The 56,258-nt window shown below is 59.3% G+C and carries 53 protein-coding genes and 1 tRNA gene (1 of these 54 running past the window's edge); 29 read left to right on the top strand and 25 right to left on the bottom strand.

Annotation, left to right across the window (positions count from 1 at the left end):
• The first annotated feature begins 150 nt into the window (after positions 1-150).
• Positions 151-227, top strand: a tRNA-Met gene (locus QZ869_RS20320).
• A 398-nt stretch (positions 228-625) separates the two neighbouring features.
• Here QZ869_RS20320 and QZ869_RS20325 read toward each other — a convergent pair.
• The 3 genes from QZ869_RS20325 to QZ869_RS20335 form a co-directional block, all read right to left on the bottom strand.
• A complete protein-coding gene (locus QZ869_RS20325; protein ID WP_296106983.1) occupies positions 626-1,159 on the bottom strand; it encodes a lipocalin family protein in 534 nt (177 codons plus the stop codon).
• A gap of 478 nt (positions 1,160-1,637) precedes the next feature.
• Positions 1,638-2,213 (bottom strand): DUF6030 family protein, encoded by a 576-nt coding sequence (locus QZ869_RS20330; protein ID WP_296106985.1) that lies wholly within the window; start codon positions 2,211-2,213, stop codon positions 1,638-1,640.
• Between the two features lie 563 nt (positions 2,214-2,776).
• Positions 2,777-3,598 (bottom strand): MurR/RpiR family transcriptional regulator, encoded by an 822-nt coding sequence (locus tag QZ869_RS20335; protein WP_296106987.1) that lies wholly within the window; start codon positions 3,596-3,598, stop codon positions 2,777-2,779.
• A gap of 271 nt (positions 3,599-3,869) precedes the next feature.
• Between QZ869_RS20335 and QZ869_RS20340 the strand changes: the two genes are divergently transcribed.
• Entirely contained in the window at positions 3,870-4,625 is a 756-nt protein-coding gene (locus QZ869_RS20340) for a sulfate transporter family protein (RefSeq protein WP_296014461.1), read from the top strand.
• On the opposite strand, the gene nth is transcribed toward QZ869_RS20340, so the two are convergent.
• Positions 4,599-5,369, bottom strand: a complete 771-nt coding sequence (gene nth / locus QZ869_RS20345) for an endonuclease III (RefSeq protein WP_296077946.1) — start codon at positions 5,367-5,369, stop codon at positions 4,599-4,601. The genes QZ869_RS20340 and nth overlap by 27 nt on opposite strands.
• A gap of 44 nt (positions 5,370-5,413) precedes the next feature.
• Between nth and QZ869_RS20350 the strand changes: the two genes are divergently transcribed.
• Positions 5,414-5,896, top strand: a complete 483-nt coding sequence (locus QZ869_RS20350; protein WP_296014458.1) for a DUF2244 domain-containing protein — start codon at positions 5,414-5,416, stop codon at positions 5,894-5,896.
• Positions 5,897-5,969: 73 nt separating this feature from the next.
• Positions 5,970-6,842 carry a bifunctional helix-turn-helix domain-containing protein/methylated-DNA--[protein]-cysteine S-methyltransferase gene (locus QZ869_RS20355; RefSeq protein ID WP_296039413.1) on the top strand — a complete coding sequence of 291 codons (873 nt, stop codon included), beginning with the start codon at positions 5,970-5,972 and terminating at the stop codon, positions 6,840-6,842.
• On the opposite strand, the gene QZ869_RS20360 is transcribed toward QZ869_RS20355, so the two are convergent.
• Both QZ869_RS20360 and QZ869_RS20365 read right to left on the bottom strand, forming a co-directional pair.
• Positions 6,843-7,841, bottom strand: coding sequence for a sugar-binding transcriptional regulator (locus QZ869_RS20360; RefSeq protein ID WP_296039416.1), 999 nt, complete (start codon positions 7,839-7,841; stop codon positions 6,843-6,845).
• 51 nt (positions 7,842-7,892) lie between these two features.
• Positions 7,893-8,930 carry a hypothetical protein gene (locus tag QZ869_RS20365; protein ID WP_296106991.1) on the bottom strand — a complete coding sequence of 346 codons (1,038 nt, stop codon included), beginning with the start codon at positions 8,928-8,930 and terminating at the stop codon, positions 7,893-7,895.
• 286 nt (positions 8,931-9,216) lie between these two features.
• Here QZ869_RS20365 and tal point away from each other — a divergent pair, with 286 nt between their 5' ends.
• The gene (gene tal, locus QZ869_RS20370; RefSeq protein ID WP_296106993.1) at positions 9,217-10,176 is read left to right on the top strand and encodes a transaldolase; all 960 of its coding nucleotides are present in this window, start codon (positions 9,217-9,219) and stop codon (positions 10,174-10,176) included.
• Between the two features lie 119 nt (positions 10,177-10,295).
• Here the strand turns inward: tal and QZ869_RS20375 are convergent, their stop codons facing one another.
• Positions 10,296-11,060, bottom strand: a complete 765-nt coding sequence (locus QZ869_RS20375; RefSeq protein ID WP_296106996.1) for an IclR family transcriptional regulator — start codon at positions 11,058-11,060, stop codon at positions 10,296-10,298.
• Between the two features lie 113 nt (positions 11,061-11,173).
• On the opposite strand from QZ869_RS20375, the gene QZ869_RS20380 reads away from it, so the two are divergent.
• Positions 11,174-11,905 (top strand): SDR family oxidoreductase, encoded by a 732-nt coding sequence (locus QZ869_RS20380; protein ID WP_296014449.1) that lies wholly within the window; start codon positions 11,174-11,176, stop codon positions 11,903-11,905.
• Between the two features lie 155 nt (positions 11,906-12,060).
• Here QZ869_RS20380 and QZ869_RS20385 read toward each other — a convergent pair whose 3' ends face one another.
• From QZ869_RS20385 to QZ869_RS20405, 5 genes are all read right to left on the bottom strand, one after another.
• A complete protein-coding gene (locus QZ869_RS20385; RefSeq protein WP_296014448.1) occupies positions 12,061-12,234 on the bottom strand; it encodes a DUF1328 domain-containing protein in 174 nt (57 codons plus the stop codon).
• 169 nt (positions 12,235-12,403) lie between these two features.
• The gene (locus tag QZ869_RS20390) at positions 12,404-13,267 is read right to left on the bottom strand and encodes a metal ABC transporter permease (protein WP_296106998.1); all 864 of its coding nucleotides are present in this window, start codon (positions 13,265-13,267) and stop codon (positions 12,404-12,406) included.
• On the bottom strand, positions 13,264-14,124 hold the full coding sequence (locus QZ869_RS20395) for a metal ABC transporter permease (RefSeq protein ID WP_296077957.1): 861 nt from the start codon (positions 14,122-14,124) through the stop codon (positions 13,264-13,266). The genes QZ869_RS20390 and QZ869_RS20395 overlap by 4 nt, the downstream gene beginning before the upstream one ends.
• Positions 14,121-15,014, bottom strand: a complete 894-nt coding sequence (locus QZ869_RS20400; protein WP_296107002.1) for a manganese/iron ABC transporter ATP-binding protein — start codon at positions 15,012-15,014, stop codon at positions 14,121-14,123. Before QZ869_RS20400 ends, QZ869_RS20395 begins: the two co-directional genes overlap by 4 nt.
• 56 nt (positions 15,015-15,070) lie before the next feature.
• Complete coding sequence (locus QZ869_RS20405; protein ID WP_296107005.1) at positions 15,071-15,961, bottom strand: metal ABC transporter substrate-binding protein; 891 nt, start codon at positions 15,959-15,961, stop codon at positions 15,071-15,073.
• Between the two features lie 229 nt (positions 15,962-16,190).
• Here QZ869_RS20405 and QZ869_RS20410 point away from each other — a divergent pair, with 229 nt between their 5' ends.
• A complete protein-coding gene (locus QZ869_RS20410; protein ID WP_296107008.1) occupies positions 16,191-17,504 on the top strand; it encodes a hypothetical protein in 1,314 nt (437 codons plus the stop codon).
• Positions 17,505-17,699: 195 nt separating this feature from the next.
• Here the strand turns inward: QZ869_RS20410 and lysS are convergent, their stop codons facing one another.
• The 5 genes from lysS to QZ869_RS20435 all read right to left on the bottom strand — a co-directional run bounded on the left by lysS (position 17,700) and on the right by QZ869_RS20435 (position 24,575).
• Positions 17,700-19,202 (bottom strand): lysine--tRNA ligase, encoded by a 1,503-nt coding sequence (gene lysS / locus QZ869_RS20415; protein ID WP_296107012.1) that lies wholly within the window; start codon positions 19,200-19,202, stop codon positions 17,700-17,702.
• A 72-nt stretch (positions 19,203-19,274) separates the two neighbouring features.
• Complete coding sequence (gene gltX / locus QZ869_RS20420) at positions 19,275-20,732, bottom strand: glutamate--tRNA ligase (protein ID WP_296078443.1); 1,458 nt, start codon at positions 20,730-20,732, stop codon at positions 19,275-19,277.
• A 222-nt stretch (positions 20,733-20,954) separates the two neighbouring features.
• Positions 20,955-22,727, bottom strand: coding sequence for an SLC13 family permease (locus QZ869_RS20425; RefSeq protein WP_296107015.1), 1,773 nt, complete (start codon positions 22,725-22,727; stop codon positions 20,955-20,957).
• Between the two features lie 263 nt (positions 22,728-22,990).
• Positions 22,991-23,743 (bottom strand): TerC family protein, encoded by a 753-nt coding sequence (locus QZ869_RS20430; RefSeq protein WP_296014437.1) that lies wholly within the window; start codon positions 23,741-23,743, stop codon positions 22,991-22,993.
• 160 nt (positions 23,744-23,903) lie between these two features.
• Positions 23,904-24,575: a TetR/AcrR family transcriptional regulator gene (locus QZ869_RS20435; protein ID WP_296014435.1), complete on the bottom strand. Its 672-nt coding sequence runs from the start codon at positions 24,573-24,575 to the stop codon at positions 23,904-23,906.
• Positions 24,576-24,720: 145 nt separating this feature from the next.
• On the opposite strand from QZ869_RS20435, the gene QZ869_RS20440 reads away from it, so the two are divergent.
• From QZ869_RS20440 to xylA, 5 genes are all read left to right on the top strand, one after another.
• Positions 24,721-25,947: an HlyD family secretion protein gene (locus QZ869_RS20440; RefSeq protein WP_296014434.1), complete on the top strand. Its 1,227-nt coding sequence runs from the start codon at positions 24,721-24,723 to the stop codon at positions 25,945-25,947.
• Between the two features lie 33 nt (positions 25,948-25,980).
• The gene (locus QZ869_RS20445; protein WP_296014433.1) at positions 25,981-27,564 is read left to right on the top strand and encodes a DHA2 family efflux MFS transporter permease subunit; all 1,584 of its coding nucleotides are present in this window, start codon (positions 25,981-25,983) and stop codon (positions 27,562-27,564) included.
• Between the two features lie 389 nt (positions 27,565-27,953).
• Positions 27,954-28,976: a LacI family DNA-binding transcriptional regulator gene (locus tag QZ869_RS20450; protein ID WP_296014431.1), complete on the top strand. Its 1,023-nt coding sequence runs from the start codon at positions 27,954-27,956 to the stop codon at positions 28,974-28,976.
• 81 nt (positions 28,977-29,057) lie between these two features.
• Positions 29,058-30,512 carry a xylulokinase gene (gene xylB / locus QZ869_RS20455; protein ID WP_296107018.1) on the top strand — a complete coding sequence of 485 codons (1,455 nt, stop codon included), beginning with the start codon at positions 29,058-29,060 and terminating at the stop codon, positions 30,510-30,512.
• 44 nt (positions 30,513-30,556) lie between these two features.
• A complete protein-coding gene (gene xylA / locus QZ869_RS20460; RefSeq protein WP_296107021.1) occupies positions 30,557-31,867 on the top strand; it encodes a xylose isomerase in 1,311 nt (436 codons plus the stop codon).
• 245 nt (positions 31,868-32,112) lie between these two features.
• Here xylA and QZ869_RS20465 read toward each other — a convergent pair whose 3' ends face one another.
• Entirely contained in the window at positions 32,113-33,129 is a 1,017-nt protein-coding gene (locus QZ869_RS20465) for a GlxA family transcriptional regulator (RefSeq protein ID WP_296038855.1), read from the bottom strand.
• A 268-nt stretch (positions 33,130-33,397) separates the two neighbouring features.
• Between QZ869_RS20465 and QZ869_RS20470 the strand changes: the two genes are divergently transcribed.
• The 6 genes from QZ869_RS20470 to QZ869_RS20495 all read left to right on the top strand — a co-directional run bounded on the left by QZ869_RS20470 (position 33,398) and on the right by QZ869_RS20495 (position 40,349).
• Positions 33,398-34,234 (top strand): alpha/beta hydrolase, encoded by an 837-nt coding sequence (locus tag QZ869_RS20470; protein ID WP_296038869.1) that lies wholly within the window; start codon positions 33,398-33,400, stop codon positions 34,232-34,234.
• 203 nt (positions 34,235-34,437) lie between these two features.
• Entirely contained in the window at positions 34,438-35,070 is a 633-nt protein-coding gene (locus tag QZ869_RS20475; protein ID WP_111849305.1) for an NAD(P)H-dependent oxidoreductase, read from the top strand.
• A gap of 337 nt (positions 35,071-35,407) precedes the next feature.
• Complete coding sequence (locus QZ869_RS20480; RefSeq protein ID WP_296107089.1) at positions 35,408-36,451, top strand: methionine ABC transporter ATP-binding protein; 1,044 nt, start codon at positions 35,408-35,410, stop codon at positions 36,449-36,451.
• A complete protein-coding gene (locus tag QZ869_RS20485) occupies positions 36,441-37,109 on the top strand; it encodes a methionine ABC transporter permease (protein WP_296107026.1) in 669 nt (222 codons plus the stop codon). The genes QZ869_RS20480 and QZ869_RS20485 overlap by 11 nt, the downstream gene beginning before the upstream one ends.
• A 59-nt stretch (positions 37,110-37,168) precedes the next feature.
• Complete coding sequence (locus tag QZ869_RS20490) at positions 37,169-37,945, top strand: MetQ/NlpA family ABC transporter substrate-binding protein (RefSeq protein ID WP_296014423.1); 777 nt, start codon at positions 37,169-37,171, stop codon at positions 37,943-37,945.
• 241 nt (positions 37,946-38,186) lie between these two features.
• Positions 38,187-40,349, top strand: coding sequence for an EAL domain-containing protein (locus QZ869_RS20495; RefSeq protein ID WP_296107029.1), 2,163 nt, complete (start codon positions 38,187-38,189; stop codon positions 40,347-40,349).
• A 75-nt stretch (positions 40,350-40,424) separates the two neighbouring features.
• Here the strand turns inward: QZ869_RS20495 and QZ869_RS20500 are convergent, their stop codons facing one another.
• Positions 40,425-41,411, bottom strand: coding sequence for a rhodanese-related sulfurtransferase (locus QZ869_RS20500; protein ID WP_296107031.1), 987 nt, complete (start codon positions 41,409-41,411; stop codon positions 40,425-40,427).
• 161 nt (positions 41,412-41,572) lie between these two features.
• Here QZ869_RS20500 and QZ869_RS20505 point away from each other — a divergent pair, with 161 nt between their 5' ends.
• Complete coding sequence (locus QZ869_RS20505; RefSeq protein WP_296107035.1) at positions 41,573-41,908, top strand: hypothetical protein; 336 nt, start codon at positions 41,573-41,575, stop codon at positions 41,906-41,908.
• 95 nt (positions 41,909-42,003) lie between these two features.
• Here the strand turns inward: QZ869_RS20505 and QZ869_RS20510 are convergent, their stop codons facing one another.
• Together QZ869_RS20510 and QZ869_RS20515 are read right to left on the bottom strand one after the other, a co-directional pair.
• Positions 42,004-42,909 carry a CHAD domain-containing protein gene (locus tag QZ869_RS20510; protein WP_296107036.1) on the bottom strand — a complete coding sequence of 302 codons (906 nt, stop codon included), beginning with the start codon at positions 42,907-42,909 and terminating at the stop codon, positions 42,004-42,006.
• The gene (locus QZ869_RS20515; RefSeq protein ID WP_296014416.1) at positions 42,893-43,381 is read right to left on the bottom strand and encodes a CYTH domain-containing protein; all 489 of its coding nucleotides are present in this window, start codon (positions 43,379-43,381) and stop codon (positions 42,893-42,895) included. Before QZ869_RS20515 ends, QZ869_RS20510 begins: the two co-directional genes overlap by 17 nt.
• A gap of 154 nt (positions 43,382-43,535) precedes the next feature.
• On the opposite strand from QZ869_RS20515, the gene QZ869_RS20520 reads away from it, so the two are divergent.
• The 6 genes from QZ869_RS20520 to QZ869_RS20545 all read left to right on the top strand — a co-directional run bounded on the left by QZ869_RS20520 (position 43,536) and on the right by QZ869_RS20545 (position 50,771).
• Positions 43,536-44,174 (top strand): 2-dehydro-3-deoxy-phosphogluconate aldolase, encoded by a 639-nt coding sequence (locus tag QZ869_RS20520; protein ID WP_296014414.1) that lies wholly within the window; start codon positions 43,536-43,538, stop codon positions 44,172-44,174.
• Between the two features lie 105 nt (positions 44,175-44,279).
• A complete protein-coding gene (locus tag QZ869_RS20525) occupies positions 44,280-44,981 on the top strand; it encodes a tellurite resistance TerB family protein (protein WP_296101263.1) in 702 nt (233 codons plus the stop codon).
• An 86-nt stretch (positions 44,982-45,067) separates the two neighbouring features.
• Complete coding sequence (locus QZ869_RS20530; protein ID WP_296107040.1) at positions 45,068-45,763, top strand: GNAT family protein; 696 nt, start codon at positions 45,068-45,070, stop codon at positions 45,761-45,763.
• A complete protein-coding gene (locus QZ869_RS20535; RefSeq protein ID WP_296101261.1) occupies positions 45,760-45,966 on the top strand; it encodes a hypothetical protein in 207 nt (68 codons plus the stop codon). The genes QZ869_RS20530 and QZ869_RS20535 overlap by 4 nt, the downstream gene beginning before the upstream one ends.
• A gap of 135 nt (positions 45,967-46,101) precedes the next feature.
• Positions 46,102-50,118 (top strand): Pls/PosA family non-ribosomal peptide synthetase, encoded by a 4,017-nt coding sequence (locus QZ869_RS20540; RefSeq protein ID WP_296107043.1) that lies wholly within the window; start codon positions 46,102-46,104, stop codon positions 50,116-50,118.
• Positions 50,115-50,771, top strand: a complete 657-nt coding sequence (locus tag QZ869_RS20545) for a 4'-phosphopantetheinyl transferase superfamily protein (RefSeq protein WP_296107045.1) — start codon at positions 50,115-50,117, stop codon at positions 50,769-50,771. Before QZ869_RS20540 ends, QZ869_RS20545 begins: the two co-directional genes overlap by 4 nt.
• 29 nt (positions 50,772-50,800) lie before the next feature.
• Here the strand turns inward: QZ869_RS20545 and QZ869_RS20550 are convergent, their stop codons facing one another.
• On the bottom strand, positions 50,801-51,646 hold the full coding sequence (locus QZ869_RS20550) for a diguanylate cyclase (protein ID WP_296014407.1): 846 nt from the start codon (positions 51,644-51,646) through the stop codon (positions 50,801-50,803).
• A 385-nt stretch (positions 51,647-52,031) separates the two neighbouring features.
• Here QZ869_RS20550 and QZ869_RS20555 point away from each other — a divergent pair, with 385 nt between their 5' ends.
• Positions 52,032-53,423, top strand: coding sequence for a histidine kinase dimerization/phosphoacceptor domain -containing protein (locus QZ869_RS20555; protein WP_296107048.1), 1,392 nt, complete (start codon positions 52,032-52,034; stop codon positions 53,421-53,423).
• On the top strand, positions 53,423-53,791 hold the full coding sequence (locus QZ869_RS20560; RefSeq protein WP_296107050.1) for a response regulator: 369 nt from the start codon (positions 53,423-53,425) through the stop codon (positions 53,789-53,791). Before QZ869_RS20555 ends, QZ869_RS20560 begins: the two co-directional genes overlap by 1 nt.
• Positions 53,792-53,830: 39 nt before the next feature.
• On the opposite strand, the gene QZ869_RS20565 is transcribed toward QZ869_RS20560, so the two are convergent.
• Entirely contained in the window at positions 53,831-54,334 is a 504-nt protein-coding gene (locus QZ869_RS20565) for a PAS domain-containing protein (RefSeq protein WP_296014402.1), read from the bottom strand.
• Positions 54,335-54,539: 205 nt separating this feature from the next.
• Here QZ869_RS20565 and QZ869_RS20570 point away from each other — a divergent pair, with 205 nt between their 5' ends.
• A complete protein-coding gene (locus QZ869_RS20570; RefSeq protein ID WP_296014400.1) occupies positions 54,540-54,743 on the top strand; it encodes a DUF4287 domain-containing protein in 204 nt (67 codons plus the stop codon).
• 182 nt (positions 54,744-54,925) lie between these two features.
• Positions 54,926-55,276, top strand: a complete 351-nt coding sequence (locus QZ869_RS20575; protein WP_296101254.1) for an HNH endonuclease — start codon at positions 54,926-54,928, stop codon at positions 55,274-55,276.
• A 59-nt stretch (positions 55,277-55,335) separates the two neighbouring features.
• Here QZ869_RS20575 and QZ869_RS20580 read toward each other — a convergent pair whose 3' ends face one another.
• Together QZ869_RS20580 and QZ869_RS20585 are read right to left on the bottom strand one after the other, a co-directional pair.
• A complete protein-coding gene (locus QZ869_RS20580) occupies positions 55,336-55,734 on the bottom strand; it encodes a hypothetical protein (protein ID WP_296084431.1) in 399 nt (132 codons plus the stop codon).
• A 248-nt stretch (positions 55,735-55,982) separates the two neighbouring features.
• Positions 55,983-56,258, bottom strand: partial view of a helix-turn-helix domain-containing protein gene (locus QZ869_RS20585; RefSeq protein WP_296038829.1) — the 3' portion only. The gene runs 117 nt beyond the window's last position; only the last 276 of its 393 coding nucleotides appear in the window; its start codon lies beyond the right edge, outside the window; the stop codon is at positions 55,983-55,985.

The raw sequence follows: 56,258 nt of genomic DNA on the forward strand, positions 1-56,258 counted from the left end.
CTTTTGCACCTCTAAAGCTTACTCGACATCAAAGTCGATCAAAGTCAACGAGGGCTCGAGCAGCCCCTGCCGAACCGCAGGAAGCAAAGCTTCCGAGGACCGGCAAAACAAAAACATCCGGGCAATCCCTCGGACATCGCTCATAATCAACGCGGGGTGGAGCAGCCCGGTAGCTCGTCAGGCTCATAACCTGAAGGCCGCAGGTTCAAATCCTGCCCCCGCAACCAAAGCAATATGCAACAAAGCCCCGCGGCGTAAGCCTTGGGGCTTTTTTGTATTTAGGCCTGCGCCGAGCGCTGTAGAAGCTGAATTGTACAAATGGCGCCTTGATAGGCTCTTTCGATTCACAGAGATCGTTAAATCCGAGCAGGCGGCCGATGCGGAGTGCAATTTGGGTAGCGGCCATGGACGCGTCTTCGTAATTGCTCGAAAAGCAGTCCGCGCGCCGAGTGGCTGAAAAAGACGGGCGTTCGTGAGGCATCATAGGAACGGCTACGGGTTCCTATGTCAGCAATGCTCGGGATGTTTGTCGTCATAGCTTGGCTGAGGCGGGGCCACGATCGGCCCCGAACGGATGAGCCTCAGCCTGATATATCTCGGCTGAGGCTAAGATTTTGCGGCGCTACTAGTGCTTGGTCCAGCGGAGCAGGCCCACGTCGTAGCCCAGAGCCTTTGCTTTGTTGACGAGCATCTTGCGCGTTTGCTCGGAAGGCTTCGGTGTGCGGGTGAGAATCCAGAGATACCTGCCGGAAGGTTCGCCTACAATCGACCATGAGTAGTCGTTCGCGTGGTCGAGGACCCAGTAGTCGCCATAGAATGGACCGAAGAACGACACTTTGAGTTTGGCATTGCCGCTGTCAGGAACGATTTTTGCGCGGCCCTCAATTTCTTTCTTGCTGCCCTCAGGGCTGCCTTTCCGGCACGTGTTGATGACCTTGATCATCCCGTCATCTCGAAGAGAGTATCGCGCTGTGACGCCCTCGCAATCCGTTTCGAAGGCGTTTTCATAACGGGCGAGTTCGAACCAATCGCCGAGATACCGGTTCAGCTGAACCGTTTTGCTCGGCTGGGGGACGGATGCATTGCCGACCGGGCCTACCGTGGTGCAGGCTGCCAACAATCCGCTAGCGATGATCGGGAGAAAGATTCTGAGTTTCATGGTCGTTTAATGAGGCCTCACGCTGATAGTTCCCAGGCGTATGTCGATCGGTATCAACATTTTTCGCCAGCGTCGAGTTATAAGCGAAAAAGCGACTTAGCTCTTGGGTCGCTTTGCTGTTTGCGCAAACATAATTTCGTGTGTGTGGTGAGGGTGACTACGACCGTAGCCAGCGGTAACCATCAGTTCCTTCTTTCAGAGTCCATGCGTCGCTGCAGCTTGTGCCGCAGGTGATAAGTCAGACGATGGCGCGGTCCAGACATTGCTCCTCAAATTTGGGGCATGGCTCTCTGCGGTCCGATGGTCGTCAGACATGGCGGCTTCAAGCGTAGGATCGGTCCAAGCTTAAAAGCAGCGTGGTAAGCGAAACTAAAGAAGCTTTGGCGGATCCTCGGATGTCAACGCGCTTCGACGCATTGAAGGCATGACCGCAAACTTCCACGGCTCCCCTAACGTTGCGCATCGGCAGGGAGAACCGTCACTGTCTCGCCGACGACCGAGCAGGTAACGTTCCTCGCAGAGGCGGAATGTTGTTACCAAAAAGGTTGAAGCGTGTGGGGTCCATGCCTTCCTGCCGGTAGCGAAGTCCGATGCCTGCAATGGAGGACTCGAACTCCTCGCGGGCGGCAAGCCTTGTCCTCAACTCTTCCAACTGCGTCCTGTCGCCTATGAGCGACTCGATGATGGCAACTGCTCTCTCGCTCAACGTCTGGCGCGAGAGCGGCGAACCGAAGTTGAGTTTCAGGCGAAACGTGCTCCAGCTTTCTCCTTTGGCACCGCGTATCTGGATAAAGATCGATGGGTCGTGGCCGGTCTCTGGGAACTCAAGAAAGCTTGTACACTCCCACTCCCCGTTCGCGCCCTCCTGAAACACCGGCGGATTTTTCTGGGAGAGGTCCGACATGCCCCGGCAGCGGCTTGCATCGAACGTCTTTGCCGGAAGTCGAGCGCCTTTGGACACAGCCTGAATATGGGGAGGGGAAGCGATCCGGAGCGTTGCCTTCGCCGTGTCTATCGGCATCAGCGCGAGGGACAGGATGGAGATCATGAGCATCCCTGAAAGCTCCGCTTCAAGATCAGTTCGACGACGATCGGCTGCCGTTCATGGTTCGGTATTGGCACAGCGACAGTTCTATCATCGATGCCTCAACGATCCGTATAGATGAGACTGGTCATAGCGAGAGCATATCGCATGAAGCGTAATTGCTTTAGCGCTCAGACAATGGGTCAAAAAACAAAGGCATGAAGCATTGCGGGCGGTCCGGTGATCGGCACGAATGCTCTGGGGATATGAAGACGGATGTCCTCAGTTTCCCCGCAACCTAATAACACGTTTCCCTGACAGTCTTAAGGTCTGTTGCGCTAGCTCTCGGGCTGTGATGAACCGCTTCGAACCAGTCCTTTCTCTCTGTGAAAGACATTCCGGTTGAGCGCGGCTCACTAGGCGCAACGATCCAGGCGCAGACAGGACAAGCGCATCGATATCCGCAAGACGCATTCACAGCGCCCAGGTCTGCGTTCTATTGTAGATCCGCGTCACGTCTTGGCACGATATAGCGCATGGACAGTGCGTAGCTCCATGAAGCAGCACGCAGCGCTGATCGTCATGACTGAAGCTTACCCGGTCAAACCGCGTTGCAGCTCGCCTATGCGCTTGAACCGTTGCCTGCGGGCGGAGCCGGTATTTTCTGACAGCGACTGAAGCATGAACTCGGTCATGGCGACCAGGTGCAGCATACTCTCGCCGCCGTTCTGGTTCAGCGGGATGGTAAGGCAGATATCTGCGCTTTCCGGGCCCCATTCATAGAAGCGAGTTGTGATCAACAGGGTCTTGTAGCGGCCCTGTTTCGCCATCTTGGCAAGACGCTGGAGAGCGGGAAGGTCGCCGCCGCAATCGATCAAAATCAGCAGCGTGTTGTCCGGCTCCTCATCCATCAGCTCGATATAGGTCGAACCGTCGCTCTGGAGATAATGCACGCGCTCGCGGCACTCCAGTAGCTTCATATAGAAGTAGCGACAGAGCCCGAAGGTTTCGGCGGAGGAGGCAACAAAGACGTTGCGGCTTTGGGCGATGGCATCCAGTGCGGTCTTCCAGACCGCCTGGCCTGCCAGATCATAGACCGCCTGGACTGCCTGTATCTGTTGCAGCATCAGCGCCGAGAGCGGGGATTGGCGCGTATCCCTGCTTTCAGGTACAGCCGCTGCAGGCGCGGGATTTCTTTCGCGCAGGTGTTCGCGAATATCGCTCAATTGCCGATAGCCGAGAGATCGCAGAAATCTGCCGACCGTCATCGGGCTCAGCCCCAGTTTTTCCGCAAGCGTCGCAGCTGTCTCGAATGGCAACTCGGTCAAGTGCTCCATGAGATACTTGGCGATGCGCCGCTCCGCAGGCGTACCGGACTTTATCAATCGAGAAAGATCGATCAGTAGCTTTTCCAACAATGCCTCTTCACGTTTCTATCGGGTGACGCTTCGAAGCCTTCTATCTTCGAACGCCAAGAGAGTGATTTGCGACACACCTTATCGCTTTTGAGAGGAAAATACTATTTCTCCCCCGTTCTTTTTAATAGTTTAGGCATGCCTTTTATGTCAGGTAAAGATGGCCGCAATCACATTATTCAGAAAAATGTCATAAAATGGTGTCCTTGTGGAAGGTGCATCGTCGCCCTATGTCTCCATCTCCAACATATTGGAGTGGATGGAGAGTCTTTTGATCCTGAACGCAGCTAGACGCGCATTTGAAAACCTGTTCGCGTCTCAGACACGCTCCGTGTTCTGGAAGGTGCTGGGGCTTACCATTCTTGTTTTGATCGGTCTGTGGTTTGCCATTCGTGGGCTTTTCCTCTGGCTTGCCCTGCCGTGGCTCGATTCTCTTGTTCCGGGCATGCCGGATTGGGCAGGGTGGATGAGTGTCGTGCTGGCGGTGCTGGCAGGCATCGGCCTGGCGCTGGCGCTTGCTCTGTTGATCTCGCCCGTCACGGCGGTCATCGCCGGATTGTTTCTCGACGATGTGGCAGAGGTTATCGAGCAACGGGACTATGCGACCGAGCCTGCCGGTCGCGCCATGCCGCTTGGGGAGGCGGTGGTGTCCTCCGTCAAGTTCTTCGGCATCGTCATTCTCGGCAATGCCATCGCGCTTCTTCTGCTTCTCGTGCCGGGCGTGAACCTGATCGCCTTCTTCATGGTCAATGGATATCTGCTGGGGCGAGAGTTCTTCGAATTCGCGGCGATGCGTTTTCGCTCGCCGGCCGAGGCGCGCGCTTTCCGCTCCAAGCACGCGTCCACCGTTTTCATGGCGGGGCTCGTCATCGCGGCCTTTCTCGCGGTTCCGTTCCTCAACCTGCTGACACCGCTGTTTGCCGCATCCTTCATGGTGCATCTGCATAAATCGATCAGCCGGAAAGACCCGTCATTTACGGCGGTGTCTACAGGGGCTCGTTCAGGCACCAATCAGCTGGGCCGGTAGCTCCACCAAAGGCGCCGGTACATCCCAGGTCTTTTCGGGTGATTTGCAGATATCGGCGATAACGCATCGCTCGCATTCGGGTTTTCGCGCTTTGCAGCAATAGCGCCCATGCAGGATCAGCCAATGGTGGGCGTGGAAGAGGTAGGGCTCTGGAATGATACGCACCAGCCTCTCCTCGACCTCGTCCGGGGTTTTGCCGGGTGCGAGCAGAATGCGGTTGGCGATGCGGAAGACGTGCGTATCGACGGCGAGCGTGGGAATGCCAAACGCCATGGACATGACCACATTCGCAGTCTTTCGGCCAACACCGGGCAGCATCATCAGCTCTTCGCGGCTTTTGGGAACCTCACCGCCGAAATTATCGATCAGCATCTGAGACAAGGCGATGACGTTCTTGGCCTTGTTTCGGTAAAGTCCGATGGTCTTGATATGATCGATCAGCCGCTCTTCGCCGAGCGCCAGCATTTTTTGCGGTGTATCGGCAATGGCAAACAGCGCTCGTGTCGCCCGGTTGACGCCGACATCGGTGGCCTGGGCGGAAAGTGCTACGGCCACCACCAACGTGAAGGGATTTGTATGTTCCAGCTCACCCTTCGGCTCCGGCCGCTGGATGGAGAAGCGGCGAAAAATCTCGTTCAGTTCCTCTTGCGAATAGGCGGTCTTCACGCGTTTTTGCCTTGGCTTCGCCGTCGAAATTGACTTTTTCAACGTTTGGGTGCTGGATCGTTTCTTGTCGATTGTCATAACAAATCTACATGCGCGTTGATCAGCCGTATCGAGGAAGGCAGATGGAAATGCTCAACGATCAGCCGGTTTTTTCTGCCGAACTCATTCCCTATCGCTCGTTGGGGCGCAAGGGTTTTCGTGTGTTGCTGCTGATCAGCGCGCTGGTGGCGGTCTTGTATGGTGGCTTTTTCCTCGTGACCGGCGCCTGGCCGATCGGCTTTTTCCTGGGGCTCGATTTTCTGCTGCTCTACGTGGCGTTCCGGGCAAATTACCGTGCGGGGCAGGTCAAGGAACAGGTCGTTGTGTCGCGCACCAGCCTGTCGATCCGCAAATTTTCCCCCAAAGGCGATATGGTGGAACATCGATTCAACCCGTTCTGGGCGCGCTTTCGTGTGCGCCGGCACGAGGAATTCGGCATATTGTCCATGCATGTTTCCGGGGAAGGACGCGTGACCGATATCGGCTCCTTCCTCAATCCCGATGATCGCGAGAGTTTCGCCAAAGCCTTTCGCAATGCACTTGCCACTGTGCGGCTGAAAATCTGATAGGGACTGGCGCAAGAAACGGGTGGAGACGGGCGACGTGTCATGGTCTTGTGCTCACCAAGGAGACACGCCCATGACTGCCAATATCATGCTGAAAGAAGATATCACGCCGGTCGGCAGCGATTACGACACTGTGCGACAGGTGATCGAGATTCTGACGCTGGATTATCGTGACCAGCCATCGCTTGAAGAAATCGCTGCCCGCCTCGACCAGTCGCCCACGCAGTTGCAGAAGACCTTTACCCGTTGGGCCGGACTTTCACCGAAAGCCTTTTTGCAAGCGGTGACACTGGATCATGCCAAGCGGCTGCTGCGCGAAGAGAACCTTCCTCTCCTGGAGACTGCCATCGAAGTGGGCATGTCCGGACCAAGCCGACTGCACGATCTGTTCGTGACGCATGAAGCCATGTCGCCCGGCGAATGGAAGATGAAGGGCCGCGGGTTGCAGATCCGCTATGGGTATCATCCATCACCCTTTGGTCTTGCGCTGGTGATGATCACCGATCGCGGACTTGCAGGCTGTGCCTTTGCCGATCCAGGTGAAGAAACCGCCTGCTTCGAGGACATGGCGAGACGCTGGCCGAACGCCATCTATGTGGAAGACCAGGCGGCGACTGCGCCCTATGCGGAGCGCATCTTTGATCCCGCCCGCTGGACCAGCGATAAGCCCTTGCGCGTCGTGCTGCTTGGCACGGATTTTCAGGTGCGGGTGTGGCAGAGCCTGTTGAAAATCCCGATGGGCCGGGCAGTGACCTACTCGCATGTGGCCCAAGATATCGGCCAGCCGACGGCATCGCGTGCGGTGGGTGCCGCTATCGGCGCCAACCCCATTTCCTTTGTCGTGCCCTGCCACCGCGCGCTTGGCAAAAGTGGCGCGCTGACCGGCTACCATTGGGGGATTACCCGTAAGCGTGCGATGCTGGGTTGGGAGACAGGGCGGGTGTGATCAGTCCTGTCTGGCAGTAGTCTGTGCACTCTCCAAGTCCATCAACGCCCGTGCCGCTGCCTCGTCAGTAATCAGCGTGTTGCAGCCAATGCGTTTGATCGTGGCGCGGATGGCGGTGGCGCGGTGGGCGCCGCCGGAGGCCAGCACGATGTGTTTGGCCTTTTTCAGCGTGTCGAGATCGATCGCCATGGCGTGATTGTTGATCGGATGATCGACGGAGCGGCCTTCGGCATCGATGAAGTTGAACATGGTGTCGCAGACGCAGCCTGCCGCCACCAGCTCTTCCAGCGTCTGTTTGGAAATGAAGCCCTCCGATAGCGAGGTGGAGTGCGGGCCGATATCGCCGCAGCTGACGATGGCCAGATCGAGGTTTTCGGCGAGCGCGTAGAGTGTGCTCAGTCCGCATTTCTCAATCAGCGCTCGCTTGGTTTCACTGGAGTCGACCAGAAGCGGGGCGAGAAACATGTAACATTCCGCACCGAGTGCGCTTGCCAGCCGCCATGTGTAATCAAGCGGGTTGGTCTGATGCACGGCGACAATCCCGCCGAGTAGCGAGACGACCTTGCAGTTTTCCCGCCGCGGCGGGCGAAAGCTGGAGAGAGAGGCGGTCATGGTGCGGCCCCAGCCGACGCCGATGGTGGCATTGTCCGGCACGACCTCAGAGAGAAACTGGCCGAGCGCCAGGCCCACCCCCTTGGCGATATCCTCGGCTTTGTTCGAGCCTGTCGGAATGATCACCGCCTCATCTAGGCCATAGGCTTTTTCGAGCGCGATCGAAAGTTCGACGTAATCCTCGATGCCTTCATTGATCCAGATCTGCACGTCGGAGCGCTTCATCGCCTCGTCGAGCAGGCGGATGACGGTGGAGCGGCTGAGCCCAAGTTTCTCGGCCACATCCTTCTGAGTCATGCCCTGATTGTAATACAGCCATGCGGCGCGCAACCGCAGTGAGGCAGCTTCGGAATAGGCGGTATGGGTTTCTCTACGCAGTTTTACCACTGTCTTATGTCATGTCCTGGTCTGAGTGTGCTTGAAATACGGGTGTGGCGCTCAAGGCTCTCTAGGTTGAAGCAGAGCCTGTAGAGAGGCGCGCGTTTTATCGCTGCATTTTTCCGCCTTACGCATGGCAAGGCGGAGGGTTTGTCTGTCCTTATCGGATATCACGGGAGATGCTACCTCTATAAGCGAGGTCAGCGGCGCTAAGCGAGCATCGCACCAGCGCGGCTCCATGCCATCCAAGCCGATCGCCTCCAAGCCGCCCTCGATGACCGTGGTGACGTTCGAATATGTTCGTACACGTATTGCCGTCGCCTCTGGATCGTTGGAGAGCGCAGGTGTCGCAGAGAAGATTTTATGCATGTTGGTCAAGACGGCGCGCGTAGACCACAGCGCTGCGTCCAGACAAGCACCGAGTTCTCGCATGTTGACGTTGATATCCTTCTGCGTGCCTCCGGCAGAAATGGCGTCATAGACGTCCATGACAACGCTGACCGAGCGTGTGTAGCTGGAGAGTGCTCGATAGTCTTCAGCGGAGAGTTCTACCAGCTTTTCCGCCTCCTTCGGGCGGCAGAGAATATCGAGCATGATCGAAATCTCTGGCTTGGAGGGCCTCATAGCTGCCTGCGAGCGACCATTGCGCGCAGCAAAATCCTTCAAGCTTCGTGCAGCGTTGTGCATATCCTCCAGTCGCTCGGAAGACGGTACCGATGCTGGGTCGTCCATCACGTCTGACGGCGGCGGCGCAAATCTAAACCGGACCTCGCCTTTGATGCCCATGGCGGCAAGTTGCGGCTGGCATCGAAGTATTGCCCTTATTCCCGCAGTGGCGAATGCTTCATTCAGCGCCCCTTCGCCTTTTTCGATGACGGCTGGCCTTTGATCGAGCGATCCATCCGAAAGGAACGTTGCGGAAATGACGACCGGACCGGTTGCCCCCATGGGCGGGGCGAAACACGCCTCGACTGCACGCTGAAGCTCGGAAGGATCGACAGGTTTTTGCGCATCCGCCAGCGCTTCCTGATGGAAAACCGCCAGGGCGAGCATCGTCCCGGCAATCCGCAGCAGGCTTTTGGGTCTTAGTCTTTGCATCCGCGCTGGGCTCATCAGTCAGAGGTCTACAGAACGATCGTCTTCACGGTCATTTGTCGCTTGCCGGATGCACGACAGCGTCATGACTTTGCCCGGCCTCATGGTGTTCGAGTATTGCAGGGTTGAAACTTATGTCAATTGCGATGGGCAAATGTCTTGACTTTCGTCCGTCGCCTGCGCGATACTCAGGGTGAACAAACGCCCTTGTCGCCGTCTGTATGCTCACCCGTGCGGAACGAAATTCGATAGCGATGGTTTCCGAAAAAAATCACAAGGATTATACGGCATGACTTCCAAGCTTGATCAACTTCGCGCCATCACCACTGTGGTTGCCGATACCGGCGATATTGAAGCGGTGGCCCGTCTGAAGCCGGTGGATTGCACCACCAACCCTTCCATCGTGCTCAAGGCGCTTGGTACGCCGGCCTTTGCCGACACGGTGAAGGAAGCGGTGTCCTGGGGCCGCAAGCAGGGCGGAAGCTCCGAAGGTGTAATTGCCGCCGTGGCCGATCGTCTGGCGATTTCGGTCGGTGCAGCCCTTGTCGATCTCGTTCCCGGTCGCGTTTCGACCGAAGTGGATGCCGATCTCTCCTTCGATAGGCAGGCATCGATCGCCAAGGCGCACAGCATCATTGCTGCCTATAAGGAGCGCGGCATCGAGCGTGAGCGTATTCTCATCAAGCTGGCCTCCACTTGGGAAGGCATCAAGGCGGCGGAAGTGCTGCAGGCTGAAGGTATCGACTGCAATCTGACGCTTCTCTTCTCCCAGGCCCAGGCGATCGCCTGCGCCGAGGCGAAGGCCTTCCTCATCTCGCCCTTCGTCGGCCGCATTCTCGACTGGTACAAGAAGTCGACAGGTGAGACCTACACGGCTGAGACCGATCCGGGCGTCATCTCGGTGCGCCAGATCTACAATTACTACAAGGCGAACGGCATTGCGACCGTCGTTATGGGCGCATCCTTCCGCAATGTCGGCGAAATCGAAGCGCTTGCTGGCTGCGACCGCCTGACGATCAGCCCCGCGCTTCTGGAAGAGCTGGACAAGGACACGGGCACGCTGGAGCGCAAGCTTTCTCCGGATCATGCCAAGGCAGAGCCGCTGCAGTCGCTCGACGAGAAGAGCTTCCGCTGGCAGCTCAACGAAGACGCCATGGCGACGGAAAAGCTCTCCGAGGGCATCCGCCTGTTTGCCAAGGATCTGGTGTCGCTACGCGAAATCGTCCGCAAGGAACTGGCAGCCGCGTAACGGCAAAAAGCCGGGAACTGAATGGGCGCCCGGTCGTTTTATTCTCATAAGATCTCCAGTCTTGAAGCGCGGCTGCTCCCCCTGGCAGTCGCGCTTTTCCTTTCCTAGATCGTCTGTCGTTACTGTCCGGCCACGACCTCGGAAATCGCTTTTGCAGTCTGACGGATCAGGTCCAAACAGTCGTCTTCCTTTGGCGCCGCTTCGTTGAGTGAACCGATGAAGGGGCAGGTGACGACAGCGAGCGCCGTACCATCAAGCGTCAGGATGGGCGCGGAAATGTTGAGTACGCCTGCCGTCTGCAGGCTGTTCATGCTCTCATAGCCTTGGGCCTTTACCTGTTGGAGTCGTTCGCGCAGGCCTTTAGGCAGTTCCCTCTCGTTGCCGCGCAACTGTTCGGCAATCATCAACTCCCGTTGCGTATCGTTCTGGAAGGCCAGAAGGACGTGGCCGGAGCCGGTGTTGAACAGGCTCATCTGGGCGCCGACGCGAATGGAGAGCGCCCAATAGGTGGATGAATCCTGCTGCGCAATGACGACGACCGAGCCGCGGTCATAGACTGCCAGGTGGCAGGCCTGCTGCGCCTTTGCGGAGAAATCGCGCATCATCGGTGCGGCAAAGGAAACGAGACGCCTGATCGGCTGATGGAAGTGGGCAAGACCAAACATCTTCAGGGTCAGGGCAAAGCGATCGCCGTCCTGACGCTGCACATAGCCGCGGCGCACCAGGCGATCCAGCATCCGATAGAACTCGTTCGGGCTCTTGCCGAGCGCCTTGGCGATCTCCACCTGCGTCAGGCCGCCATCGGTGCGGGCCAGAAGCTCAAGGATATCGAGACCCTTGTCGAGCGCGGGAGCGCGGTATCTGTCGCTATCGTCGTCCGTCATAGGGCCTCTATCGATTGCATGCTGGCTTGACGGTCTGTGAATACACCGTTTACATATGAATTGTCGATGCATATTTGAGATATAGCGCATAGAGCGCCGGGAGGAGAGCCATCATGGCCCAGGATTTTTCAGGACAGACCGTTGTCATTACCGCAGCGGCGCAGGGTATCGGCCGGGCAACGGCGGAACGCTTCATCGCGCTCGGTGCGCGCGTTATCGCCACCGATATCAACGAAGCTGCGCTCGCAACCCTTGAAAATGCCGAGACCCGCGTTCTCAACGTTCTCGATGGCGCTGCCGTCCAAGCCTTTGCCGCCGAGATCGGCTCTGCGGATGTGCTCTTCAACTGCGCAGGCTTCGTGCATGCCGGCACCATCCTCGACTGCGAGGAAAAGGACTGGGATTTCTCCTTCGATCTCAATGCCAAGGCCATGTATCGCACTTGCCGCGCCTTCTTGCCCGCCATGCTGGAAAAGGGCAAGGGCGCGATTGTCAACATGTCGTCAGTGGCGTCCAGCGTCAAAGGCGTGCCGAACCGCTTCGCCTATACGGCTTCCAAGGCTGCAGTCGTCGGCCTGACCAAGTCGATTGCCTCTGATTTTGTCACCAAGGGTATCCGCTGCAATGCGATCTGCCCGGGTACCGTCGACAGCCCCTCGCTGCATGAGCGTCTGCGCGCCACGGGCGATTACGAGAAGGCGCTCTCCGACTTCATCGCGCGCCAGCCTATGGGCCGTATCGCCAAGCCGGAAGAGATCGCAGCGCTGGTCACTTATCTCGCTTCGGACGAGGCAGGGTTCACCACCGGTCAGATTCACGTGATCGATGGTGGCTGGACGGCTTAAGTCCGGATATTGCGTCTTTCTCGACTTAAAGGTCGAGGAGGGCGGTGAAAGCGGATAGGCCGATCTTTGCCAATCTCCACTGGTCACCGATATCACCAAACAAAAACGGTCGGGGGCGGCCCGACCGTTTCTGCATTAAAGGGATCGCATGATCCTTAGAGGATAGCCTGGCCGGCCATCAGCGCCAGCACCAGGAAGATGACGAAGACAACGACCGCGATGAAGAACAGAATTCGGGCGATGCCTGAAGCTGCCGCGGAAATTCCGGTGAAGCCGAAAACACCGGCGATGATCGAGATCACGAAAAATATCAGGGCCCACTTCAGCATGGTCGTTCCTCTTACGTCAGATTTGAAACGGGCAAACGCTTGAGGGTCTGGACTCACTCGTTTGTCATCAGGTCGTTGTCGTAAGAGCGATTTTAACGCTCGCGCGACATGCAATAATGACGCGAAAGTGAGGGAAGAGGTTCCAGGGTACCGAAAATCTTTTTGAGGTTCACGGTCCTAAGCCTTCTGCCGCGGTGGAGGCGGAGATCTTTCTCGCTGCCATCGTCGTGCGCAGGAAGGCGAGGACGAAGAGGCCGCTCATGATCAGGACGATGGTGGGTGCCGGTGCGCTATCGATCATGAAACTCAGCCAGATGCCGAGCGTGGCGGAAAAAAGCGCTACCGAGATTGCAGCGACCAGCATCGCAGAGAAGCGTCGCGTGATGAGGAAAGCGATGGCACCGGGGGCTACGAGCATGGCGACGGACAGGATGATGCCGATCGCCTGAAGCGCGCCGACGACCGTCAGCGACAAGACCGAAAGCAGGCCGTAATGCAGGATGCGGACCGGCAGGCCGATGGCCTTGGCGTGCTGCGGATCGAAGGCATGCACCAGCAAGTCCTTTCGCAAGATGGCGAGAAAGAGCGTTGCGGCAAGCGCGATTGCGCCCGTCTCGATGATATCCGCCACCGAAACGCCGAGCATATCGCCGAAGAGAATATGATCGAGATGCACGTCGCTTTGCACCTTGACGTAGAGCACCAATCCCAGCCCGAACATGCCGGAGAAGACGATGCCGAGCACCGTGTCCTCCTTGATGCGGCTGTTCTCCTTTAAGAATCCGGTGCCGAGTGCGCAGATCATGCCGGCGATAAAAGCGCCGATGGAGAAGGGGATGCCGACGATGTAGGCGACGACGACGCCGGGCAGCACGGCATGGGAGACGGCATCGCCCATCAGCGACCAGCCTTTGAGCACCAGCAGGCAGGAAAGCATCGCCATCGGCACGGCAATCATCAGCGTGATGATGAAGGCGTACTGCATGAACGGCACGTGGAAAGGTAGGAATGCCAGTTCGAGAAACGCGCTCATGCTGGCTCCTCGAGTGCGGCGCGGGCCTTGGCGCGCGACGCCAGATAGCCGTGCTTCGGGGCAAGCAAGAAGGCGGCGAGGAAGATCAGGGTTTGCAGCACCACGATGATGCCACCGGTTGCGCCGTCCAGGAAGTAGCTGAGATACGCGCCAACGAAGCTGGTGATGGCGCCGATGCCGAAGCTCATGCCGATCAGCCGCTCGAACCGGTCGGTCAGAAGATAGGCGGTGGCGCCCGGCGTCACCACCATGGCGACGACCAGAAAGGCGCCGACGGTTTGCAGCGCCGCGACGGTAGAGGCGGCAAGCAGGGTGAAGAAGATTACTTTCAGCACATCCGGCTTCAGGCCGATGGTGCGGGCGTGGTTCTCATCGAAGAAGACGACCATGAAGTCCCGCCATTTCAGCGAAAGGACCAGAAGGCTGATGCCGCCGATCAGCGCCAGTTGGATCGTGTCCTCCGTGGTGATGGCAAGGATATTGCCGAGAACGATGGTCTGGATGTTGATGGAGGTGGGCGAAAGCGACACCATGAAGAGGCCGAGACCGAAAAAGGAAGTGAAGATCAGGCCGATAATGGCGTCTTCCTTCAGCTTTGTCTTCTGGTTGAGAAACAGCATCGATGCCGCTGCCAGGCCACCGGAAAAGAATGCGCCGAGTGCGAAGGGCAGACCCAGCATATAGGCGCCGGCCACACCCGGAACGATGGCGTGGGACAGCGCGTCGCCGATCAGCGACCAGCCCTTCAGCATAAGATAGGCGGAGAGAAACCCGCAGACGCCGCCGACAAGGGCACTGACCCAGATGGCGTTCAGCATGTAGGAATAGGTGAAGGGCTCGAGAAGGGTGGAGATCATCGCTCCTCGTCTCCAGCCTTGGCCTGATGGGGAGCATCTGCGCCATTCTGGCCGTAGATGACGAAGGGGCGCTCGTCATCGGTGATGACTTTCAGATGCCGTGGGTCGGCATCGTCATGCAGATCAGCCCCACCCAGAATTAAGTGGCGCAGGCTGCCGCCAAAGGCGGCCTGGAGATTGGCTTCGGTGAAGGTGTCTTTCGTCTTGCCCGAGGCAATGACCGTGCCCTTGACGAAGACGGCGCGATCGCAGAAATCCGGAACGCTGCCGAGATTATGGGTGGAGACCAGCATGATGCGGCCTTCATCGCGCAAGGCCTTCAGGAGTGAGATGATCTGCTCCTCGGTCGTTACATCGACGCCGGTAAAGGGTTCGTCGAGCAGGATGACCTTGCCTTCCTGGGCGAGCGCGCGAGCGAGAAAGACGCGCTTCTTCTGCCCGCCGGAAAGCTCGCCGATCTGGCGCTTGCGATAATCCAGCATGTTGACGCGGGCAAGCGCCTCTTCCACCATGCGGTGGTCGTGTTTGGTCGGAATGCGAAAGAAGTTCATGTGGCCGTAACGGCCCATCATCACCACATCTTCGACGAGAACGGGAAAGCTCCAGTCCACTTCTTCTGCCTGCGGCACATAGGCCACGAGGTTCCTTTTCAGCGCGGCGGAAGCGAGTTCTCCGAAGATGGAGACGGTGCCGGCGGCAAGCGGCACGAAGCCCATGATGGCTTTGAAGATGGTGGATTTGCCCGCACCATTGATGCCGACAAGGGCCGTGATCGTGCCCTTGGGGATGGAGAAGCTGGCGTTGCGAAGCGCTGTGTGGCCATTGCGGTAGGTGACCGTCACACCGTTGACGGTCAGACCCTTCTCTTCATTCGGGAGCGTCCGATCCATTTGGTAGCCCAGGCTGACAGTTCGCGCTTTCGCCGCGCTTCTCTTGCTGCCCATCATCATTGGCTCAGACCTTTCACGATCGTACTGGTCGTGGTGCGCAGGAGATCGAGATAGGTCGGCACCGGACCGTCTGCCTCGCTCAGAGAATCTACGTAGAGGATGCCGCCATAGGCAGCGCCCGTTTCCTTCGCCACCTGCTTTGCCGGATCGGGAGAGACGGTGCTTTCGCTGAAGATCACGCGGACATCGTTGGCACGCATCGCGTCGATCACGCTACGCACCTGCTGCGGTGTACCTTGGCTATCGGCATTGACCGGCCAGAGGAACAGTTCCTTCAAGCCAAAATCGCGCGCGAGATAGGAGAACGCGCCCTCGCTCGTGACCAGCCAGCGCTTGTTCTCGGGCAGTGCTGCGATGGCATCGCGCATTGGCTGGATTTCTTCTCTGATCTTGTCGGAGTAGGCCTTGGCATTGGCCGCGTAAACGTCGGCATGATCGGGATCGATCTGGGTGAGTGCTTTGCGAATATTCTCCACATAGATCAGCGCATTGTCTGGCGACATCCAGGCATGTGGATTTGGCTTGCCGCTATAGGCGCCGCCGCTGATCGAGATCGGGGTTACGCCATCACTGACGACGACATTGGGAACACCGGAGAGGTTGGCAAGAAACTTCTGAAACCAGAGTTCGAGATTGAGCCCGTTCCACAAGACCAGATTGGCATCGCGGGCTTTGAGAATATCGCGCGGGGTGGGCTGGTAATTGTGGATTTCAGCACCCGGCTTGGTGATGCTCTCGACGTCGGCGGCGTCCCCGGCCACGTTGCGGGCCATATCGGCAATGATGGTGAAGGTTGTGATCACCTTCGGTTTTTGCGCCGCGACAGCGGAGAAGGGCAGCAAGGCTGCGACACAAAGGGCGAGAAACGTCGAGCGGGTCAACTTCATGACGATGATCAAACCTTTTTTGCGATTAATTCGCAATAGCAATGTGGGAGACCTCGCCCTGATTGTCAATGATATTGCAAATCGTTCGCATTAAAAGGAAAGCAGGACGCAAGCTTGAACGCCCGTCCTCTCTTTTAGAGGTGTCGCAAAGCTGCGACGCTTGAAGCCTTTCGATGGGAGCGGAAGAGCGTTAGCCCAAAAATGGTCCAGGTGCGGACCGGCGTTTCCGGTGGCGATTAAACCTTCCTCAATAACAAACCTCCAGAATTGGACCCTGCATGGATGGGGCGTATCGCCATCCGGCCTTTTGCTCCGGTTGCGCGACGAGGCGCAGCGGGAGGAAAAGGCGTTTGACGAGGTTGTCGATGTCGGGACGTTTGACGTGAAAGCAGTGTTCAAAAGAATACGGTTTTCCCGCAAATTGGTGTTGATTGGCGGTGGTATTCTCCTCTTGGGAGGTGCTTCCGGCGTCGCGGCTATTCTTGTCGGCAAAGATCAGCTCTTCGGGCCCTCCGAGGTCGTGCTGAATGGTCTTGAGTGCAAGACGGCACAAACGGTCAAGATCAAGAAGAACGGCTCGGTCTGGATTCGCAAATTCGTCCGGACAGAGGGCGGCGACGGGCAGGAGCGGGTAAAAACGGCGCTTCGCGTCGCCAAAGCTATCTACGACAAGGAGCATCCCGATCTCGTTCAGGTTTCGGTGCTTGACCAAAAGGGTCCTCAGATGCGCGCCGACATGCGCGGTCGCTCGATTGCCGCTCAGGCGATCTACATTGCCGATCTCGCAAAGCTGCCGGAAGGTGCCGCGAGCGAGAATTATTCCGCCTATTATTACGATAGCAATGCTGCCGATGATGGCCAGTTCTACGGGCTGCGGATCGATCTGCCGGCTGAAGACGCCAAGGCAATGACTGCATCGCTGACTGAGTTTACCGATTGCGCCGATCCCGTTGCGGCAGTTCCTGCGGACGGCCATGGTGCGCCTGCCGGTGGCCATGGTGCGCCTGCGGGTCATGATGCGCCTGCGGGTCATGGAGCCGAGGCCTCGGGCGGGCACGGGTCGGACGCACATGGAGGCGATGCCAAGCCATCCGACGGGAACGGTTCCGAAGGTGGCGTGAGCGACGGGCATGGCGGTGGCGAGACGCCCGCCGAAGGTGGCCACGACGCGCCTGCGAGCGCGCAGGGAGAGGGCCACGGTACGAGCGAGCCTCTGCTGACGTCGACGCCCGAAGGCAAGAGCGAAAGCATGTTCAGCTTCGGCTACATCAAGTCGCTGCTGTTCGGCAAGGGTGAGACCAACGCCCAAGCTGCGGAACAGCCTGCGGCAGCAGGCCACGGCGCGCCAGTGTCATCGGATGGGCACGGCGATGCAGCGGGTAACAGCGCGCCAGCCGTGGCGGAAGAGCCTGCGGACGCACATGGCAAGCCTGCCAGCGAGGCGACTGGTGGACATGACACGCATGCCGCACCAAGCGCGGATGGACATGAGGCTGCTTCTGGTGGCGAGCACGCGGCAGAGGCGCCAAAGCCTGAGCACTGATTGGCTTGTCCGAGCGAGATAGGTCTTCAGACCGAGATCGAAGCTTGCCACGAAAGGCAGGCACCATCATCCCCTCATTCCTGTCCTCGGTCCACGTTCGAGGACAGGAATGAGGGGGAATAAGAAGGCGGCTCCAAACAAACCACCGTTCCTAGACCGCCGCTCGCCGCGACGGTCTTTCGCGCATCTCAGACCTTAGTCAGCCTTCTGGCGACGGGCCGGGAAGAGGATGACGTCGCGGATGGAAGGGGCGTTGGTGAGCAGCATCACCAGTCGGTCGACGCCGATGCCGAGGCCACCTGCTGGCGGCATGCCCTGGTCGATGGCATCGAGGAATTCGTCGTCCAGCTGCTTGTCCTTTTCGCCGCGGGCGTGGGCCTGTTCCAGCTGTTCCACCATGCGGCGGCGCTGTTCTTCCGGGTCGTTGAGTTCGGAGAAGGCGTTGCCCACTTCCCAAGCATTGCAGTAGCTCTCGAAACGCTCCACGAGGCGCGGTTCGCCCGGCACTTCCTTGGCAAAGGGCGAGATGTCCTTTGGGAAATGCGTCACATGGCTTGGCTGGATCAGTGTGCCTTCGACCTTTTCTTCGAAGATGAAGGCGAGGCATTCGCCCCAGGTCCAGTCCTTCTCGACTTCGAAACCGGCAGCCTTGGCGGCGGCGCGGGCTTCTTCGTCGGTCTTGATCGCCAGGAAGTCGATGCCGGTCGCTTCCTTGACGGCATCGGGCATCGGCACGCGCTTGAACGGACCCTTGAAGGAAATCGTCTGGCCCTGGAAGTCCAGCTCGGTGGTGCCGTGGATAGCGATTGCCAGCGTTTCGAACATACGCTCGACGAGGCTCATGATGTCCTCGTAGTCGGCATAGGCCCAGTAGCATTCCAGCATGGTGAATTCGGGATTGTGCCGTGTCGACACGCCCTCATTGCGGAAGTTGCGGTTGACCTCGAAGACCTTGTCGGAAAGACCAGATACCAGCGTGCGCTTCAGGAACAGTTCCGGCGCGATGCGCAAATACATGTCCATCTTCAGCGTGTTGTGGAAGGTCTTGAACGGATCGGCGGTCGCGCCGCCATAGACCGTCTGCAGCATCGGCGTTTCGACTTCGAGGAAGCCTTCGGCCTCCATGAAGCGGCGGATGCCGGAAATGATCTTGGAGCGCTGCTGGAAGCGCAGCTTGGATTCCTCGTTGGAGAGGATGTCCAGATGGCGCTTGCGATAGCGGATTTCGACGTCGGAAATACCGTTCCACTTCTCCGGCATCGGCAGAAGCGACTTGGTGAGCATGGTGATCTCTTCGGCATTGATCGTAAGCTCGCCACGCTTGGTGCGGCGCACCTTACCGGTAACGCCGATGATGTCGCCAATGTCGATCATCGGCAGCATCTCGCGCGCGGCTTCCGGCGTCGTATCCTTGTGGGAGAAGATCTGCACCTTGCCCGACGCATCATGGATATCCATGAACATGCCGGAATTGCGCGAGGAATAGACGCGACCGGCAACGGTGACCGTATCGCCCGTTTCGACATCCGGCTCAATCTCGGCGTATTTTTCCGCAAGCTCGGCATTGGTCAGCGTGCGGTGGAAATGCGCCGGATAGACGTCGCCGATCTTGTCGCGCAGAAGCGCCAGCTTCTGGCGGCGTACTTCAGTGGCGTCGGAGGACAGGGCAGTGGTTTCGGTCGTCTTGGTGTCGGTCATGGTCTCAAAGCCTTTTTCGGGCGTGTTGTTCTTGTGTCTGTGGCGGCCACGTCTTGTGCCCGCACTGTCCTGTCAGCCCGCAGCGCCGACCATCGTCGTGACGACGGCAATGGCTGCCTTCAGACGCTGGCGCACGACCGAGCGGCCAAGCAGCGCCATGGAATCGAAGAGCGGCAGCGAGCGCGACGAGCCGGACATGGCGACGAAGAGCGGCGGGGTGACGACGCGCAGCTTCTTGCCGGTGCGTTCGGCCACATCGCGCAGCTCCGCTTCGATGGCTTCGACGTTCCAATCCGGCATCTTTTCCAGATCGGTAGCGACCGTCGTCAGGATCTCGAGGATCTCTTCCGGCTTGCTCTTCAGCCCGGCGAAGGAGGCCGGTGTCAGGCCGACATCGCCGGAGAGCAGGAAGCCTGCGAGATTGGGCAATTCACCGAGCTTGGAGACGCGGCTCTGGGAGAGCTTCAGGCCTTCGGTCAGGCGCTGGTTCTCCATCGCCCATTCCAGCGTGCGGGCAATAAATTCTTCCGGCGAAAGCTTTTCGCGCAGCCAGCGACCGTTCAGCCAGTCGAGCTTCTGAATGTCGAAGATCGCGCCCGCCTTGGAGAGTGCTTCCGGGTCGAACTTGGCGGCGAGCTCGTCCATCGACAGCAGCTCTTCGCCTTCAGCGATCTGGATGAAGAACAGGCCGAGGAAGTTCATCAGCGCCTCCGGCAGATAGCCCAGCGCGGAATAATAGGAGATCGAGGTCGGGTTCTTGCGCTTGGAAAGCTTGGACTTGTCGGCGTTGCGCATCAGGGACAGATGCATGAACACCGGCTCCTGCCAGCCGAAGTAGCGATAGAGCAGGATGTGCTTGGGCACCGATGCCAGCCACTCTTCGCCGCGCGCCACATGGGTAATCTTCATCAGATGGTCGTCGATGACGTTAGCCATGTGATAGGTCGGCATGCCGTCGGCCTTGATCAGCACCTGCATGTCGACCGATTCCCATGGGATCGAGACATCGCCATAGACGCCGTCATGGAAATCGCACGAACCCTCGGTGGGGATCTTCATGCGCACGACGGAAGGCTCGCCCGCTTCCATCTTGGCGGTGACTTCTTCCGCCTTCAGATGCAGGCAGAGACCGTCATAGCCCGGCGGCTTGCCGGCAGCGCGCTGGGCTTCGCGCATTTCTTCCAGGCGCTGCGGCGTGCAGAAACAGCGGAAGGCGTGGCCCTTGTCGAGCAGTTCCTGCGCATAGGGCCAGTACATGTCCTTGCGCTCGGACTGGCGGTAGGGGCCGTAAGGACCACCGACATCCGGGCCTTCCGACCATTTCAGGCCGGTCCATTTCAGCGCTTCCAGAACCTTCTCTTCATATTCGCGCGTGGAGCGCGTGGCATCGGTATCTTCGATGCGCAAAATGAACTCGCCGCCATGCTTCTGGGCGAAGAGATAGTTGAAGAGGGCGATATAGGCTGTGCCGACATGCGGCTCGCCGGTGGGGGAAGGGGCAATACGGACGCGGACGCCGGAAGTGGTCATTGGAATTCACTCGTCGTGACGTTGCAGCGACGCAAGGCTCAAAATCAGCCTGTTGTCAGCGAAATTGACGTTGGATGCGAAAGAAAGGGTGAAAAGAGACGCAGGCTCAAGCGCCATTTCACACCATCCCATTGGGCATGGCTTAGGCCATATTCCACCGCAGGCGTCAAGGAAATTAGGACATGATACGCTATGGGCGGGCCTCTCCCGCCGAGCGAGCGGTCAGGAAACGGGCCAGACGTAAAGCAGCATGGGGATGCTGACGATGACGATCATGATGGAGAGCGGAAGTCCAAGGCGCGGGTAGTCGCTGAAGCGATAGCCGCCCGGTCCCATGACCAGCGTGTTGCACTGGTGGCCGATGGGGGTGAGGAAATCGCAACCCGCGCCGATCGCCACAGCCATGAGGAAGGCTTCCGGTCGAAAGCCAAGCGTGGTGGCAAAGCCCGCTGCGATCGGCCCCATGACCAGCACGGTCGCGGCGTTGTTGAGGAAGGGGGTTACGGCCATCGCCGTCAACAGGATCAGCCCGAGCGCTGCAAATGGCGGCAGGCCCTGCGCCACGCCTCCGAGCCAGTGGGAGATCAACTCGCTCGCACCACTGGTTCTGAGACTATCGCTCACGGGAATGAGGGCAGCCAGCATGACGAGGATCGGCCCATCGACGGACTTGTAAACCTCCGTCAGAGGAATGGCGCCCGCGACGATCATCATGAAGGCAGCGGCGAAGAAGGCGACGGAAACCGGCATCAGTCCGCTGCCGGCCGCCGCCATGGCCGCAGCAAGCACGAGGAGCGGCACGAAGGCCCGGCGCTGGACGCCGAGCAGGATCTCGCGCTGCGCCAAGGGCAGCAGCGAGAATTCCTGCAGCATCAAGGGCACGTTCTTGCGGTTGCCCTGCAACAGAAGCACATCTCCGGTCTGGAGCGTCAGATCGCTCAAGCGCTCGCTGACGCGGTGGCCGCGACGCGACACGGCGATAAGGTTGACGCCGCGGGTATAAGACAGCGCCAGTTCACGCGCCGACATGCCGTTGAGCGGAGAGACGTTGCTGATGACGGCTTCCATGGAGACGAGATCGACGACCTTCTCGCCCCTTTCGGTAAGCGGTTTGCCGGACAGGATGAGCTTTGCCTGAGACACCATGCGGTCGAGCCCTTCCGGGCTCCCTTCCAGCATCACCGTATCGCCGCTCTTCAGCTTTACATCGGGAAAGGGTGAGATGCGGCGCGGACCGCGCAGAATGGTCCTGGCAATCACGTCGCCATCGCCAAGTCTCAGGAGTTCCCGCAGCGGCTTGTCGACGAGCACGCTGTCAGATGCCAGCGTGGCTTCGGCGGTGTAGCTTGCCTGGTCGAGAATGTCTTCAACAGACGCCTGCTGCTTTGCCCGGACCGGCAGAAGACGATAGCCAAAGGTGAGGAAGAGAATGCCGACTACGGTCAGCGCGAGACCGACAGGGGTGAAATCGAACATGGAGAAGCTCTGCCCGGTCATTTCCTCGCGAAGGCGCGAGACGACGATATTGGGAGAGGTGCCGATCTGCGTCATCAACCCGCCGAGCAGGGCGGAGAAGGCCATCGGCATCAGATAGTAGGAGACGGGGCTGCCGGATTTGCGGGCGAACTGAAACGCCACCGGCATCATGATGGCAAGCGCGCCGATATTCTTGATGAAGGCCGACATGACGGCAACAGTCAACATCAGGAAGGCAAGCTGCAAACCTTTGGAGCGCATTTCCGGCAGGTAGCGCTTGATGACGAAATCGACGATGCCGGAGCGCGCCACGGCGGAGCTGACGATGAGCGCGCTGCCGACAATGATGACGATGTCGTCGGAGAAACCGGAAAAGGCCTTGTCGAAGGGAACGACGCCGACGGCAACAGCCACAAGAAGTGCGCTGCACGCCACGATATCGTAGCGGAACCTGTCCCACATGAAAGCCACCATCATCCCTGCGATCACGGTGAAGGCGAGGATCTGCTCTGTGGTCATGCGGGGCACTTTCAGGAGGGCATTGCTGTTTCGCAATGACGGGATGACCCGGGAAGGGGTGCATCAAGAACGCTGGCGATATGACACTTGTTCCTGCCGCCGCGACGGGTTTTACGGCATGTGGCTCAGACGCCATCCGGGGCTGGCATGGGCAAGTGGTTGAGGTTGCTTGTCCTTCAGCTGTCGCGAGGCAGCGCCTTGCGAGAGCTTCAGGCTTTGCCGGGGCCCGCAGCGATTGCGGGCTCCAGCCAGTCTTCAAAGCGTCAGTGCAGGGTACCGGTCTTCTTGCGCCTGGAGTTGCGCGCAACGATGTTGAGCACCTCCACCAGCGCCGAGAAGGCCATGGCGGCATAGACGTAGCCCTTCGGCACGTGGAAGCCCATGCCTTCGGCAATCAGCGTGGTGCCGATCATCAAAAGGAAGGCGAGCGCCAGCATGACGACGGTCGGGTTGCGCTCGATGAAATTGGCAAGCGGTGTTGCTGCCAGCAGCATGACTGTAACGGCGACGATGACGGCAACCACCATGATCGGCACATGCGGGGTCATGCCGACGGCGGTGATGATGCTATCCACCGAGAAGACCAGATCGAGCAGCAGAATCTGGACGATGGCCGACGAGAAGCTGCCGATCGCGGCCTTGCCGCCGACCATGTCTTCCTTGTGGTCGATCGGATCGACATTGTGGTGAATTTCCTTGGTGGCCTTCCAGACGAGGAAGAGACCGCCGACGATGAGGATGATGTCCTTCCAGGAGAAGGGCTGGCCGAAGACTTCGAAGACCGGCTCTGTCAGCTGTACGATCCAGGCAACGGTTCCGAGCAGACCAAGACGCATGATCAGCGCCAGGCCAATTCCGATGCGACGCGCCTTTTCACGCTGGTTCTCCGGCAACTTGTTGGTCAGGATCGAGATGAAGATCAGGTTGTCGATACCAAGCACCACCTCCATGACGATGAGGGTGACGAGCGCCACCCATGCGGTGGGATCTGACAAGAGAGGGACGATGGACTCCATCGGGCCGGACTTCCTTTTCAACTAAGGGTTATTTTTCCACGTAATTAGCGCAGATAATGGCGATTTATAACTAAAAAGTTGCGATGCTGGTATGTCAAAAGCGCCGTCGGAACCAAGGTCCGGCGGCGCTCATGACAATAGTGCGGAAGAATGAATGGTCTCAGGCGGCTTTGGTTCCATAGGCGGCCATGAAGACGCGGATGGCGCTGGATATCACGCGCTCCAGTTCCTCGTCGGGCACCGGACCTTCAAGCTCACCGAACAGGCGATATTTGAAAAAGGTACCGGTGGAGAGTTCGATAAACTGGCGTGCGGCCAGTTCCACATCATCGATCTCGAGACTGCCATTGGAAATATGGTGGCGGATGAACTCTTCCAGAACGATGCGGACATTGTTTGGCGCCGAGCTGAAGAAACGGCGCGAAAGTTTCGGCATGCGGTCGATTACGCCAAGCAGTGAGCGCATGGCTGGTATCATGTCAGTACATACCAGGCGATTGGCAAAGGCCGTTCCGAACTGCCTCAAGCCTTCGCGCACCTCTTCGGTGCCGGCGAGAATATCGCGCATGGAATCGGCAAATTCGCGTCTGTGGCGATCGATGAGCGCTTCGAACAGTTCTTCCTTGTTGGAAAAGTAGACATAGATCGTACCCTTGGAAACGCCTGCTTCCCGGGTAATATCGTTCATGCTGGCGGCATCGAAGCCCTTCTGCCGGAACATGCGCCACGCGCCGTCGAGAATCTGTTCGCGCTTGGAGGGGTCCTCGCCCGCTGCAAAGCGCCCACCCGCTGCAGCGGTCGAACATGCGTCCTCGATAGCTCTCTCCGTCATCGTCTTCCGTCCGGTTGCGATTAACACTCAATTCAACATATCGAACCGGGTGGTTCGATGGCTCTTGATATGTGCGTTAAAACGGACTATGTCAATCGAACCGAACGGTTCAGTTCAATAAATTTCGTATAACCAGGTGTCTACCATGTCGTCTCAAAAGAGTGGCGCAGTGCGAGCGATCAATTCGTCCGATGCAGCAGAAGCCCAGACAACAGTTCAGGCTGAAGCCCGCACTGAAGAAAACCGTCCGGCAGATGCCGCAAAGGCCGCAGCGCCGGTGCAGCCGCCAGTCCAGAAGAAAAAGGGCAAGTCCTTCCTTCTTCCGATCATTGGACTTGCGCTGTTGGCCGGTGCCGCCTGGTATGGGTACGACTACTGGACGACGGGCCGCTTCATGGTGTCGACCGACGACGCCTATATACATGGCGATATCGCTGTCATTTCGCCGAAGGTTTCGGGCTATGTCGCGAAGGTGGATATCGTCGCCAACCAGCAAGTCAAGGCTGGCGATCCGCTGGTTACGCTGGATGATGGCGATTACCGCAATGCGCTGGAACAGGCTGAGGCCCAGCTTGCCACCCAGCAGCTGTCCCTGAACCGCATCGACGCGCAGATTTCAGGCGGCGAGGCGGCTCTCGCCCAGGCCGTGGCCCAGAAGGGCGCGCTTGACGCAGCGCTTCAGGGTGCCGAGATCAACAACAAGCGCGCTACCGAGCTCCAGTCAAAGGATGTCGGCACCGCCGCATCCGCCGACAATGCCCGCATCGCGCTGGAGCAGGCCAAGGCCAACCTTGCCGCCGGTCAGGCGAATGTGGTTGCGGCTCAGGCCAATATCGAACTTTTGAAGGCGCAGCGCAAAGAGGCCGAAGGCTCGATCCGCACGCTGGAACTGGCGCGCGACAAGGCCGCCCGCGATCTCTCTTTCACCGTTCTGCGTGCGCCTTATGATGGTGTGATCGGCAATCTCTCGGTTCAGACGGGCGATCTGGTTTCGGCCGGCAAGCGCCTGGCCTCTCTGGTGCCGATGAACCAGCTTTATGTCGATGCCAATTTCAAGGAAACGCAGCTCGCGCGCATCGTTCCCGGTTCCAAGGTGACGGTGCATGTGGATGCCTTCGACGATGACGCCATCGAAGGCACGGTGCAGTCGATCTCGCCAGCATCCGGCTCGGTCTTCTCCATGCTGCCGCCGGAAAACGCCACGGGCAACTTCACGAAGGTGATCCAGCGCGTGCCGGTGCGTGTCGTTCTGTCGAAGGAAGATATCGACAAGCATCATCTGCGCGCGGGCTTGAGCGTTGTTGTCGATGTCGACACCCGCACGGCGCCCAAGGCGACCGATACGGCAGCAGCGCAGAACCAGTCCAAGTAACCGGCGGCCCGGATCAAAGTAAGGATCACTACGATGGCGGCTACAGCCAGCATGAGCGGCGGCACCACAGCCGCCGTCGATCCGCCGATGGACCGCAGACGCCTGATCGCGTTCTTCGCCATGGTCTTCGGCATGTTCATGTCGATCCTCGACATTCAGATCGTCTCGGCCTCGCTGGCCGAAATTCAGGCGGGTCTGGGTGCCGGGTCTGATGAGATTGCCTGGGTGCAGACATCCTACCTGATTGCCGAGGTCATCATGATCCCGCTGTCTGGTACGCTGGCGCGCATTCTCTCCACCCGCGTGCTGTTTGCCACCTGTGCGGCTGGCTTCACCATTTCCAGTGCGCTTTGCGCCACCGCTACGAATATCGACCAGATGATCGTCTACCGCGCCATTCAGGGCTTTATCGGCGGCGGCATGATCCCCTCGGTTTTCGCTGCAGCCTTCACCATCTTCCCGCCGTCCAAGCGCCCGATCGTTTCACCCATTATCGGCCTTGTCGCAACGCTTGCGCCCACCATCGGTCCGACGGTCGGCGGTTATCTTTCCAACGCCTTTTCCTGGCACTGGCTGTTCCTCGTCAACATCATTCCCGGCATCATCGTCACCATCCTGACCTGGAGCCTGATCGATTTCGACAAGCCGGAAACCTCGCTTTGGAAGAAGTTCGACTGGTGGGGCCTGATCTCCATGGGTGTCTTCCTCGGCTCGCTGGAATATGTGCTGGAAGAGGGTAACAATAACGACTGGTTCAATGACGAGAATATCGTCATTGCCGCGATCGCCATGACGATTGGCGCGGTGGTGTTCTTCTGGCGGGCCTTCAAGGTGGATTTCCCGGTGGTGGATCTGCGCGCCTTTGCAGACCGGAATTTCTCCATCGGCTCGCTGTTTTCCTTCGTCATGGGCATCGGTCTTTATGGACTGACCTATCTCTACCCGCTCTATCTGGGGCGCGTGCGCGGCTATGATGCGCTGATGATCGGCGAGACGATGTTCGTCTCGGGTCTCACAATGTTCTTCACCGCGCCGATTGCAGGACGGCTTTCGGCCAAGCTCGATCCGCGCGTGATGATGGCGATCGGCTTCATCAGCTTTGCATCCGGCACCTGGATCATGACCCATGTCACGGCGGATTGGGATTTCAACGAACTCCTGATCCCGCAGATCCTGCGCGGTTTCGGCCTTATGATGTGCATGGTGCCGATCAACAATATCGCGCTTGGAACCCTTCCGCCCGCCCGCATCAAGAACGCATCCGGTCTCTTCAACCTCACGCGTAACTTGGGCGGTGCGGTCGGTCTTGCCATCATCAACACCGTGCTCAGCCAGCGCACCGACGACCACTATTTCCGCATTGCCGACCATGTGAACTACGGCAATCCGGCAGCGCTGGACTGGCTGAGCAGCGTTGGCGGCAACTACGATTCCTACGGTCTCGACGGCTCGTCGGTCGCGATCAAGAAGCTTGTCGGCATCGTTTCGCAGCAGGCGTGGATACTGGCGTTTGCCGATGTGTTCCTGCTTCTGACCTTCCTGTTCAGCGGCCTGATTTTCCTCACGCTGTTGATCAACAAGCCCAAAGCGGCGCCGCCGCCAGACGCAGCGCACTGAGTTTCATCCATCCACCGCAGCGCATGCAGGGGTCACCGGAAACGGTGGCCCCTTCTTGGTTTCGTGTGGGTGTTTTCTTCGGGGCAGCGACACGCTTGAGATATTGCCGCGGCTCTGTCCCTGCAAGCGCTCCACACTCTGCCGTCATCCTCGGGCTTGACCCGAGGATCCACGATTTTCTAACAGCGTCAATGGTTTATGGATCCTCGGGTCAAGCCCGAGGATGACGCAGAGTGTGTGGCAAGCTGCCTGCAACGAACCGAAACGCAGCAGAACAAAGAAAGCCGGCCGCTCAAGCGACCAGTCCCAACTTCTTAATGAGGTACGTACATCATTTTATGATTTACGTACCTCAGAAACTCCTCTATGACGTTGCGCCGGGAGGAAGCATGAAGCCGACAGTTCACGATATCGCATCGAAGGCAGGGGTCAGTTTGGCGACCGTCGACCGGGTGATCAACCTGCGTCCGGGCGTGCATCAGTTGACCCGCGCCAAGGTGGAGGCCGCAATTTCCGAGCTTGGCTATGTGCGCGATATCGCGGCCGCCAATCTTGCCAAGGGGCGTAGCTACGCGCTGGTCTTCATTCTTCCCAACAACGACAATTCCTTCATGGCCGGGCTTCGCAACGAGGTTCGGTGTGCGGCCTCGCGCTCCTATGTGGAGCGCACGTCGATCCGCATCATCGAGGTGCCGCCTTTCGATCCGGCAGCGCTGACCCAGGCGCTCGATGTGGCGCGGCTGGAAAAGCCATCCGGCGTTGCCTTTGTCGCCATCGATTCCGAGGATGTGTTGGAGGCGACCGATCGGCTCACCCATAGCGGGATTGCAGTCGCAACGCTGGTGTCGGATCTGACAGGCTCGAAGCGCGATCATTTCGCCGGCATCGACAATCATGCTGCGGGGCGTACGGCGGCGAGCCTGATGGGGCGTTTCTTGCCGAAGCAAAAGGCAGAGATCGCGGTTCTGGCGGGCTCCATGCTGGTGCAGGATCACCGCCAGCGTCTTGCCGGTTTTGAAAGCGTGATCGAAGCGGAATTTGCGCATCTCTCCATCCGTCCGGTTCTGGAAGGGCGAGACGATGCCGAGAGGGTCGAAGCGCTCGTCGCAGACACTCTGCGCGACAATCCAAAGCTTGCTGGGCTCTATAGCCTCGGTGCGGGGAACCGCGGCCTGATCCGGGCGCTGAAGGCACATGATGGTCTGCGACCCTGCGTCATCGCGCACGAGCTGAACGACACGACCGCCGCAGCCCTTCGCGATGGCACGCTGGATGCCGTGCTGAACCAGGATTCCGGCCATGAGGTGCGCAGCGCAATCCGCGTGTTGAAAGCCCGCGCCGATGGGCTTGCCGTCATCGAGGCGCAGGAGCGTATCCGTATCGACATATTCTTGAGGGACAATCTCCCTTGAGCGCCCATCGCTTCAACTTCATTCGGGCGCTGCCCGGCTGGAACTGCTCCAGCACAATCACATCCAATCGTGGAGGACGACATGTATCTCGGTCTTGATCTTGGAACATCCGGCGTGAAAGCGCTGCTGATCGATGGCGATCAGACGGTCGTCGGTTCGGCCAATGGCGCGCTGGATGTCTCGCGCCCGCATCACGGCTGGTCGGAGCAGGACCCGGCCCACTGGATCAAGGCGACTGAAACAGCCATTGCCGGATTGAAGGCGAAGTTTCCCGCCGAGCTTTCGGCAGTCAAGGGCATCGGCCTCTCCGGCCAGATGCATGGTGCCACGCTGATCGATGCGGGCGGCAACGTTCTTCGTCCTTCTATCCTGTGGAACGACACCCGCTCTTACGCCGAAGCCGCCAAGCTCGATGCGGACCCACGCTTTCGCCAGATTACCGGCAATATCGTCTTTCCAGGCTTTACCGCGCCAAAGCTCGTCTGGGTGAAGAACAATGAGCCGGAGATTTTTGCCAAGGTGGCCAAGGTGCTGCTGCCGAAGGATTATCTGCGGCTTTGGCTGACGGGCGAATACATCTCCGAAATGTCCGACTCTGCCGGAACCTCCTGGCTGGATACGGGCGCGCGCAAGTGGTCTTCCGAGCTGCTTGCGGCAACCGATCTTGGCGTAGACCATATGCCTTCGCTGGTGGAAGGCACGGATGAGGCGGGCGTGCTGCGCTCCGAACTGGCGTCTGCCTGGGGTCTCTCCGGCAAGATCGTCGTGGCCGGTGGCGCTGGGGACAATGCAGCGTCGGCCTGCGGCATGGGCACGGTTGCCGAAGGCCATGCCTTCGTGTCGCTTGGCACCTCCGGCGTGCTCTTTGCCGCCAACGCCTCCTATCTGCCGAAGCCGGAGAGTGCCGTTCACGCCTTCTGCCACGCGCTGCCCAACACCTGGCACCAAATGGGCGTCATCCTGTCGGCCACCGACGCACTCAACTGGTATTCGGGCATTGCCGGTAAATCCGCGTCTGAACTTTCGAGCGAGTTGGGCGACAACCTGCAAGCGCCGACTGGCGTGACCTTCGCACCCTATCTCTCCGGCGAACGCACCCCACACAATGACGCGGCCATTCGCGGCTCCTTCATCGGCCTTTCCCACGAAAGCGACCGCAAGGCGCTGACGCAGGCCGTGCTGGAAGGCGTGACTTTCGCCATCCGCGACAATCTGGAAGCGCTGAAATCGGCTGGCACCTCGATCTCACGCGTCACTGCCATCGGTGGCGGCTCGCGCTCGCGCTATTGGCTGGCCTCGATTGCCACCTCGCTTGGCGTGCCGGTGGATATTCCGGCGGAGGGCGATTTCGGTGCGGCCTTTGGCGCGGCTCGTCTCGGCCTGATTGCCGCGACCGGGGCCGATCCGCTTGAGGTCTGCACCCAGCCGGAAACGGAAGAAACCATCGAGCCGGTGGCAGCGCTCAGCGGTTCCTACGAGGAAGCTTATGCGCGGTACCGCGCGCTTTATCCGGCGATCAAGCCGCTGTCGCACTGACAACCTTTCGAACACCATTTTCGATCATCAAGGGAGAAGAAATCATGAGCACTGGATTTTTCGGCAATATCGCCAAGGTCAAATATGAAGGCCCTGACAGCACCAATCCGCTGGCCTTCCGCCACTATAACCCGGATGAAGTCGTTCTCGGCAAGCGCATGGAAGACCATCTGCGCTTTGCTGTCGCCTACTGGCATTCCTTTGCCTGGGAGGGTGGCGATCCCTTTGGCGGTCGTACCTTCGATCGTCCGTGGTTTGGCGATGACATGCAGAAGGCCAAGCTGAAGGCCGATGTGGCGTTTGAAATGTTCAGCCTGCTCGGCGCGCCATACTACTGCTTCCACGATGCGGATGCGCGTCCTGAAGGCCAGACATTTGCCGAGAGCACCAAGAACCTCAACGAGATCGTCGATTACCTGCAGAAGAAGCAGGAAGAGACCGGCGTCAAGCTGCTGTGGGGCACGGCGAACCTCTTCTCCAACCGTCGCTTCATGTCGGGTGCTTCCACCAATCCGGATCCGGATGTGTTTGCCTATTCGGCAGCCACCATCAAGACCTGCATGGACGCCACGATGAAGCTTGGCGGCGAGAACTATGTTCTGTGGGGTGGTCGCGAAGGTTACGAGACGCTGCTCAACACCGATCTCAGCCGCGAATTCGACCAGATGGCGCGCATGCTGCATATGGTGGTGGAGTACAAGTACAAGATCGGCTTCAAGGGCACGATACTGGTCGAGCCGAAGCCGCAGGAGCCGACCAAGCACCAGTATGATTACGACGTCGCAACCGTCTATGGCTTCCTGAAGAAGTACGGCCTCGAAAACGAAGTGAAGATGAACATCGAGCAGGGCCATGCGATCCTGGCTGGCCATACCTTCGAGCATGAGCTGGCGCTTGCCAACACGCTCGGCATCTTCGGCTCGATCGACATGAACCGCAACGACTACCAGTCCGGCTGGGATACCGACCAGTTCCCCAACAATGTGCCTGAAATGGCGCTGGCCTATTACCAGGTCCTGCAGGCGGGCGGCTTTACCACCGGTGGCACGAACTTCGATTCCAAGCTGCGTCGCCAGTCGCTCGACCCGGAAGACCTGCTGATCGGCCATATCGGCGGCATGGATTGCTGCGCGCGCGGCCTCAAGGCTGCGGCGAAGATGGTGGAAGACGGCGCGCTGTCCAAGCCGCTCGCAGAACGCTACGCCAAGTGGGACCAGCCGGAAGCCCAGAAGATGCTGCGCGGCGAAATGAAGCTGGAAGAGATTGCGGCCAAGGTGGAGCGGGAGAATATCAACCCGCAGCCAAAGTCCGGCCGTCAGGAATATCTCGAAAACGTGGTCAACCGCTACGTCTGAGGCGTTGTGCCGGTGGATATCGGTTGTTGCAGTTCTTTCACCCCGGACGTGTGTTCGGGGTGAAGTCTTTTACTCCCTCATTCCTGTGCTCGTCACAGGAATCCAGCCGACGCGCGTCTGCGCGGCGAAAAGACGCCCTGCCAGACCAAAGACTTGGTCTGACTGGATTCCTGTGACAAGCACAGGAATGAGGGTGGATGCTTCAGACCAACTCTTCCGCACGCGCCTCCAATAGCGCGAGGATTTCACACCCGCACATCCCCCCGATAGACATTCGGCGTCGTCCCGGTCAGCCGCCCGAAAATCTTGCGGAAGGCGGCGGGGTCGGTATAGCCGACGGACCAGGCGATGGATTCAATCGAGCCGTTGGTGGTTTCGAGCAGCTGCCGCGCCTTCATGATGCGGACATTCTGATGATACTCTGTCAGCTTCAGTTTTGTGGCGCGGAAGAAGCGGCGTTGCAGGGTACGCTCGGAGAGGTTGACGCTGTCGGCCAGTTCGCTGACGCTCTTTTGCAGTTCCGGCGTGGCGTGGAACTGGTGCTGGATTTGCAGCACCTCGCGGTCGCCATGATCGAAGCGCGGCAGGAAGGCCTTGTAGCGGGCTTGGCTGGCACGCGGCGGATCGACGATCAGGAAGCGGGCCGTCTCCAGCATCACCGTCTGGCCGAGAAGCTTTTCGACCAGCAGCAGTCCAAGATCGGCCCAGGCGAGAATCCCGCCCGCGGTGATCACGTCGCCATCATCGATGATCATGTTGTCAGGCGCCACATCGATCCCCGGGAAGCGCTCCGACAGCGTATCGGCAAAGGCCCAGTGGGTGGTGGCGCGCCGTCCGTTGATGAGGCCGGTTTCGGCCAGCACGAAAGCGCCCGCGCAGATCGAGCAGACCGTGACACCCTGCGCGTGTTGCTCTGACAGCCACTGAGAGGCGGGCGTCATGCGCTGCATCTTCTCCGGCATCACGATGCTGGGCGGCGCGATGACGTAGCGCAGCGCATGGGGTTCGCCCGGATGGGAGTCCCAGATGCAAGCAACCGTCTCATCGTCCATCTTCCAGTGGCTGATACGGATGCTACCTTCCCCGGCGCGGCCTTCCAGCCTCATGGCCCAACTGGAGGCGATGCTGAAGAGATCGGTCAGTCCGTAGATCGCGGCCAACTGACAGTCGGGATAGATGAGTAGCGCAATTTCGATTGTGCTGATATTCGTATCGACGGTCTTCGGCGCCTCCGTCTCATCATCCATTTCCAGTTTTTGCATTCTTGTCACTTTTGCCTTTTATAAAGTCATTTGCGCCACGTGTTTTGTGTAGAGCATGGCGCTAGGTTGTTCAAGTCAACAGCAACAAGACAGGCACTGACAGGAGAGTGTGATGACGGACTTGAAGACGACCAACGATGCCCACCGCCTTTCTGTGTCAAGACGTTCGGTCTTGATCGGAAGCGCGGTCCTTGCAGGTGCCGCACTCTCGCCATTCGCTTTTTCACCCGCTTATGCAGCAACCAATACAGCACAAGGAGATATCACCATGGGTTATGTTACCACCAAAGACGGCGTGCAGATCTTCTACAAGGACTGGGGTCCGAAGGACGCGCAGCCGATCGTTTTCCACCACGGCTGGCCGCTGTCTTCCGACGACTGGGACGCGCAGATGCTTTTCTTCCTCTCCAAGGGTTACCGCGTCGTGGCGCATGACCGTCGCGGGCATGGCCGCTCCGAGCAGGTGTCCGAGGGTCACGATATGGACCACTACGCCGCCGACGCCTTTGCCGTCGTCGAAGCGCTGGACTTGAAGAACGCCATCCATATCGGCCATTCCACCGGCGGCGGCGAAGTTGCCCGTTACGTTGCCAAGCATGGCGAATCGGCAGGGCGCGTTGCCAAGGCGGTTCTGGTTTCCGCAGTTCCGCCGATCATGGTCAAGACCGCCGCCAACCCGGAAGGTCTGCCGATGGAGGTCTTCGATGGTTTCCGTTCCGCGCTTGCCGCCAACCGCGCGCAGTTCTTCCGCGATGTTCCGGCTGGTCCCTTCTACGGCTTCAACCGCGACGGTGCCGAGGTGCATGAAGGCGTGATCCAGAACTGGTGGCGTCAAGGCATGATGGGTGGCTCGAAGGCCCATTACGATGGCATCAAGGCTTTCTCCGAAACCGACCAGACGGAAGACTTGAAAAACATCAGCGTCCCGACGCTGGTTCTGCATGGTGAAGACGACCAGATCGTTCCGATTGCGGATTCGGCCCACAAGTCGATCAAGCTTCTGAAGAACGGTGAATTGAAGACCTATCCCGGCTTCTCGCATGGCATGCTGACGGTGAACGCCGATGTCTTGAATGCCGATCTTCTGGCATTCGCCAAGAAGTAAACAAGCTCAAACGCCGCTGGCCGGGCGCAAACGCTCGGCCAGCGGCTTTTTCACTCATGGGCTGTCTGCCACAGAAAGATTTCCGATAGTTACATTTCTGTGCCTTCTTGTGTGCGCCGCAACAAAACCTATCTGTGTTGGCGTTTCAAAAGGGGCTTCAGACCGCGCAGTGACGCGCATGGCTGGCCCGCCAAGGAGTTTTTATGCTGATCGATAAATTGAACTGGCGTTATGCCACGAAGAAGATGGACCCTGCCAAGGCTGTGTCCGAGGACAAGGTGGACCGCATCATCGAGGCGGCGCGTCTGGCTCCGACGTCCAGCGGCCTGCAGCCCTTCGAAATCATCGTCGTCACCAATCCGGACGTTCGCGCCAAAATCCAGGAGATCGCCTGGAACCAGGCGCAGATCACCGATGGTTCGCATCTCTTGGTCTTCGCCGCCTGGGACAATTACACGCCAGAGCGCATCAACCACATGTTCGATCTGACGAACGAAGAGCGCGGCTTCAAGAACGAAGGCTGGGAGAAGTACCGTCAGTCCCTTCTCGACAGCTATCCGAAACGCGACCCCGAGGTTAATTTCGAGCACGCCGCTCGTCAGGCCTATATCGGCTTCGGCATGGCCGTCGCACAAGCTGCCTTCGAAGGTGTGGATGCAACGCCGATGGAAGGCTTCGATCCCGCCAAGCTGGACGAGATCCTCGGTCTTCGCGAAAAGGGTCTGCGCTCGGTGACGATCCTGCCGCTTGGCTATCGCCAGGAAGAGGGCGACTGGCTGGTCAATCTGAAGAAGATCCGCCGTCCGCTGGATCAGTTCGTCTCGAAGGTCGAGTGACCGGATTTCGGCTTTTCGGGCAGATTTTTCCGCCATTCGCGGATAATTGAAATATCCTGCCTATAAAATGGTATCGCATACGGGCATGTATGCGATACACAAATGGCTTACACGCTATGTCCTCCACGGACTTCGGCGGAAAGCCATCACCCTTGGAAAGTCGACCATGCTCTCAGATGTCTTTCATTGTCGAATGTGCCAGATGGCGGCATGACCGGTTGTGGCCCGATGGGCCGTTTGCCGCAATGAAAAGACGCAACTCCTCAAGAGCAATGGCATGAATTCCGAAATTTCAAAGAGCGTAGAGCGCTCGGTCCCGACATCGACAGCCGACCCGATGGTGGTCTTCGATGCCGTCACCAAGACCTTTGGTGGCAGTGGCAGCCAGCCTGCCTTTAGGGCGCTGGCGGGCGTCGATTTCATCGTTCCGCGCGGTGGCATATCCGGCATTATCGGCCGTTCGGGTGCCGGCAAATCCACCATGATCCGCCTCGTGAACGGGCTGGAACGCCCGACGTCGGGCAAGGTGGTGGTGGATGGCGTCGATGTCGGTGCGCTGGACGAGAGCGGCTTGCGCACCCTTCGCCGTTCCGTCGGCATGATCTTCCAGCATTTCAACCTGCTGTCGTCGCGTACCGCTTATGACAATGTCGCGCTGCCGCTGGAAATTTCCGGCGTCTCGAAGGAGGACATCAAGCGCAAGGTCGGGCCGCTGCTCGATCTGGTCGGGCTGGGTGACAAGGCAAAGCGCTATCCGGCGGAGCTATCCGGCGGGCAGAAGCAGCGTGTGGGCATAGCGCGTGCGCTTGCCACCGAGCCGAAGCTGCTGCTCTCCGACGAGGCGACGTCCGCGCTCGACCCTGAGACGACACAATCGATCCTGGAACTGTTGAAGCGCATCAATGCCGAACTCGGACTGACCGTGCTGCTCATCACCCATGAGATGGAAGTGGTGAAGACCATCGCCTCGCAGGTTGCCGTCATCGACAAGGGCCTGATCGTCGAGCAGGGCTCCACCTTTGATATCTTCACGAACCCGCGCCATGAAACGACCCGCAGCCTGTTGTCATCCGCCGTCGGCGTCAAGCTGCCGCATTGGGTGACCTCCGGCCTGAAGAGCAAACCGGGGGGCCTAAGTGACCGCATTCTGGTGCGCCTCGTTTTCTTCGGCGATACGGCCTTCCAGCCGCTTACCGCCCGTCTCGTCAACGAGATCGGCCCGGATGTGAATATTCTGGCCGGAACCATAGAAGAGATCGCCGGTGCGCCCTTCGGCTCGCTGGTCGTTTCTTATCCGGCGACACCGGATGTGCTGGCGCGGTCCAAACGCGTCTATGACGAAACGGGTCTGACGACGGAGGTGCTTGGCTATGTCGCCTGATATGCTGTTCAACATTCTCCTCAAGGGCCTAATCCAGACGCTGCATATGGTGGCGGTGTCCGGCATCGTCGGTTCGCTGCTTGGTTTGCCCATCGGCATCTTCCTTGCCACCAGCGGCAAGGGCGAGTTGTTCGAAGCGCCGATGGCAAACCGCATCATCGGCTTCATCGTCAATGCGGCGCGCTCCACACCCTTCATCATTCTGGTGGTGGCGATCATTCCCTTCACGCGGCTAGTCGCCGGAACCTCGATCGGTACCAATGCCGCCATCGTGCCGCTGACGGTGGCCACCGTGCCCTTCATTGCACGACTGGTGGAAGCGGCCATCCGCGAGGTGGACAAGGGGCTGATCGAGGCAGCGCGTGCCATGGGAGCCACACCGCTCCAGATCGTCACCAAGGTGCTTCTGGCCGAAGCCAAGCCCGGCATCACGCTGGCGCTGACGCTGACACTCGTCAGCCTCATCGGTTACTCGGCGATGGTCGGTGCCGTCGGCGGCGGCGGGCTTGGGGACCTCGGCATTCGCTACGGCTACCAGCGCTTCATGCCGGATGTGATGCTGGCGGTGGTCATCGTCCTCATCGTGCTGGTGCAGCTGGTGCAGAGCGCCGGTGACGCGCTCGCCCGCAGCTTCGACAAACGCAACCGCAAGAATTGACCTTCAACGTGCGGGGTTCGCCCCACGCCCAAGAGATAACAAACTAAAGGAGACACCTCATGAAAAAGCTTATCATCGCTGCTTCTCTCGCAGCACTGTTTGCCGGCAGCGCGCTGGCGGAAACCATCAAGATCGGCGTCACGCCTGCCGAACATGCGCAGATCATGGAGCAGGTGAAGAAGGTTGCCGCGACCAAGGGTCTCGACATCGACATCCTCGAATTCTCCGACTACGTCGTGCCGAACCAGGCGCTGGCCGATGGCGAGCTGCAGGCCAACTCCTTCCAGCACCAGCCTTACCTCGACAATCAGATCGCTGATCGCAAGTTCGATCTCGTCAGCGTCGGCACCACCATCACCACGCCGATGGGCGTCTACTCCAAGAAGGTGAAGAGCCTCGACGAGCTGAAGGATGGCGCGACCGTCGGCATTCCCAACGACCCGACCAATGGTGGCCGCGCACTTCTGGTTCTGGCGTCCAAGGGCCTGATCAAGGTGAATGAAGCTGTTGGCCTCAAGGTCACGCCTGCCGACATCACCGAGAACCCGAAGAACATCCAGATCGTCGAACTGGATGCCGCACAGTTGCCGCGCTCGCTGGACGATACCGATGCATCGGTGATCAACACCAACTACGCAACGGCTGCCGGTCTGAACCCGAAGAAGGATTCGATCGCCATCGAAAGCGAAAAGTCTCCCTATGCGAATGTGATTGCCGTGCGCGCGGAAGACAAGGACAAGCCTTGGGTCAAGACGCTGGTCGAATCCTACCACAGCCCGGAAGTGAAGAGCTTCATTCTTGAGAAGTATAACGGCACCGTCATCCCGTCCTGGTAACAGGCTGTCCTAAGGTCGCGATCAGTCGATTGCTGATGGCACGGCCGCTCTTGCGATGACGTGTAGAAAATCGCCCCTTCCGCAACCGCCGAAGGGGCTTTTTCTTGCGCAGGTGGCAGAATTGTACGTTTTGTACCAAGTTTCTGCGCGCGCCCTTAATCTCTTTTGAATGTTTCGCCCGCACCATAGCTTTTTAAGAGAGTGTGCAAGTACGTTTAGTGTGGGGCAGGGCAGCATGAGGATGATCGGCAGGAGATCTGCGGTTGCAGGTGTTCTTTTTGCCTTTGCGCTGGTCGTCATCCTGATCACAGCGCTCGTTCTCTCAGCACTCACCAATGTCACACAAATGGCCAACCGGCTTGACGAGGAACGGTCTCTCCAGACGGCACGTGGTGCGCTGTCCACGTTTGTGCAGCAGCTTGGCGCGACGCTGAATGACTACGCAGCCTGGGACGATGCCGCCCGTTTTGTGTATGCACCCGATGGTGCTGGCTGGATCATCAGCAATTACGGCAACATGACCGTCAATACCGAGCTATTCGATACCGCGGTCGTTCTGGACGATCGGGACGGCGTGCTGCTGGCCTATCAGAATGGCGCGCCTGCACCCTGGAGCGTCGGCTCCTATTTCGGCGCCAGCATTTCTGAAATGATCAACCGGATTCGCAATGCTGGACCGGGGACCAAGCCCGAAATGGCTGGCTTCATCCGCACGCGTGATGGCATTGCCGCCGCCGGTGTGGCGCTGGTACGCAAGAAATCCGGTGAGCTTGATCCCGCGCTTGGCAAGCGCTATCTGGTTTTCGTTCGCCATCTGACAAATGAGAAGGTTGGCAAGCTCGGCCAGACCTATCTGGTCAACGGGCTGTCGCTCAATACTGGCCTTGCGGCCACGCCCTATTACGTCGATATCGTCGATGCGCATGGCGAAATCCTCGGAAAGCTCACCTGGACATCGACCATGCCCGGCGATGTCAGCCTCAATGAGGTGCGCCCGCGGGTGTTGACCGCCTTTGCCATTGTCGGCGTTTTCTTCCTGGTGCTCTTCGTTTTCGGCCTTGCCGTTATCCGCAGGCTCAGACGGGAGGAAGCGGTCATGCGCGAAGAGCTTCTGGTCGATCGCTTGAGCGGGCTCCATAATCGCCCCGGCCTATTTGACGGTCTGAAGCGCATGACCGAGATGGCGAGTGCGGACGGCTCCTATGTGAAGCTCATCTATCTCGACCTCGATGGCTTCAAGGATGTGAACGATTCCTTCGGCCACGAGGTGGGCGACCTCCTTATCAAGGCCTTTGCCGCAGCACTCAGGGTTCTTGCCCCCCGCGATGCTCTGCTTGCGCGCCTTGGCGGCGACGAGTTTGCGATTGCCTTTCAAGGTCCCAACGCCCGCATCGAGGGACGCATGTTCTGCGAAGCGCTTCTGGAACTCGTTTCCGAACCCTTCATGCTAGGTGATCGCGTCGCCGCAATCGGCTGCAGCATCGGCATGTCCGCCTCCAAGGGTGGCGATATCAATGGCGAAGAACTGCTGCGGCGGGCAGATATGGCCATGTATGAGGCGAAGGAAGGTGGCGGCGGACGCTACTTTGCCTATCAGGCCGATCTCGACGCGCGCCGCGAAGAGCGCAAGCAGCTGGAAGCTGACCTGAAATACGGCATCGACAATCACGAAATCCGCGTTGCCTTCCAGCCTGTGGTCAACACGCTGACCCGCCGTATCATCGGGGTGGAGGCACTCGCCCGCTGGGATCGCCCAGGCTACGGCCCGGTCTCCCCGGATGTGTTCATTGCCGCTGCGGAATCGAGTGGGCTGATCGACAAGCTCGGCATACAGGTCATGCGCAAGGCGCTCAAAGAAGCGGCCGCATGGCCAGACCTGAAGATCGCCGTCAACATCTCCCCGGTCCAGTTCCGCAATCCCGCCTTTGCCGGACACGTGGTGCAGGTGCTGGAAGAAACGGGCATTGCTCCTGAGCGGGTGATGCTGGAAATGACCGAAGGCTATTTCATCCACCACCCGGAGCGTGCGCAGGCGGCTATCGAAAAGCTGCAGCAGATCGGGGTCAGCGTCGCGCTCGACGATTTCGGCTCGGGCTTTGCCAGCACCGGCTATTTGCGCCGCTTCGGCTTCGACCGCATGAAGATCGACAAGTCGCTGGTCGAGGCGCTCAACGAGGGCGGGCGATCCTTGGAAATGCTCACCGCCACCGTGGCGCTTGCCCGCTCGCTCGGCATTCCGGTGACGGCAGAAGGTATCGAAACCGAAGACCAGGCCGTGATCCTGCAGATCTGCGGCTGTGACGAGCTTCAGGGTTATCTCTTCTCCAAGCCGCTCTATGCCGCAGGCATTCACGAATTGCTCGCACAACAAAATGCGCCGCTGGAGCAACTGAAAGCGTCCTAAAGCGTGGCTTTTCATGCCGTTGTGGCAAGATCTCTGAACAGTTTCGCGCGCACCGAGCTTCAAGCTGGATGGTAACTACCGTCCCAGATGCTTTTCGCCACGCTTCTTGGCGATATCGATCTGCTTCTGGCGGTCGCGGAAGCGTTGGCGATCTTCTTCGGTGCGGTCGTGGTAGCAGCTTGGGCAGGACACACCCTCTTCAAAGAGCGGCGACAGGCGCACCTCTTCGGTGATCGGGTTGCGGCAGGCATGGCAAAGCTGATGGTCGCCTTCGGCAAGGCCGTGGACGACGGAGACACGCTCGTCAAAGACGAAGCAGGCGCCTTCCCACAGGCTTTCTTCTTCCGGCACCTCTTCCAGATATTTCAGAATGCCGCCTTTGAGGTGGAAGACATCTTCGAAGCCCTGTTCCTTCATGAAGGCCGTGGCCTTTTCGCAGCGAATGCCGCCGGTGCAATACATGGCGATCTTCGGCTTGTTGTGCAGGCCGGGATTGTTCTTCACCCAATCGGGAAACTCGCGAAACGTCTTGGTCTGCGGATCCACCGCGCCCTTGAAGAGGCCAATCGCCGTTTCGTAATCATTGCGCGTATCGATGACGATGGTGTCCGGATCGGAAATCAGCGCATTCCAGTCTTTCGGATCGACATAGGTCCCGACGATCCGGTTGGGATCGATATCCGGCACACCCATGGTGACGATTTCCTTCTTCAGCTTCACCTTCATGCGCACGAAAGGCATTTTCGACGCGCGGCTTTCCTTGTGCTCAAGGCTGGCAAATTCCGGCTGGGCGCGAAGATAGGAGAGCACGGTCTGCACGCCTGCATCCGTTCCGGCAATCGTACCATTGATGCCCTCGGCTGCCAAAAGCAGCGTGCCCTTCACACCCTGTTCCTGACAGAGCTTGAAGAGCGGATCGCGCACGCTCTCAAACCGCGGGAAGCGGGCGAAGTGGTACAGCGCTGCCACGAGGAAATCGCCAGCGGCACCGGAGAGGGGGGAACTGGAGGACGTCGCCTCGGCGGTGGCGTCCGGGCGGAAGTATGTCGTGTTGTCGGTCATGGCCGCTGAAATACAGCCATCCGGGCGCTGTTGCAATCCTGATTGCGCTGGATTTGCGCCGGGGGTCTCAGCGCTTGACGATGGTCAAGTCTTGCAATCCAGACTTGGCTTCACAACAAATCCGACTGTATCGGTATCAGCCCGAACAGATTGAGGTGACCATGAGACATTATTTCCTACTGGCGGGCCTATGTATGGCATTGAGTGGCTGTGGCCTGCTGAAGTTGCCGGAGAGTTTTCACGAAGCGGAGGTGGCAAGGCTGAACCTTGTCGGGTTGGACTTCGAAGCCGCGAGGCAGAAAGTGGTACGCGCAGGTTTCACCTGCGGGCCCGAAGGCTTCGACGCAGGCAAGAACGCGATCCGTTGCGACAAGAAATCACCGGAGCTGCTGTGCCCTCAGCGGCGCTTTGTGTCTTTCACCAAGGACCCGAAGAGCGGCAAGGTCATCAGCGTCGGGACGCGCGTGGTCGACAATTTCTGCCTTGGCGCGGGGTAGGTCGGCGGCTGCGGCAGATGCGCGTTCGCTCGCGGATAAAACCCCAAGCTCTGGTCTCCGTTCCGCAACATAATTCATCGTGACTCTGCCTGTTATCACGCCGCGTGCTTCCACAAAAGCGCAACAATCGCCGCTTCGCGGCCTGCACTTTCGGCAAATACGTGATCGGCGAGTTTCAGGCTCTCTTCGCGCAGTGCCTGCTGCCGGTCGATGATGGCGTCAAGCAGCAAAGCGAGCGTTTCGCCACCTGCGAAGCTGTCCGGTTCTCGGTCGGCGAAGGCGGCGAGCACCGAGAGATCGTGTTCGTGGCCGAGCAGCTTTACCAGTTGCTTGGCCTCCGCCCTCTTGGCGCGCATGGCTGAAGGCCAGAGCTTGTGTAGTAGCGCCAAATGCATCCAGTAGACTTGGCCGCTTTTGCGCAGGTCGTGAAAATACTCGTCATGGGCCTGTCCGTGACAGAGGCCAAGAGCGTCCAGCGCCTTTCGACGTTGCTTGCGCCAGGTCTTGCGGATCATCTTCAGCGCGGTTTTTTCGCTGTGGGACAGCGACAGGGCCGAGAGCGCATCCCTGCCTTCTTTGCAGGATTGGATTACGGCTTCGATCCGCTTTGGCAGATCGCCGTCTTCACCGGTCGTGGCATCGCGACGCTTGCTCAGCACCTCATGGGCGGCGGCCAGTGCATCGCGCTCGGCATCGGAGCGAGCGAAATCTTGCAGATAGGTGATGGTTTCCACCAGTGCTGCGGCATCGCGCGCGGCTGAGAGGGAGCGGGCGATATCGCGGAAGCGGGCGGCTTCCGTCTTGCGGAACTCCGGTGCCTCCTTTTCGAGGAAGCGATAAAGTGCCCTGATGCGCTTGAACTTCTTGCGCGCATCATGCACCGCACGGTCGGTACCGTCCGGCTGGTCTTTCAAAAGGGCGATTGCGTCGTCGATAAGTTCAAGTCCGGTGCGCTTGATCTCCTCGACGAAGGAGCGTGTCGGATCAATCCTGAAGGACATGGCGCAGCTCCAAGCTTAAATCTTCCATGGCCATGTGCTGGTTCGAATAGCGCCGGTCGCCGGTCACTTCCGGGCCGAGCCATGCGGGAAGGGCAGGGCGGTCGGTTTCCTGTTTCATCTCGACTTCCGCAACAACGAGGCCGTGATAGATGCCGTCAAAGACATCGACTTCCCAGACGAAGCCTTCGTGATCGACCGTGTAGCGGGTCTTTTCGATGACGATGCCGAGCGCTGCGGTGATCAGTTCGCGGGCGTCTTCGACGGTGATGGGGTATTCGTATTCGTCGCGCACAAGCGCACTGGTGCCGATCTTGATGGTGAGGCGGGCGTCGGTGTCGTCCATGATCCTGACGCGCACCGAGCGGTCTTCCATGGAGGCGACATAGGCTTGCTGGAAGGATTTCCGAGACGTCGTTTTGTGCCGCCACTCATCGCTGCGGACCAGAAACTTGCGTTCGATTTCTTTTGCCATTCAACACCCTGTGCTGTTTTGCCGGGACGGTAAACCAAGTGGTTGTCATGAAAAAGCAATAAATGAGAAATCGTTGCCTCGGCCTCGACAGGGGAGAATCGGCAGGTTATTTGAAAGCCCAATTTCAATCGGTTCAATCGCGGGAGATATCGCCATGGCCCAGGACTCCGAGAAACTTCTTTCCATCCTGAAACTTCAACCCGTGGTGCCGGTACTGATCGTGGAAGACGTGGCGTCTGCCGTGCCGCTGGCCCGCGCGCTTGTCGAAGGTGGCCTGAAGGCGATCGAGATTACCATGCGCACCCCCGTCGCACTCGATGCCATCCGCGCCGTTGCAAACGAAGTGGAAGGCGCGCATGTGGGCGCTGGCACCATTTTGAACGCCAAGGATTTCGATGCCGCGGCCAAGGCGGGCTCGACCTTCATCGTCAGCCCCGGCGTCAACAAGAGCGTGCTGGATGCGGCAGAGGGCTCAGACGTGCCGTTGCTTCCCGGTGCGGCCACCGCCAGCGAAGTCATGGTGCTGCGCGACGCAGGCTACAAGGTGCTGAAATTCTTCCCCGCCGAGCAGGCCGGTGGCGCACCTTATTTGAAGGCGCTTTCCTCTCCGCTCGCAGGCACCGTGTTCTGCCCAACCGGCAGCGTATCGCTGAAGAATGCCAAGGACTATCTGTCATTGCCGAACGTGGTCTGCGTTGGCGGCTCCTGGGTTGCGCCGAAGGAACTGATCGCGGCGGGTGATTGGGCAGGCATCACCAAGCTTGCAGCCGAAGCGGCAGCGCTTCGCGGCTGATCCTTAACCTATGCCGTTCACGACGGCGTGATGACTGGCGCCAATTGCATTGGGCCGTACACTTCCTATCTCCTGTTTCGACATTGACGCAAACAGGAGATTTTGATGTTCGACGCGAAGAAGCTTCTCGACCAGTTTTTGGGTTCGCAGGTGCCTGGACTGTCAGGAAGCGTGCGGGACCGGGCCGGCCAAGCCGCAGAGATTGCGAAGAACAATCCGATGAAGGCCGGCGCGCTGGCCGCCGCCATTCTCGGCACCAAGACGGGGCGCAAGCTTGCGGGTAATGCTGCAGCCGTCGGGGGCCTTGCCGCCATTGCCGGTCTTGGTTATCTCGCTTACCGCAACTACCAGTCCGGCAAGTCGCCGCAGGCCGTGACCCAGCCGCAGCCCACGCAGGAGCTTTTGCCGCCGCCGGTCGATTCTCCCTTTCACCCACAATCGCCCGCTCTGTCCAACAGCTTTGCGCTGACACTGGTTCAGGCGATGATTGCCGCCGCCAAGGCCGACGGCCATATCGACGCGAGCGAGCGGGCCAATATCATGGAGAAGGTCAAGATCTCCGGTCTCGACAATGAGGCGGAAGCCTTTATCGAGAAGGAACTGGCCAATCCCCTGGATATCGATGCGCTGGTGGCTGCGGCAAGGACTGAAGAGCAGAAGGTGGAAATCTATACCGCCTCGCGTCTCACCATCGAGCCTGACAGCCGGGCAGAGCGCGGCTATCTCGATCTTCTCGCCGGTCGTCTCGGCCTGCCGGATGCGCTGGTGGAGCATATCGAAGCGACCGTCTCCGCCGCCAAGGTCTGATCGATCAAAATATTCCATATCAGAGGTCGGTTGTCTTTGATGGACAGCTGACCTATTCCTCTGGGTAGAACCGCTCAGGAGGAAACATGCGCGATCTCGGCCAGTTCAAAGGATGTCCAGCACCGCAGCCGGTGACGCTTGAAGGCCGGTTCGTGACAGCCGTTCCCTTTGATCGAGCAGCGCACGAGCAGGCGCTCTGGGATGCGCTTGGCGGGCTCGGCACCAATGAGCTGATCAGGTATTTTCCGAATGAGCCCTTTGCCGATGCGGCTGCCTTCAGCGACTGGATCGAGGGGATGGCGACGAGCTTCCAATGGGTGACGCTGGTTTTCATCGAGAACGCCACGAAGGAGGTCGTCGGCATGGCGACCTATATGCGCCCCGATCCGAAGAATGGTGTGGTCGAAGTGGGCTCCGTGGCGCACGGACCGAAGATGAAGCGCTCGCCGCTTGCCACCGAAGCCCATTACCTGATGGCGCGGCATGTTTTCGACGATCTCGGCTATCGCCGCTACGAGTGGAAGTGCCACAATGAAAACGAGCCATCCAAGATCACGGCCAAACGCTATGGCTTCACCTTCGAGGGCGTCTTCCGCCAGCACATGATCTCAAAGGGCAAGAACCGCGATACGGCATGGTTCTCGATTATCGACAGCGAATGGCCGGTGATTCGTGAGGCCTTCGAGGCATGGCTTTCGCCCGACAACTTCAACGAGGACGGAACGCAAAAGCGCAAGCTCGAGGATATTCGCGCACCGTTTGCTGCCGGGGTTGTCCTATGAGCGGTAACGATACGAAGTCTGCGGCTCTCGCCGCCCTCGCCATCATTCTTGGCTTTGGATTTCTGTTCTACATCATGCCCAAGATCACCTTGTGGCTGGCAAACACCTATTCGGTCTGGGTGGCAGCGGCCTTCGATATCGCCGCGGTGCTCGCCTTCTTCCTGGTATTCTGGCTTCGGGCGCGACACCAGCGCCGGGGCTGAGCGACTGGCGCGACCGCGCCGTCATTGCCTAAAAAATCTGCTCTCAGCTTCTTTTTTGCACCTTCTTTCGGCGCAATTCCAAATGATATATAGCGGCGGCATTTCAGATGCCGCCTTATATCCTTTGGTGATTTTATGGATCAGAATGTGGCCGCCAGGCCGTTGGAACTGACTGTCTACGCGCCGATTGCCCCGTCGCTCCCCATTCGAGAAGATGAGCCTTACGCCCGCGACGAGATGCTGCACGAGATTTTCGAGCAGACCGCCAAACGATATTCGTCCAAATGCGCCGTCAGGCTGCTGGGCAACGATCCGGAAAACAGCCGCCGCAAGGAACTGACCTATGCGCAGCTGTCCGAACGCGCCACGCGCTTTGCCCGCCAGCTTCAAGCCATGGGTGTGAAGCGCGGCGACCGCGTCGTCATCTGTCTGCCACGCGGCCTCGACCAATATATGGCCATCCTCGGCACATTGTGGGCCGGTGCCTGCTATGTGCCGGTGGACTGGACCTACCCCCAGGACCGCATCGACTTCATTGCCGAGGACAGCGGCGCGACATTGATCGTGACGGACGCTGAGCGCGCTAGCGCCATGCGGGTGCAAACCCTGGTGGTCAACGAGACGCTGGGCGATCTTGCGGCGCAGGACGCCATGGTGATCACCCGCGAGGAGACCGGCGCCTCTCCGGAAGACCTTGCCTATATCATCTACACCTCCGGAACGACCGGTCGCCCCAAGGGCGTGATGATCTCGCATCGCAGCGCCTGCCATTTTCTGCGCTCCGAAGGCGCGATCCTTGCCGTCGAAGATACGGACAAGGTTTTCGGCGGCTTCAGCGTCGCGTTCGACATGTCGATCGAAACGATGTGGAGCGCCTTTTCCGCCGGTGCGGAACTGCTTGTCGCCACCGAGGCGCTCCACAAGGCAGGCCCGGATGTGGCAATTACGCTTGCAGAGGAAGGCGTTACCGTCTGGCATGTCGTGCCGTCGCTGTTCACGCTCGTCGAGGCGCAGCTTCCGACACTGCGCATCGTCAATCTCGGCGGGGAAGCCTGCCCGCCCGATCTCGTCAACCGCTGGGCGCGTCCTGGCCTTCGCATCCTCAACACCTATGGCCCGACCGAGACGACGGTGACGGCAACCTGGACCGAGGTTCAGCCCGGCCGCCGTGTTACCATCGGGCGCCCGTTGCCCGGCTATACGGCCTGGATCGTCGACGACAAGCTCTGGCCGGTGAATGCCGGCACTGAGGGCGAGCTCGTGATCGGCGGGCCGGGAGTGAGCTCCGGCTATGTGAACCGCCCCGACCTGACCGCAGACAAATTCGTCATGACGCCGTTCAACGGGCCGGATGGCAAGCCCGCCCGCATCTACCGTTCCGGCGATCTGGTGCGGCTCGATTCCGTCGGCGATATCGAATTCATGGGCCGCATCGACACGCAGGTGAAGATCCGCGGTTTCCGCGTCGAGCTGGCGGAAATCGAGGCGGTTATTGCCGAGGATAGCGCCGTGGCGCAGGCCGTGGTGCATCTCTTTCGGGACGATGACGGGTCCGAGCTTCTCGCCGCCTTCCTCGTGGCGCGCGGCAGTGCGGTGATCGATATCGACGCTGCCCGAAAGCGCGTGGCCGACCGGTTGCCGAACTATATGCGGCCCGCCGCTTACCAGATCCTCGATGCGCTGCCGACACTTCCCGCTTCCGGCAAGGTGGATCGCAAGGCGCTTCAGCGTCCGCTGGTGGTCGCCACGTCGGACCGCGAAACTGTTGCGCCGGAAACGCCGCTGGAAATTCAGCTGCATGCCATCTGGTCGGACGCTTTCGCGCCGCAGAAGGTGTCGGTGGAGGACGATCTGTTTGAAGATCTCGGCGGACATTCGCTGAAAGCTGCAAGACTTGCTTCCGCGCTGCGCAAATCGCCGGGCCTTGCCGGCGTCTCCATTCAGGATCTTTATGCCGCGCCTACCATCCGGCGGCTTGCGGAGCGGCTGCGCGACCGGGTGATGGCCGACAGCGCTGTGCTGGAACCCTTCCACCGGGTCAGCACGTTCCAGAAGCGGCTCTGCTTTGTGCTCCAGACGCTTGCGCTGGTGCCGATCTATGCCGTGGCGGGATTGCAGTGGTTTTTCCCTTATCTCGCCTATACCTATCTGGTCGAGGATCTGGGCCGCGTTTCGGCGCTGTTGATGAGCGGCCTCAGCTTCATCTTCATTCCGCCGCTCGGCATGGTGTTTGCCATCCTCAGCAAGTGGCTGATCATCGGTCGCTACAGGGCGGGCGATTATCCGCTCTGGGGAAGCTATTACCTGCGCTGGTGGTTCGTGCGGCGTCTCTCCGACACGATCGCGACACCCTATCTCAGCGGCACGCCGATGATCCGGCTCTATTACCGGCTGCTCGGTGCCAAGATCGGCCGCCGCGCCTTTATCGGCACCGTCGCGATCGATACGGCCGATCTCGTGAGCATTGGCGACGACGCCATTCTCAGCGATTATGCGATGCTGGCCACGAGCTCGGTGGAGCGCGGTCTGCTGCGTCTGGGGTCCGCTCGCATCGGCAATAGCGCGTCTATCGGCACCATGGCGGTTGTCGGGCGCAACAGCGTGGTGGGTGACGCGGCATCGCTTGAGGATCTGTCGTCGCTGCCGATGAACCAGTCGATCCCGGCTGGCGAAATCTGGAACGGCTCTCCAGCCAAATGCATCGCGACCGGGCGCGTGGCCAAGCGCGATGAGGAGGCGGGGTTGATGCGCCGCCTGCTGGTCGGCATCGGACTTTTCATCGCCGCCGCCATTCTTCCCATCGTCGCCATCCTGCCGATTGCGCCGGGCCTGATTGCGATGATCGAAATCGACTGGAATACCGACGGGTACTCCTATCTGCTGCTCTCTCCGATCCTGGCACTCACCTATATCGTCCTGATGTGCGTTTTGACAGTTGCAGCCAAGCGTCTCATTCTCGGGCCGGTGCGGCCAGGGCGTTACTCGATACATAGCTGGTTCTACCTGCGCTTCTGGTTCGTCCAGCAGGTGACGGATATGGCGCTGGCGCTGCTACACCCGATCTATGCCACACTTTACGTGCTACCCTGGTACCGCGCACTCGGGGTCAGGATAGGCAAACGTGCCGAGATTTCCACTGCCGCGAAAATCGTGCCGGATCTCGTCGATATCGGGCCGGAAAGCTTCATCGCCGATGGCGTGGTCTTTGGCGCGGCGCGCCACGAGCCGGGCATCATCGAGCTTGCGCATACCCGTATCGGCCGCCGCTCCTTCATCGGCAACTCCGCCGTGCTACCAACCGGCGCCAGGATTGCCGACGGCACGCTGATTGGCGTGCTTTCCAAGCCACCGGCGGATGGAGGCGCCGAACAGCCGGATGGCACATGGTTCGGTTCTCCGCCGATTTCGCTGCCCGTGCGCCAAGCCGTTGGCCTTTTCGATGAGGGATCGCGTTTCAATCCTCGTCCGCGGCTCGTTGCGACACGCCTTGCCATCGAAGCGATCCGCGTGATCTTACCGCTGACCCTGTTCCTCGCCTTCTTCAGCATTCTCTTTTCCATCGTCGGAGACATTCAGGATTATGACGACAGCCATTTGCTGATCGCCATTGTCTTCCCCTTTCTCTACATCGCTTTCGCGCTCGCCTGCGGCTTCTCCGTCATTGCGCTGAAATGGGTGGTGATGGGGCGATACAAGCCGACGACCAAGCCGCTGTGGAGCACCTTCGTCTGGCGCACCGAGCTGGTGACCGCAACGTATGAAAACCTGGCGGTGCCGAACCTCTTGCAACCCTTGCGGGGAACGCCGTGGCTTTCCGTCTATCTGCGACTTCTCGGCTCGAAGATCGGCCGGGACTGCTTCATCGACACGACCGATATCACCGAGCATGATCTGGTGCATATTGGCGACGAGGTGGCGCTGAACGAATTTTCCGGTCTGCAAACGCATCTGTTCGAAGACCGGGTGATGAAGGTCAGCAGCGTGACGGTGGGCGATCGTGCGGTGATCGGCTCCTATGCCATTGTGCTCTATGACGCCGAAATCGGCGATGACGCCCAGCTCGGCGATCTCTCGGTCGTGATGAAGGGCGAGACGCTGCCGACTGGAACCTCCTGGGAAGGCTCTCCCGCACAGCCTGTGCGCAGCGCATGAGCGAAACCGTCTGGCTTTCCGGCGCGGACGATCTGACAAAAGCCACCGGCGATGCGCCGGTGGTCTGGTATCTGCGGCTCGACGAGCCTGAGACTGAAAGACTGGCAGGCGGAGCAACGCTCTCCGCCGCCGATCTGCAGGATCTGGCGGCCAAGCCGGAGGCCGGCATGCGGGCTCTGCGCCGACGCCTTTCAAAGCTCCTGCTGGCGCGGCTGTCTGGCCTGCACCCGGACGAGATCATCATCGGCAGAAGCGCGCTCGGCGCGCCGCAGGTTCTCCATCCAGAAGGCTGGCACATCAGCCTCGCTGGCCGCTTCCCCCATTGCCTGATCGGCCTCAGCCGGACCCCCATCGGTGTCGATATTGAGCCCTTGGACACCGAGCCACCACCAGAGGACAGCTTCACGCGCACCGAGCGACTGGCCCTCCAGGGCGTCACGGACACAACCCTCATTACGCGCTGGACGGCAAAGGAGGCCCACGCCAAGTGCCTCGGTATCGCATCTGGCATCGATGCGGACGCGATGGAGACGGTGGAGTTGGAGGACGGCTTGAGGGTTGTTTCCCACCAAGGGGAAACGCGGGTGCACGTGCGTTTGGAGAATGGGACCGTTCAGGCGGTTGCGCGTTTAGCTGGCTCAGACGCGCCATAGATCGCGCGTATCACCCAGCGCGTTGCTCCTTATGGCTGCGCCCGAACCACAACGTTTCTGCCCTGATCCTTTGCAGTGTAGAGCGCGGCGTCGGCGCGCAAAAGCAGTTCCTGCAGCCTCTCGTTCGGGCGGGCCTGGGCAACGCCGAAGCTGCAGGTGATGCGGCCTTTGGGTAGTGGCTCGACCACGCGGCTTTCGACGGCAAGGCGCAGGCGTTCTGCCACGGATTCAGCGGCGGCGAGGTCGGCGCCGGGCAGGACGATGCAGAACTCTTCGCCACCCATGCGTGCGGCATAATCGTACGGGCGCAGATGATCCTTCACCGCTTCGCCGATTGCCATCAAAACGCTGTCGCCAGCATCGTGGCCGTATTCATCGTTGATGCGCTTGAAGTGATCGAGATCGAACAGGATGAGCGACACCGCTTCCTCCGGCCGTGCGGCCTTGGCGCGAATGATCGGCATCTGTTCCATCAGCGCCCGGCGGTTTCCAAGCCCTGTCAGAAAATCCGTCGTTGCCTGATGCGTCAACTGCCTGGTCAAGCTCTCGACTTGCAGGAGCGTCGAACGCGCGATGTCTGTCACGGTGCCGATTTCGTCATGGGACTTCGGATAAAGCCGCAAGATCCCCTTGTCCTCCGGATACCGCTTCATGGCGTCTGCCAGCAGGTTGAGGGGTCGGATCAGCCGCCAGATGGCGAACAGGCAAAGCGCCGTCCCAACCAGGGTTGCCCCAAGGACGAGAAGGAAGACCGGTAAAGTCCCGAGCTCAAACCCCATCGATAGATAGGCGACAAGCGCTATCAGCGGCACGTGGACGCTGACGAAGCAGACGAGGAAGGTTTTCGCGACGAGGGACGATTTGATCTTCTTCAATGACACCTCCGCATGCCGCTTATTTTTTCCCGGCCTCATTTAGAAGCTGAAAGACGAAATTCCTACACTCTATTCTGGTGGGCGACATCTTGCAGCCGAGGCGCTTGCGCTCACGTAATAAACGCGATGGCATCCTTCAAGGATGTCATCCCGATCGCGAACGGACCGGTCTTAGGCCTACGCCGTCAATCATAGAGACCACAAAGGGGACCCGCGACAAACACGGCGTCAAGGCAGAGCAAATAGTTCAAATCCAGGATGCGTTCTGATGAAACCTTTTTGCATGCCGCGTGTTAATCGCGTTGGATTTCGTCAAGTCTCAGGACTGGAACACTTTAGATAATCGTCATCGAACTACGACAACCATTCTGGAGAACCACTCCCCTTGCGCAGTCTGACATACACCGATCTCGTCGCAATCGTGCAAGGGATGCCGCAGCCCTATCTGATCCTCGATGCCGATCTCGTTATCGTTGCTGCCAGTAATGCCTATCTGGCACTGGCGGACCGCACGCTCGATGATATCGTCGGTCGCTCCATTCTCGAGGCGTTTCCGGAAAATCCCGATGCCGCCGGAACCGTCGAGCAAGGTCCGCTGGAAGTGTCGCTCCGCCATGTGCTTGCAACCGGAAAGCCGCATGAGATGGCGGTCATTCAGTACGATATTCCGCAGCCGGGTGGTGGTTTCTTGCAGAAGTTCTGGACACCTGTCCACACGCCCGTCCCCGGGCCTGACGGAAAGACGGCATTCATCATCCAGAATCCGATGGACGTCACGAAAAGCGTTCTGAAGGCGCGCGAGGCCGATGCCCGTCTGCGCGTCGCCCTCCATGCCGCCGACCTTGCGTCCTGGGAATACGAACCGGAGACAGACCTCTGGCGTCGCAGTGGCGCTGTCGATGTGATGTTCGGTTTCGAACCGGGGGAGGGTGGACCGGTGGCCGCCCCGTTCTTTGCAAAGATGCATCCGGAGGATCTGGTGCGTGTTCGTGAGGCCCTCGCCTCGACCCTCGCCTCACCCGACCATACCGTGACGAATTTCGACTATCGCATTGTCGATTCAGGCACTGTGCGGCACGTTTCCTCGCGCGGCGAGGTCTTAAGAACATCGACGGGCAAGGTGAGGATGATCGGCGTCCTGATGGACGTGACGGCAGACCGCGAGCGCGAGGCGGCACTGTCTGCGGCGCTCGAAGAGAAGAGCGAACTCGTCGCTCAAAAGGATCTCCTGCTGGCCGAGGTGAACCACCGCGTCAAGAACAGCCTGCAACTGGTTATCAGCACCTTGCGCCTTCAGGCGCGCCGCCTGGAGGAGCCTGCGGTTGCCCAAGCTTTCGATCGGGCGATCTCGCGCGTGCGCGCGATCATCTCCGTGCATGAAGGTCTCTACCGCGATCAGAACTCGCTGTCGGTGAACATGGCAGAGCATCTCGACAAGCTTTGCAGAGACATGAACCTTGCCGGGGGAGCCGAGATCGAAGTCGATGTCGATGATATCGCCCTTCCCACGGAGCGCGCGATCCCGGTTTCGGTGATTGTCAGCGAACTGGTGCATGATTTGCCGCGTGACCGTTCGAGCAGCGGTCCGATTCAGGTGAGCTTGAAACGCAATTCGCCTGATGAGTGCGTGCTCAGCATCACTGGCGATGAAAGTGCATCATCCAGTGAGTTGTCAGAACGCCTGACCGCCAGCATGGCAAGCCAGATAGACGGCACGGTCTCGCGCCCGGATGGCCGTGGCCCGTGGACGATAACATTCCCAGCGGGGGCACGTTGATGCCGCTGCGTGTGATGATCGTCGAGGATGAGATGCTTCTGGCGTTGGACCTGGAGGACATGCTGATCGACGCCGGCCACACCGTCGTCGGGCAGGCATCCGACATGGTGCAGGCAATTGCGCTTGCCGAAAAGGTCGATGGAGCCGTCGACGTCGCCATCATGGATGTCAATCTTGCGCGCGGAACGAACGGTGTGGAGACAGCCGCAGTGCTGCGCGACCGTTTCGACGTGCCATCTCTCTTTGTCAGCGCCAACCTGGATGAGCGAACCCGCGCGCATGCGCAGGCGTCCAGGCCGTTAGGGTTCGTCGGTAAGCCTTACTCCGAGCGGGAAGTGTTGTCTTCTCTCGTGAAGCTTCGGAACTGACGGAAGCGTTGGTGGTTGGCCACGAGTTCACCGGAGCGTTTATGAAAGGCCGCCCGAGAGCGATCTGAGGGCGGACGACAGGTAGCGTTCCGTCAGTTCGAAATTCTTCGCCTTCGCCAGTTCGATGGCAGCGCCGATATGCGTTTCGAGGCCCATGGCGTCCAAACTCGCGTCGACCTCCCTTTCAACAAGCACGACGCCAGAATAGATCGAGGGTACGCCGTCGGCATCCTTTGCGCAGGATCCCATGCTCAGAAGTGATTTCACCTTTCCACCTGCGCAATAGATCCGATAGGCCGAAACGAGCGGTGGGCCGCCCAGAATGACATCATGGATACGCTCGGCCAGACGCGGCCGGTCCTCCTCGACAATCTTCTCGAGGATTGCTTCCACCGGAATACCCTTCGCCAGTTCGTCTTGATCGATCTCGTAGATTTGCGCGAAAGCCCCATCGGCCGTCAGAAGGTTCGTTGACAAGGACCAGGAATAAAATCCCCCGCCTTCCAAAAGGTTCTTGATCAAGCCTCTTTGCATCGAGCCCATGGCGCCCCTTCCATTCCCCATCGGCCATTTAAACCACGAGATCGGCTTCGCCAATGGCCTGCACCGACTGGTCGTTGGAAGTTGCCCATGTTCGGTCGATCACATTTGTGTGTTAGCATGTTCTAAATCACGATCGATAAAAGGTTACGGAAGCTGAACGCTGTGCTATTCTTGGTTGGGACATGTATCGAGTATCAGATCAGCCATGACGAAAGAACCTGTTAAAGGTCCAGCCTCCTATTTCCCGTCCATCGAAGCCAAGTACGGCCGACCGATCGCAGAGTGGAAAGAACTCATTCGCAGTCAGAGCGGCAAGAAGCACATGGAGCTGGTTGCCTGGCTGAAGCAGGAGCATGGCTTGGGCCACGGGCACGCCAATGCTCTCGTTGCGGATACGTTAAAGGAGTGAAGACGACGTCGTCCGATTGAGATGGCGTCGGAACAAGCCACGTGGTTTTGATCTTTTCGTGCGAAAGCATGTCTCTACTGCAAAACCGCAGCACACCTGTGTGCGACATGCTTGAGGACCAAGGTCATACCCCTACCACTTAGGTAACCAGTATCCGTGCGCAGAACAGGAAAGATCAAGCCATGGCGCGAAAGAACAGGGACGAGCTGGAATCATGGGACGAGCCGACGCCAGAGCCGGTGATCTGCCCATTGTGCGAGCGCGTCATTCCGGATGACCAGCAAGTCCAGCATCATCTTGTTCCCAAGAGCAAGGGCGGAAAGAAGACCGTGTGCCTTCACCGGGTCTGCCACGATCAGATCCATTCGATCTTCACCGACGCCCAACTTGCCAAGAAATTCTCGACGATCGAGGCGATTCTGGAAGACCCTGCGGTGCAGACCTTTGTTACGTGGGTGAAAAACAAGCCGCCGGGCTTTGCGGACTCCGCCAAAGACGCGCGGCAGTCATTCGGCCGTGGGCGCAAATCCTAAGCGGCGAGGTTTCTGCGGAAACAAATGTGCGGTCGCCAGGCGCGCGTTCAGCGAAGCTTTCAGACAGACTGATCGAATAGATCCGCTTCGGCCTGGCTGGAGAAGGTGAAGGTCACCAACTCGCTGTCATCGCTCTGGCGCAGGCCGATGGCCGTAACGATCAGCCGGGCGATTTCGTCCTGCGCTTCGCTGCCTGAGCGGGTTGAAGCCACTGCCTTTTCGATGGCTGGTGCGAAGACTTCGCTGATGACGCCGAGGCGCATGTTGTAGCGCATGATGATATCCCGGTCCTCGATGATCGCGGCCTGTTCTTCCTTCGGGATCCCGGCATTGTCCATGGCGGTGATCGTCGCATTGGTCGCGAGCCTGATCGGGCCTTCTGCCAGCCAGCGATCGACCATCTGATCGAACTGGTGCATGCGCTGCGCGGGAATAGTCTTCTGTACCGTGATCGACATCTTAGTTCCTTTGTTCGGGTCCATGCCTGCAGCGTGCTTGCCTGGTGGGAGAGCGGTTGCAGCCAGCGCCGAGACCTTTTCTCGAGCAGGCTTTATGGGGTCAGGCGGCAGGCTTCAACGTTTTTCTGCCTCCACCCAGATTGATCGGGACGGGAGATGCCCAAGGACGATGATGGTTTGCCCGCGCATGGTTTGTCGCGCCGCACTCACCCAAGGCCCATGCATTGTCGGACGCGCGTCCCAGGGCGTCAACGGCAATCCCGTGCCTCGTCATAGGTCTTCGCCGCCGCATCGATCTTTTCACCATTGGTCGCCGCCCAGGCGCAGAGCGCCTCGAATGGCTCGCGCAGGGAATGGCCGAGCGGCGTGATGGCGTACTCCACGCCAATCGGCTGGGTAGGCAGAACTGTGCGCGTCACAAGCCCATTGCGCTCCAGCCTCTTCAAGGCGTCTGCCAGTGCCTTGTGGGTGATACCATCCAGACGTCGCTTGATCTCGTTGAAGCGCGATGGTTTTGGGCAGAT

It is taken from the genome of uncultured Agrobacterium sp., assembly GCF_913777885.1.
Lineage (GTDB): Bacteria > Pseudomonadota > Alphaproteobacteria > Rhizobiales > Rhizobiaceae > Agrobacterium.

Bases quoted from the DNA above. Each gene is read 5' to 3' on its own strand.
- QZ869_RS20580 (WP_296084431.1), bottom strand. From the start codon at position 55,734: ATGTCGATCACGGTACAGAAGACTATTCCCGCGCAGCGCATGCACCAG.
- QZ869_RS20470 (WP_296038869.1), top strand. From the start codon at position 33,398: ATGGGTTATGTTACCACCAAAGACGGCGTGCAGATCTTCTACAAGGAC.
- QZ869_RS20575 (WP_296101254.1), top strand. From the start codon at position 54,926: ATGGCGCGAAAGAACAGGGACGAGCTGGAATCATGGGACGAGCCGACG.
- QZ869_RS20445 (WP_296014433.1), top strand. From the start codon at position 25,981: ATGGCGGCTACAGCCAGCATGAGCGGCGGCACCACAGCCGCCGTCGAT.
- xylA (WP_296107021.1), top strand. From the start codon at position 30,557: ATGAGCACTGGATTTTTCGGCAATATCGCCAAGGTCAAATATGAAGGC.
- QZ869_RS20545 (WP_296107045.1), top strand. From the start codon at position 50,115: ATGAGCGAAACCGTCTGGCTTTCCGGCGCGGACGATCTGACAAAAGCC.
- QZ869_RS20505 (WP_296107035.1), top strand. From the start codon at position 41,573: ATGAGACATTATTTCCTACTGGCGGGCCTATGTATGGCATTGAGTGGC.
- tal (WP_296106993.1), top strand. From the start codon at position 9,217: ATGACTTCCAAGCTTGATCAACTTCGCGCCATCACCACTGTGGTTGCC.
- QZ869_RS20480 (WP_296107089.1), top strand. From the start codon at position 35,408: ATGGTGGTCTTCGATGCCGTCACCAAGACCTTTGGTGGCAGTGGCAGC.
- QZ869_RS20355 (WP_296039413.1), top strand. From the start codon at position 5,970: ATGACTGCCAATATCATGCTGAAAGAAGATATCACGCCGGTCGGCAGC.
- QZ869_RS20435 (WP_296014435.1), bottom strand. From the start codon at position 24,575: ATGACGGAGAGAGCTATCGAGGACGCATGTTCGACCGCTGCAGCGGGT.
- QZ869_RS20400 (WP_296107002.1), bottom strand. From the start codon at position 15,014: ATGGATCGGACGCTCCCGAATGAAGAGAAGGGTCTGACCGTCAACGGT.
- QZ869_RS20450 (WP_296014431.1), top strand. From the start codon at position 27,954: ATGAAGCCGACAGTTCACGATATCGCATCGAAGGCAGGGGTCAGTTTG.
- QZ869_RS20430 (WP_296014437.1), bottom strand. From the start codon at position 23,743: ATGGAGTCCATCGTCCCTCTCTTGTCAGATCCCACCGCATGGGTGGCG.
- xylB (WP_296107018.1), top strand. From the start codon at position 29,058: ATGTATCTCGGTCTTGATCTTGGAACATCCGGCGTGAAAGCGCTGCTG.
- QZ869_RS20565 (WP_296014402.1), bottom strand. From the start codon at position 54,334: ATGGGCTCGATGCAAAGAGGCTTGATCAAGAACCTTTTGGAAGGCGGG.
- QZ869_RS20375 (WP_296106996.1), bottom strand. From the start codon at position 11,060: ATGACGGACGACGATAGCGACAGATACCGCGCTCCCGCGCTCGACAAG.
- QZ869_RS20570 (WP_296014400.1), top strand. From the start codon at position 54,540: ATGACGAAAGAACCTGTTAAAGGTCCAGCCTCCTATTTCCCGTCCATC.
- QZ869_RS20485 (WP_296107026.1), top strand. From the start codon at position 36,441: ATGTCGCCTGATATGCTGTTCAACATTCTCCTCAAGGGCCTAATCCAG.
- QZ869_RS20515 (WP_296014416.1), bottom strand. From the start codon at position 43,381: ATGGCAAAAGAAATCGAACGCAAGTTTCTGGTCCGCAGCGATGAGTGG.
- QZ869_RS20535 (WP_296101261.1), top strand. From the start codon at position 45,760: ATGAGCGGTAACGATACGAAGTCTGCGGCTCTCGCCGCCCTCGCCATC.
- lysS (WP_296107012.1), bottom strand. From the start codon at position 19,202: ATGACCGACACCAAGACGACCGAAACCACTGCCCTGTCCTCCGACGCC.
- QZ869_RS20510 (WP_296107036.1), bottom strand. From the start codon at position 42,909: ATGTCCTTCAGGATTGATCCGACACGCTCCTTCGTCGAGGAGATCAAG.
- QZ869_RS20405 (WP_296107005.1), bottom strand. From the start codon at position 15,961: ATGAAGTTGACCCGCTCGACGTTTCTCGCCCTTTGTGTCGCAGCCTTG.
- QZ869_RS20530 (WP_296107040.1), top strand. From the start codon at position 45,068: ATGCGCGATCTCGGCCAGTTCAAAGGATGTCCAGCACCGCAGCCGGTG.
- gltX (WP_296078443.1), bottom strand. From the start codon at position 20,732: ATGACCACTTCCGGCGTCCGCGTCCGTATTGCCCCTTCCCCCACCGGC.
- QZ869_RS20325 (WP_296106983.1), bottom strand. From the start codon at position 1,159: ATGAAACTCAGAATCTTTCTCCCGATCATCGCTAGCGGATTGTTGGCA.
- QZ869_RS20390 (WP_296106998.1), bottom strand. From the start codon at position 13,267: ATGAGCGCGTTTCTCGAACTGGCATTCCTACCTTTCCACGTGCCGTTC.
- QZ869_RS20490 (WP_296014423.1), top strand. From the start codon at position 37,169: ATGAAAAAGCTTATCATCGCTGCTTCTCTCGCAGCACTGTTTGCCGGC.
- QZ869_RS20560 (WP_296107050.1), top strand. From the start codon at position 53,423: ATGCCGCTGCGTGTGATGATCGTCGAGGATGAGATGCTTCTGGCGTTG.
- QZ869_RS20540 (WP_296107043.1), top strand. From the start codon at position 46,102: ATGGATCAGAATGTGGCCGCCAGGCCGTTGGAACTGACTGTCTACGCG.
- QZ869_RS20520 (WP_296014414.1), top strand. From the start codon at position 43,536: ATGGCCCAGGACTCCGAGAAACTTCTTTCCATCCTGAAACTTCAACCC.
- QZ869_RS20440 (WP_296014434.1), top strand. From the start codon at position 24,721: ATGTCGTCTCAAAAGAGTGGCGCAGTGCGAGCGATCAATTCGTCCGAT.
- QZ869_RS20500 (WP_296107031.1), bottom strand. From the start codon at position 41,411: ATGACCGACAACACGACATACTTCCGCCCGGACGCCACCGCCGAGGCG.
- QZ869_RS20395 (WP_296077957.1), bottom strand. From the start codon at position 14,124: ATGATCTCCACCCTTCTCGAGCCCTTCACCTATTCCTACATGCTGAAC.
- QZ869_RS20465 (WP_296038855.1), bottom strand. From the start codon at position 33,129: ATGCAAAAACTGGAAATGGATGATGAGACGGAGGCGCCGAAGACCGTC.
- QZ869_RS20495 (WP_296107029.1), top strand. From the start codon at position 38,187: ATGATCGGCAGGAGATCTGCGGTTGCAGGTGTTCTTTTTGCCTTTGCG.
- QZ869_RS20350 (WP_296014458.1), top strand. From the start codon at position 5,414: ATGGAAATGCTCAACGATCAGCCGGTTTTTTCTGCCGAACTCATTCCC.
- nth (WP_296077946.1), bottom strand. From the start codon at position 5,369: ATGACAATCGACAAGAAACGATCCAGCACCCAAACGTTGAAAAAGTCA.
- QZ869_RS20380 (WP_296014449.1), top strand. From the start codon at position 11,174: ATGGCCCAGGATTTTTCAGGACAGACCGTTGTCATTACCGCAGCGGCG.
- QZ869_RS20385 (WP_296014448.1), bottom strand. From the start codon at position 12,234: ATGCTGAAGTGGGCCCTGATATTTTTCGTGATCTCGATCATCGCCGGT.
- QZ869_RS20475 (WP_111849305.1), top strand. From the start codon at position 34,438: ATGCTGATCGATAAATTGAACTGGCGTTATGCCACGAAGAAGATGGAC.
- QZ869_RS20425 (WP_296107015.1), bottom strand. From the start codon at position 22,727: ATGACCACAGAGCAGATCCTCGCCTTCACCGTGATCGCAGGGATGATG.
- QZ869_RS20330 (WP_296106985.1), bottom strand. From the start codon at position 2,213: ATGCTCATGATCTCCATCCTGTCCCTCGCGCTGATGCCGATAGACACG.
- QZ869_RS20365 (WP_296106991.1), bottom strand. From the start codon at position 8,930: ATGCAAAGACTAAGACCCAAAAGCCTGCTGCGGATTGCCGGGACGATG.
- QZ869_RS20525 (WP_296101263.1), top strand. From the start codon at position 44,280: ATGTTCGACGCGAAGAAGCTTCTCGACCAGTTTTTGGGTTCGCAGGTG.